Annotated in this window: 40 protein-coding genes and 1 tRNA gene (2 of these 41 cut by a window edge); 19 read left to right on the top strand and 22 right to left on the bottom strand. The window is 37.6% G+C overall.

What is annotated here, in order from left to right; all coding sequences use genetic code 11:
- Positions 1-510, bottom strand: the 5' portion of a protein-coding gene (gene infC / locus ACFIK1_RS02305; protein ID WP_375617486.1) for a translation initiation factor IF-3. It extends 9 nt beyond the left edge of the window; only the first 510 of its 519 coding nucleotides appear in the window; the start codon lies at positions 508-510; its stop codon lies off the left edge, out of view.
- A gap of 196 nt (positions 511-706) precedes the next feature.
- Between infC and ACFIK1_RS02300 the strand changes: the two genes are divergently transcribed.
- The 3 genes from ACFIK1_RS02300 to dapE all read left to right on the top strand — a co-directional run bounded on the left by ACFIK1_RS02300 (position 707) and on the right by dapE (position 3,665).
- Positions 707-1,486, top strand: a complete 780-nt coding sequence (locus tag ACFIK1_RS02300) for an alpha/beta hydrolase (protein WP_375661984.1) — start codon at positions 707-709, stop codon at positions 1,484-1,486.
- A 36-nt stretch (positions 1,487-1,522) separates the two neighbouring features.
- Positions 1,523-2,284, top strand: coding sequence for a M48 family metallopeptidase (locus tag ACFIK1_RS02295; RefSeq protein WP_375661983.1), 762 nt, complete (start codon positions 1,523-1,525; stop codon positions 2,282-2,284).
- A gap of 208 nt (positions 2,285-2,492) precedes the next feature.
- Positions 2,493-3,665, top strand: a complete 1,173-nt coding sequence (gene dapE / locus ACFIK1_RS02290) for a succinyl-diaminopimelate desuccinylase (RefSeq protein WP_375661982.1) — start codon at positions 2,493-2,495, stop codon at positions 3,663-3,665.
- Positions 3,666-5,285: 1,620 nt separating this feature from the next.
- Here dapE and hemW read toward each other — a convergent pair.
- Positions 5,286-6,485, bottom strand: coding sequence for a radical SAM family heme chaperone HemW (hemW, locus tag ACFIK1_RS02285; RefSeq protein WP_375661981.1), 1,200 nt, complete (start codon positions 6,483-6,485; stop codon positions 5,286-5,288).
- Positions 6,482-7,129, bottom strand: coding sequence for an RdgB/HAM1 family non-canonical purine NTP pyrophosphatase (rdgB, locus tag ACFIK1_RS02280; RefSeq protein WP_375617491.1), 648 nt, complete (start codon positions 7,127-7,129; stop codon positions 6,482-6,484). The genes hemW and rdgB overlap by 4 nt, the downstream gene beginning before the upstream one ends.
- 515 nt (positions 7,130-7,644) lie before the next feature.
- Between rdgB and hrcA the strand changes: the two genes are divergently transcribed.
- Together hrcA and grpE are read left to right on the top strand one after the other, a co-directional pair.
- Positions 7,645-8,715 (top strand): heat-inducible transcriptional repressor HrcA, encoded by a 1,071-nt coding sequence (gene hrcA, locus ACFIK1_RS02275; protein WP_375633672.1) that lies wholly within the window; start codon positions 7,645-7,647, stop codon positions 8,713-8,715.
- Positions 8,716-8,839: 124 nt separating this feature from the next.
- Entirely contained in the window at positions 8,840-9,502 is a 663-nt protein-coding gene (grpE, locus tag ACFIK1_RS02270; RefSeq protein ID WP_375661980.1) for a nucleotide exchange factor GrpE, read from the top strand.
- A gap of 106 nt (positions 9,503-9,608) precedes the next feature.
- Here the strand turns inward: grpE and thpR are convergent, their stop codons facing one another.
- The 6 genes from thpR to ACFIK1_RS02240 form a co-directional block, all read right to left on the bottom strand.
- A complete protein-coding gene (thpR, locus tag ACFIK1_RS02265) occupies positions 9,609-10,148 on the bottom strand; it encodes an RNA 2',3'-cyclic phosphodiesterase (protein ID WP_375661979.1) in 540 nt (179 codons plus the stop codon).
- A 625-nt stretch (positions 10,149-10,773) separates the two neighbouring features.
- Positions 10,774-11,067, bottom strand: a complete 294-nt coding sequence (locus tag ACFIK1_RS02260) for an HPr family phosphocarrier protein (protein ID WP_012754483.1) — start codon at positions 11,065-11,067, stop codon at positions 10,774-10,776.
- A gap of 17 nt (positions 11,068-11,084) precedes the next feature.
- Positions 11,085-11,483: a PTS sugar transporter subunit IIA gene (locus tag ACFIK1_RS02255; RefSeq protein WP_375606142.1), complete on the bottom strand. Its 399-nt coding sequence runs from the start codon at positions 11,481-11,483 to the stop codon at positions 11,085-11,087.
- A 136-nt stretch (positions 11,484-11,619) separates the two neighbouring features.
- On the bottom strand, positions 11,620-12,084 hold the full coding sequence (locus ACFIK1_RS02250; RefSeq protein WP_375612806.1) for an HPr kinase/phosphatase C-terminal domain-containing protein: 465 nt from the start codon (positions 12,082-12,084) through the stop codon (positions 11,620-11,622).
- Between the two features lie 23 nt (positions 12,085-12,107).
- Positions 12,108-13,892 carry a stimulus-sensing domain-containing protein gene (locus ACFIK1_RS02245; RefSeq protein WP_375611388.1) on the bottom strand — a complete coding sequence of 595 codons (1,785 nt, stop codon included), beginning with the start codon at positions 13,890-13,892 and terminating at the stop codon, positions 12,108-12,110.
- Between the two features lie 39 nt (positions 13,893-13,931).
- A complete protein-coding gene (locus tag ACFIK1_RS02240) occupies positions 13,932-14,654 on the bottom strand; it encodes a response regulator transcription factor (RefSeq protein WP_005774392.1) in 723 nt (240 codons plus the stop codon).
- Between the two features lie 386 nt (positions 14,655-15,040).
- Between ACFIK1_RS02240 and lysM the strand changes: the two genes are divergently transcribed.
- The gene (gene lysM, locus ACFIK1_RS02235) at positions 15,041-15,496 is read left to right on the top strand and encodes a peptidoglycan-binding protein LysM (protein ID WP_375606145.1); all 456 of its coding nucleotides are present in this window, start codon (positions 15,041-15,043) and stop codon (positions 15,494-15,496) included.
- 110 nt (positions 15,497-15,606) lie between these two features.
- Here lysM and ACFIK1_RS02230 read toward each other — a convergent pair whose 3' ends face one another.
- Positions 15,607-16,161 carry a copper chaperone PCu(A)C gene (locus ACFIK1_RS02230; RefSeq protein ID WP_375633676.1) on the bottom strand — a complete coding sequence of 185 codons (555 nt, stop codon included), beginning with the start codon at positions 16,159-16,161 and terminating at the stop codon, positions 15,607-15,609.
- A 960-nt stretch (positions 16,162-17,121) separates the two neighbouring features.
- On the opposite strand from ACFIK1_RS02230, the gene dnaK reads away from it, so the two are divergent.
- From dnaK to lepA, 5 genes are all read left to right on the top strand, one after another.
- A complete protein-coding gene (gene dnaK / locus ACFIK1_RS02225) occupies positions 17,122-19,014 on the top strand; it encodes a molecular chaperone DnaK (RefSeq protein WP_273790233.1) in 1,893 nt (630 codons plus the stop codon).
- Between the two features lie 158 nt (positions 19,015-19,172).
- Positions 19,173-20,318: a molecular chaperone DnaJ gene (dnaJ, locus tag ACFIK1_RS02220; RefSeq protein WP_375662049.1), complete on the top strand. Its 1,146-nt coding sequence runs from the start codon at positions 19,173-19,175 to the stop codon at positions 20,316-20,318.
- Positions 20,319-22,046: 1,728 nt separating this feature from the next.
- Positions 22,047-22,952, top strand: coding sequence for an acetylglutamate kinase (argB, locus tag ACFIK1_RS02215; protein WP_375611391.1), 906 nt, complete (start codon positions 22,047-22,049; stop codon positions 22,950-22,952).
- A gap of 32 nt (positions 22,953-22,984) precedes the next feature.
- Complete coding sequence (locus tag ACFIK1_RS02210; protein ID WP_375611392.1) at positions 22,985-23,899, top strand: DMT family transporter; 915 nt, start codon at positions 22,985-22,987, stop codon at positions 23,897-23,899.
- A gap of 1,199 nt (positions 23,900-25,098) precedes the next feature.
- Entirely contained in the window at positions 25,099-26,904 is a 1,806-nt protein-coding gene (gene lepA / locus ACFIK1_RS02205) for a translation elongation factor 4 (RefSeq protein WP_375611467.1), read from the top strand.
- A 573-nt stretch (positions 26,905-27,477) separates the two neighbouring features.
- Here the strand turns inward: lepA and dapD are convergent.
- A complete protein-coding gene (gene dapD, locus ACFIK1_RS02200) occupies positions 27,478-28,326 on the bottom strand; it encodes a 2,3,4,5-tetrahydropyridine-2,6-dicarboxylate N-succinyltransferase (protein ID WP_375654759.1) in 849 nt (282 codons plus the stop codon).
- Positions 28,327-28,432: 106 nt separating this feature from the next.
- On the opposite strand from dapD, the gene ACFIK1_RS02195 reads away from it, so the two are divergent.
- Positions 28,433-29,296: an LOG family protein gene (locus tag ACFIK1_RS02195; RefSeq protein ID WP_375654757.1), complete on the top strand. Its 864-nt coding sequence runs from the start codon at positions 28,433-28,435 to the stop codon at positions 29,294-29,296.
- Positions 29,297-29,328: 32 nt separating this feature from the next.
- Here ACFIK1_RS02195 and truA read toward each other — a convergent pair whose 3' ends face one another.
- From truA to def, 3 genes are read right to left on the bottom strand one after another with little or no spacing between them, the layout of a single operon-like run.
- A complete protein-coding gene (gene truA / locus ACFIK1_RS02190; RefSeq protein ID WP_375661978.1) occupies positions 29,329-30,072 on the bottom strand; it encodes a tRNA pseudouridine(38-40) synthase TruA in 744 nt (247 codons plus the stop codon).
- A 1-nt stretch (position 30,073) separates the two neighbouring features.
- Complete coding sequence (gene fmt, locus ACFIK1_RS02185) at positions 30,074-31,003, bottom strand: methionyl-tRNA formyltransferase (protein WP_375633681.1); 930 nt, start codon at positions 31,001-31,003, stop codon at positions 30,074-30,076.
- Positions 31,003-31,539: a peptide deformylase gene (def, locus tag ACFIK1_RS02180; protein ID WP_375620854.1), complete on the bottom strand. Its 537-nt coding sequence runs from the start codon at positions 31,537-31,539 to the stop codon at positions 31,003-31,005. Before def ends, fmt begins: the two co-directional genes overlap by 1 nt.
- A gap of 90 nt (positions 31,540-31,629) precedes the next feature.
- On the opposite strand from def, the gene ACFIK1_RS02175 reads away from it, so the two are divergent.
- Both ACFIK1_RS02175 and ACFIK1_RS02170 read left to right on the top strand, forming a co-directional pair.
- Positions 31,630-32,811, top strand: a complete 1,182-nt coding sequence (locus ACFIK1_RS02175) for a DNA recombination protein RmuC (protein ID WP_375612812.1) — start codon at positions 31,630-31,632, stop codon at positions 32,809-32,811.
- 111 nt (positions 32,812-32,922) lie between these two features.
- A complete protein-coding gene (locus ACFIK1_RS02170) occupies positions 32,923-33,510 on the top strand; it encodes a hypothetical protein (protein ID WP_375661977.1) in 588 nt (195 codons plus the stop codon).
- A gap of 1,599 nt (positions 33,511-35,109) precedes the next feature.
- Here the strand turns inward: ACFIK1_RS02170 and ACFIK1_RS02165 are convergent.
- Together ACFIK1_RS02165 and ACFIK1_RS02160 are read right to left on the bottom strand one after the other, a co-directional pair.
- A tRNA-Ala gene (locus tag ACFIK1_RS02165) sits at positions 35,110-35,185 on the bottom strand.
- A gap of 117 nt (positions 35,186-35,302) precedes the next feature.
- The gene (locus ACFIK1_RS02160) at positions 35,303-35,683 is read right to left on the bottom strand and encodes a TIGR02300 family protein (protein WP_375611400.1); all 381 of its coding nucleotides are present in this window, start codon (positions 35,681-35,683) and stop codon (positions 35,303-35,305) included.
- Between the two features lie 187 nt (positions 35,684-35,870).
- Here ACFIK1_RS02160 and aroA point away from each other — a divergent pair, with 187 nt between their 5' ends.
- The 5 genes from aroA to pncB all read left to right on the top strand — a co-directional run bounded on the left by aroA (position 35,871) and on the right by pncB (position 49,904).
- Positions 35,871-37,199, top strand: a complete 1,329-nt coding sequence (gene aroA / locus ACFIK1_RS02155; protein ID WP_375633682.1) for a 3-phosphoshikimate 1-carboxyvinyltransferase — start codon at positions 35,871-35,873, stop codon at positions 37,197-37,199.
- Positions 37,196-37,843 carry a (d)CMP kinase gene (cmk, locus tag ACFIK1_RS02150; RefSeq protein ID WP_375661976.1) on the top strand — a complete coding sequence of 216 codons (648 nt, stop codon included), beginning with the start codon at positions 37,196-37,198 and terminating at the stop codon, positions 37,841-37,843. Before aroA ends, cmk begins: the two co-directional genes overlap by 4 nt.
- Before the next feature lie 133 nt (positions 37,844-37,976).
- Positions 37,977-39,677: a 30S ribosomal protein S1 gene (rpsA, locus tag ACFIK1_RS02145; RefSeq protein ID WP_026500132.1), complete on the top strand. Its 1,701-nt coding sequence runs from the start codon at positions 37,977-37,979 to the stop codon at positions 39,675-39,677.
- Positions 39,678-39,903: 226 nt separating this feature from the next.
- On the top strand, positions 39,904-48,474 hold the full coding sequence (locus tag ACFIK1_RS02140) for a GH36-type glycosyl hydrolase domain-containing protein (RefSeq protein WP_375661975.1): 8,571 nt from the start codon (positions 39,904-39,906) through the stop codon (positions 48,472-48,474).
- Between the two features lie 125 nt (positions 48,475-48,599).
- Positions 48,600-49,904: a nicotinate phosphoribosyltransferase gene (gene pncB, locus ACFIK1_RS02135; RefSeq protein ID WP_375636355.1), complete on the top strand. Its 1,305-nt coding sequence runs from the start codon at positions 48,600-48,602 to the stop codon at positions 49,902-49,904.
- Positions 49,905-51,388: 1,484 nt separating this feature from the next.
- Here the strand turns inward: pncB and ACFIK1_RS02130 are convergent.
- The 6 genes from ACFIK1_RS02130 to pheT form a co-directional block, all read right to left on the bottom strand.
- Entirely contained in the window at positions 51,389-51,775 is a 387-nt protein-coding gene (locus ACFIK1_RS02130; RefSeq protein ID WP_375633686.1) for a YbaN family protein, read from the bottom strand.
- 408 nt (positions 51,776-52,183) lie between these two features.
- Entirely contained in the window at positions 52,184-53,089 is a 906-nt protein-coding gene (locus tag ACFIK1_RS02125; RefSeq protein WP_273790250.1) for a metal ABC transporter permease, read from the bottom strand.
- Positions 53,086-53,952 (bottom strand): metal ABC transporter permease, encoded by an 867-nt coding sequence (locus tag ACFIK1_RS02120; protein ID WP_375611406.1) that lies wholly within the window; start codon positions 53,950-53,952, stop codon positions 53,086-53,088. The genes ACFIK1_RS02125 and ACFIK1_RS02120 overlap by 4 nt, the downstream gene beginning before the upstream one ends.
- Complete coding sequence (locus tag ACFIK1_RS02115) at positions 53,949-54,779, bottom strand: manganese/iron ABC transporter ATP-binding protein (protein WP_273790252.1); 831 nt, start codon at positions 54,777-54,779, stop codon at positions 53,949-53,951. Before ACFIK1_RS02115 ends, ACFIK1_RS02120 begins: the two co-directional genes overlap by 4 nt.
- On the bottom strand, positions 54,776-55,684 hold the full coding sequence (locus ACFIK1_RS02110; protein WP_375620851.1) for a metal ABC transporter substrate-binding protein: 909 nt from the start codon (positions 55,682-55,684) through the stop codon (positions 54,776-54,778). The genes ACFIK1_RS02115 and ACFIK1_RS02110 overlap by 4 nt, the downstream gene beginning before the upstream one ends.
- 290 nt (positions 55,685-55,974) lie before the next feature.
- Positions 55,975-57,671: the 3' portion of a phenylalanine--tRNA ligase subunit beta gene (gene pheT / locus ACFIK1_RS02105; RefSeq protein WP_375661974.1), read on the bottom strand. It continues 718 nt past the right edge of the window; 1,697 of the gene's 2,415 nt are visible here — the last part of the coding sequence; its start codon lies beyond the right edge, outside the window — the gene reads right to left on this strand; it ends in the stop codon at positions 55,975-55,977.

Below are 57,671 nucleotides of genomic sequence, written 5' to 3'. Positions count from 1 at the left end.
TGCTATCACCATCATCATTTGCCGGCCTTCAAGCTTTGGCTCCAATTCGATTTTGGCAATTTCACTTGTATCTTCTTTCACACGCTGAAGAAGCTTTAATCCAAGATCTTGGTGAGCCATCTCACGACCACGAAAACGCAAAGTAATCTTTACTTTATCACCATGATCAATAAAGCGATGAACAGCCTTGAGTTTGACTCCATAATCATGGACATCAACATTTGGGCGCATCTTAATCTCTTTGATTTCGATGACTTTTTGCTTCTTACGTGTTTCAGCAGCTTTTTTTTGGGTTTGATATTTTAATTTTCCCAAATCGATGATTTTACATACAGGTGGCTCCGCATTTGGTACAATTTCAACCAAATCAAGTCCCGCATCTGCAGCCATAGCAAGAGCTTCTTGTATCGAAACAACTCCCTGATGTTGTCCCTCATCATTGATAAGCTGAACATGAGGTACCCGAATATCCTGATTTGAACGTGGTCCGTCTTTTTGGGTAGGTGTCATTTTAAACGGTTTACGAATGGTTTATGCTCCTTAAATTTTGATTCAACTACAGTTAATTTAATATACAATTATGTACCTAAAAACAACTATAATTCGTGTTATTTTCATTATTTGATTTATTACTTTTTGGGATGATTTAGATTATAAAAGTTTTTCTCTTAATTTAAAGAAATTATTTTATGGAGGATAAAGAATCATGGATCAAAATATTCCTTGTCAGTTTTTTTCATTTGAGAACACCGCACTTGCAGTACGCTATCGCAAGGGGCGCCAATCTCCAGGTTTGGTTTGGCTTCCTGGCTATCAATCCGATATGTTAGGAAGTAAGGCAACGTTAGTTGATCAGTTTGCTCAGAAGAATGATTTGTCTTGTTTACGTTTTGATTATTCTGGACATGGAGAATCTGAAGGTGATTTTTTTCAAGGAACAATTTCGCGTTGGGTTAAGGAAAGTTTAGCGACTTTTGAAACCTATTGTGAGGGTCCACAAATTTTGATTGGTTCCTCTATGGGTGGGTGGATTGCGCTAAGGCTTGCTATGATGCTAGCACAGAAAAATAAGAAGCTTGCTGGCATGGTATTGATTGCTCCAGCACCTGATTTTACACAAACATTGGTGGAACCAAAATTAGGCCCAGAAGAATGGAAGATTTTGCAGGAGAAAGGCTATATTGAACGACCTGCTGTTGATGATACAGAGCCAATGCCCTTTACAAAAACATTGATTGAAGATGGACGTGAAAATTGTGTTATGAAAGGATGCATTGATATTGGGTGTCCAGTCCATATTCTACAAGGGATGGAAGATGAAGATATTCCCTATCAGCATACATTGACTTTACTTGATCATTTACCTCTCCATGATGTAACATTAACGCTTGTTCGTGATGCAGATCATCGCTTTTCTCGTCCACAAGATTTAGATTGCCTTGAAACAGTATTGGGATCTTTGATTAATCAGATTAATGCAAAATAAGGGGTGCATTTATTTATTAATGATGAAGATAAAAATATGAGCATTTCTAAACAGCATTTTATTTTTTCTGAGCGCTCTGTACCTGTACGGGTGCGGGAAAATAAGTATGCGCGCCGTCTTACCTTACGTATTGATGCCAGAAGTCAGGAGATTTGTGTAACAACACCACCAGCAATAAATCTCTATGCGGTTGAAAATTTTATTGAAAAGCATCGATCTTGGATTGAGGCACGTCTTGCTCATGTACAAATCTCTCATAAAAATGCTTATCTCAAAGAGGGGGCGACAATTCCCTTATTGGGTGTTTCTCATACCATAAAACATAGAGAGGGACGTGGAGTAACAGAAATCATTACAGTAGATGCGGAGCAAGGGCCTGAAATTATTGTTTATGGTCAATTAGAATATCTTCCAAGACGCATTGCTGACGTTTTAAAAAAACAAGCGGCGCTTATTATAACGCCTTTGGTGGCACATTATGCTCATCAGGTAGAGCGTAAAGTCAAATCCATTTGTTATAAAGATACGAGAAGTCGTTGGGGCTCTTGTTCAATAGATAAGCGTCTTTCTTTTTCTTGGCGCCTTATTATGGCACCAAAAGAAGTTGTGGAATATGTTGTTGCTCATGAGGTTTCTCATCTTGTTGAAATGAATCACGGTCCAAGATTTTGGGCTCTTTGTGAAGAACTATGTCCTGATAGTAAAACGTATCGTGCTTGGTTGAAGGAAAATGCTCATAGATTGCAAGCAATTAATTTTGATTCATATAATTTAGAGGCGTCAAAAACTTTCAAATGAAGGCAATATTTAACGGAACTTTTTGTTGAGTGTTTTGTTGTGTGTGTGCTTGCTCATGTATAATGAGGAAGCCATTGAAGCTCTCAGCACGATTGTTCTCCCCTGCTTGGTTTGCTGAGTGTCTTCAATGTTTTTACTTTATCTTTTTTGTAATTCAGCGTAATAATCCTAAGTTCTGATGACTTATAAAAAAATGGGAAGGTTTTTTATGTCTGTTCTTACAGATCCACTTCAGCTATTACAGGCACTTATTCGTTGTCCTTCTGTTACACCTCATGAAGCAGGGGCGTTATCAACTTTGGAACAATTTTTGAAAAAAATGGGATTTCATGTCGAGCGCCCTATTTTTACGGATAAAAATACAGACAATGTTGAAAATCTTTATGCAAAAATGGGAAGTGAAGGACCCCATCTTATGTTTGCGGGTCATACGGATGTCGTACCGCCAGGTGCATTGGAAGATTGGACTTATCCACCTTTTGAAGCTGTCATAGATCAAGGAAAATTATATGGGCGGGGTGCTGTTGATATGAAGGGTGGAATCGCTTGTTTTATTGCGGCTCTAGCGCGAGTTCTTGAGAAACGACCCATTAAAGGAAGGGTAAGCCTTTTAATTACTGGTGATGAAGAGGGTCCTGCTGTTAATGGTACGGTAAAACTTCTCAAATGGGCAGAAAAAAAAGGTGAAAAATGGACAGCGGCTCTTGTAGGGGAACCAACAAGCGTAAAGACTGTTGGTGATATTATCAAAATTGGTCGCCGCGGATCGATTTCTGGTATTATTACCGTGAAGGGTCGCCAAGGTCATGTTGCTTTTCCAGAGCGGGCTGCTAATCCCTTGCCTTTGGCAAGGAAGCTTATTCAAGCATTGACACAAACTGCTTTAGATAAAGGGACAGAGAATTTTCAACCTAGTAATCTAGAGCTAACAAGCATCGATACCGGTAATTTAACAGTCAATATTATTCCAGCGCAGACAACAGTTCGTTTTAATATACGCTACAATGATCTTTGGACAAAAGAAACACTGGTGGAGGAAATTGAAAAGCGTCTTGCTTTGGTGCAATCAAAAAACAATGGTGACCAATATCCCTCTTATCAGCTTGAATGGATTCCAAGTTTAGGGGATGTTTTTTTAACCAAAAATGATAAACTTATTCAAACTTTATCCAATGCTATTAAAAGTGTAACAGGGAATATACCAGAATGTTCCACTTCAGGTGGTAGTTCGGATGCGCGATTTATTAAGGATTATTGCCCAGTGGTTGAATTCGGCTTACCAGGGCAAACGATGCATATGGTAGATGAGTGTGTGGCCCTTGATGCAGTGGAAACGCTTACTACTATTTATGAGCGTTTTATTATTGATTTTTTTTCATAAAGAAAAGATTGCTGGTTCAAAAATACTTTTATCTTATTGTGCCATAAGATATTACCATTTAAGGTATGGTGATACGAGTTCCGTAAAACTTAATATATTAAGTGGTTTTAGAGTAAGTGATGAATATTCTTAAGTTGGGATTCTTGTCTGTAGAATCTTTAGTTAATTGAATTACATAATTGGAAAGCCAAAAGAGGACTGCTTGAAGAAGCAGAACTATTTAGACCATGTTGGATTGAAAATATTCGTTCTTTAAGGTGTAGAAAGGCAGTGCAATCATATATGGAAAACAATGAATATTATATCATCATTGTGTAGTGACAGGTTGAAGTCATGAAGACACACAAAAACATGCTGCTATTGTAAAAAGTTCGTACAACATAAATGCGCTCATTCACAGCTCATGTTTTAATATGGTTTCTGAGCTCTCACAAAAGGTACCTCTTATTTCAATTAGACTCTCTTAGAATAAAGACTATAGGAAAAGCGCTTTAAGTTTATTTTATTTCATATATTTTGCTCTGCTTTTTTTGTCCCCAAGAACTTCCGTTGCAATATCATTACGAGATAGAAGGTGAGCTTATTTAATCAGCTTTAATATTGGTTATGATAAAGGTACACAGAAATTCTTTTGTAGCATCACGTTGACTTCTTTAGCCAAGGATTGTCCTAGTATTATTCTCAATTTTTTAATAAAATAACCTTAAAGGACGCGTATAGATACTCATAAGCATGTACGCATACAAGTGAAATTATATGGGATTAATGTCATTTCGCTCGCTAACAAAGCAATCTCGATTCATCTTTGGTATATTTGCCATTTGAGTGCATTATTTGTGTAATAAAGCTCATGATGTTGCTGTTATCTATAAATCAACACCAATCATACAGCCGCGTATCTCAAATAAATATTGGTTCAGTATTTTTTGCGACAACAGCTTTTATATGCCAGAATAGGATAAAAGTATTGTGTATATCTATTTTTTATAATCTCTGAAACAGACATACAACCTCATTGAGGGAAAATATAAAAGGTATAAAGGTGAAAATCAGCGTGCTTTTTTACTCTCCTTTTTTTATTCGGTTTTACGGTTTTCAAAAGTAACTAGAGTAATATCTTTTTAAATAATTAGAGATTGATACATGGTTTCATGCTTATTTCTCTGGTTCTTTAAATGGTGCCACGATTTCATAAAGAACAATACATTATCGTATTATGCATTCACGTAATTGTTTTAAAGAAATTTTCTCAATGTTTATCACATTTATGCCACTACGGTGCTTATGAATAGTGTAGTATAAAATTTTCCGTGAAGCGTATAAAGTCTACAGTGCCTCACCATCTTTGCGTTTATGAAAAAGAAAGTTAGACCACCATACACTTTCTAGCTCAAAATATTGCAATAGCTTTTAGCATTTAAGAGTGTTCATCAGAGGCCTTTTTACTCCTTTTTTATAGTTTTTATCCACATGCTTCTCCCTTTTTAAGGTGTAAGCAAATGGCGGTAACTAACTTGCTATAAATAGTTTTGAAATGAGAGAATCTCACGATATTCTAATCTCACCTTTGCTGTGAAAAATGATAATTATGATTAAAATAAGTATGTTGTTATAAAAACTTTAGTTTGCGAGTTGGCTGATGATGTGATCAAGAACAATACGTCCTTTGGTTGTTGCTTTTAAGCGTTGGTTATCCACCATTTCTATCAATTCTTGGTGTTGTAAATCGATCAGTTTTTCCATTGGAATGCGTTTAGGGCTTAAGGTTTCATAGCGTATAAGTTCTAAGCCTTCGCAAAGGCGTAATCCCATAAGGAGCATTTCATTTGCCTGTTGTTCAGTGGTTAAATGTTCCGTTTCAATACAGCCATGTCCTGTTGTTTCTACCAAATTAAGCCACTGTTCGGGATGCTTTTCATTTATTGTGACATAACGTTCGCGGTTTTCAAGGTGTGATGACAATGTTTTTGAACAGAAAGAGGAATGATTCGGTGTGTGCTCAATGAAACGTCCATGTGCTCCTGGACCAAAGCCTGCATATTGGTGATAACGCCAATAAAGAAGATTGTGTGCTGATTCGGCACCGGGCATTGCATGGTTTGAGATTTCATAGGCAGGAAGTCCATTTAGTGCCGTTATTTCTTGAGTAAGATGATACAGATCTGCTGCTAGCTCTGATGGGGGAAGGATAAGTCTTCCTGCATCATGAAGCCGTTTAAAGGCAGTTCCTTCTTCGATTGTCAATTGATAAAGAGAAAGATGGTCCGCTGCTAAATCAATTGCTTGTACAAGTTCAGATTTCCATTGTTCAAGGGTTTGTTCGGGACGGGCATAAATGAGATCAAAGGATAAACGTGGAAAAATTTTCCGTGCTAAAGTAATGGCGCAAAGAGCTTGTTCCACATTATGGAGTCGGCCAAGTTTGCGCAATGCTTTATCATTGAGCGCTTGTATTCCTAGAGATAAGCGATTAACACCTGCCGCACGGTATCCACGAAAGCGCTCTGCTTCCACACTGGATGGATTGGCTTCTAATGTAATTTCAACTTTATCATCGACTACCCATTTTTTTGCAAGTGCTTGCAATAGGGCATCGACAGTCTGTGGCTCCATAAGAGAAGGGGTTCCTCCACCAATAAAAATACTTGTAATATGGCGTGGGCCTATTTTGTGGTATTGCGTTTCTATTTCGCGCTTAAAGGCGGTGACAAAACGTGGTTGATCAACACCATGGATGCGAACATGCGAATTAAAGTCACAATAAGGACATTTAGCTGCACAAAAGGGCCAATGAATGTAAATGCCGAAAGGTTCATTCATGAGAATGCTAAAAGGTTTTCTGCCAAAAGTTTGAAAGCACGTGCGCGATGCGAAAGAGGGGGAAGATCATTACGTTTCCAGTTGTGTTTTTGCTCTGTTGACATTTCTCCAAAGGTATTTTCATATCCATCGGGTAAAAAAATAGGATCAAAACCAAAGCCTTTGTCTCCCCGTGGAGGCCAAATGAACGTTCCTTCAACGCATCCGCGGAAGTAATCTGCATGAGCATCAGGCCATGCAATGCAAATGATTGATATAAAACGGCATTTCCGTTGACTTTTTTCTCGTGCTCCGACTTTTTGGAGTTCATTTTCTATTTTTTTCATAGCTTTTGGAAAATTACGTGTACCATCGGCTTGAATTGCCCAATCAGCGGTATAAACGCCTGGCGCACCCTCCAATGCATCTACCTCTAAGCCTGAATCATCAGAGAGTGCAGGAAGTCCTGTTTTTTTTGCTGCTGAAAAAGCTTTAATATAAGCATTTTCTTCAAATGTTTTTCCCGTTTCTTTTGGTTCTGGCAAGCCCAGTTCTTTTGCCGATTGTATTATTAAACCGAAAGGCGTAATTAAAGTAGTGATTTCATGCAATTTTCCGGTGTTATGTGTAGCAATGACAAGTTTTTTATCTGCTATGCTTCTCATATAGATTTCTCCAAAAATGAAAGGGGAATTATTTTTGTGCTAAAAACCGGTTTAAATGCTCATACACACACATTCTGCTTGATTTTACATGATATGATTATTTTACACGTTTTATGATATTTTATTCCAATAAAAATTTTTATCTTGCACGAAGATAATCTTGCAAAGATAAGAAAGACATGTCTTTTTTATGATAGCATTTTATGGTAAATTTCCAATTTTCTGCTTGCTCTAAAGGGTGAAATTTTCTATTTACAGCGGTTTTTAATCAATCTAGATTCTCTTGACAAGTCCCTACAGCAGACCACTTTACAGATCAACTCTTAATCTTAAATATTTCTCACACACTCTAACAAAAAAATATTTCCCGCGTAATTTATCAAGCATCACTCTGAAAGGTAGCATTTTACAGCTCAATAGGATAATATGTTTTTATACTACTTTAGACTATTTGACCAAACCTTGGCAAAACTTATATAAGAGATGAGGATTTTAAAAGTAGTGAAACAATTGTGATGAAGCACAAAACTATTGATAATGAACTAAAATATCTTGATGAACGTTCGCGTGATATTTTTCGCCATATTGTTGAAGCTTATCTTAATGATGGTGAACCTGTAGGATCACGTAATCTTTCGCGGCTTTTACAACAGACATTATCGCCTGCGACGATTCGCAATGTGATGAGTGATCTTGAACATCTCGGTTTGATTTATGCACCACATGTTTCTGCGGGTCGAATGCCAACACAATCAGGTTTACGCTTTTTTGTTGATGCATTTATGGAAGCGGGTGATTTGCCAAACGAAGAGCGAGAAAATATTGAAATGCAAGTCAAAGAGGCTGGTCATGCACAATCGGTTGAACATTTTCTTGTTCAAGCAAGCCGAGTTCTTTCAGATCTTTCACGTGGGGCAGGGCTTGTTTTAGCAACAAAACAAGAAGGAACATTGAAACATATTGAATTTGTGCGCCTTGATAGGGAGCACGCTCTTGCCGTTTTGGTGACTCAACAAGGTGAAGTTGAAAATCGTATTGTTCATTTACCAGAAGGGGTTACTCATGCACAATTGACGGAAGCAATGAATTTTCTCAATGCCCATATCCAAGGGCGTACATTGAGTGAAGCTAAAGGGGAAATTGCCCGCTTATGCGCAGAAACACGGGCTGCACTTGATGATTTATCGCATCATCTTGTTGAAACGGGATTAGCTCTTTGGGGAGGAGAAGGTGCTGATCATAAAATACACCTCATTGTTCGCGGGCGTAGCAATTTACTTGAAGATGTGAAAGCAGAAGAAGATTTAGAACGATTACGCCATTTGTTTGATGATCTTGAAACGCGTGAGAGTATGGCACAGCTTCTCGATTTAACGGATGAAGGTTCTGGGGTTAGAATTTTTATTGGTTCAGAAAATAAGTTATTTTCACTTTCTGGTTCTTCTTTAGTTGTAGCACCTTATCGTGATTCACAACAAAGAGTCATTGGTGCTTTAGGTGTTATTGGTCCTACACGGCTTAATTATGCAAGGATCGTGCCCATGGTTGATTATACAGCTCAACTTGTGTCACAGTTATTGCGTTAAAACGATGCAAGTAAGTATTTGTACTATAAAAGCTCATTGTATTATATACATCGATACCCCTTGATTTTTGTCTGTAGAATTTCGATATCGAGAATAACGAATCTTATGAAGGAATAAAATTTTTATGTCTGATGAAAAAAACAAATTTACTGACGCTTCATTTGAAAATTGTGATTTAAAAAATCCAGCTGATCGTAATACACTTAAACAGGCAGCCGATGAATTTTTAAAAACACATAAAACAGAGGAACACGAAGTCGTTGAAACAGAAAGCAATGAGATTAGTGATCTTTTAGCGTCTTTGCAGGATGAAAATAAAGAATTGAAAGATCAACTTTTACGTCTTGTTGCAGATATGGAAAATCTTCGACGCCGTACTATGCGAGATGTGGCGGATGCAAAGGCTTATTCCATTGCTAATTTTGCACGGGATATGTTATCGGTTTCTGACAATCTCAATCGTGCTTTGGAAGCTATTCCAGAAGGTGCACGGGAGAGTGATGCTGGTTTGAAATCATTGGCAGAAGGCGTTGAAATGACTGAACGTGCCATGATGGCAGCATTAGAACGTCATGGGGTGCAAAAAATTCATCCAGAGGGGCAAAAATTTGATCCTCACTTTCATCAAGCGATGTTTGAAATTCCCAATGCTGATGTTCCAGATAATACTGTTCAACAAGTGGTTCAGGCAGGTTATATTATCGGGGAAAGGGTGCTGCGTCCAGCTATAGTGGGTGTAGCTAAAGGAGGAGCAAAAGAAGCTTCTGTTGAAGCTGATTCGGCTTAAAACACATCAATAATAAATCTCTAACATAAAATGCAGTATTCCCTGCAATCACACATATATGAAGTCTTTTCTTAAAGGGTTTTTAAAGGGTGTTATAAACACCCTTTTATCTTTGAAGCGCCCAACTTCCTTTTACAATATAGGGAGCCTTATTTAAGGGAGAGGCCGATAACAATAAAACAAAATGATCAACCTCAAAAGGAGGAACAAAAAAATCATCTTGAAAAGATAGATAATAAGAAAGATCTTTAAGATTAATATCAAATATTCGTGCAAGAGTGATATGCGGAATAAATAGTCTTTTATCAGGCTTTAACTCTAATTTATTCCGGATATATTGCGTCTTTTCATGTAAAAGAATAAGCTTTTCACAAGGTTCAATGCGAACCACAAGAGAATGAGGAGCATTTTCTGAACCAAAAACTTCAAAACCTTTTATCTGTAGCGTAAAAGAAGGAAGTTCTATAGTGTTAAAGGTATGCATAATTTCATCTGCTAAGGAGCTTTCAATTTTGCCAAAAAAAGATAAGGTGACATGAAAATTTTGCGGGTTGATCCATTGCGCTTTTGGTAAGCCATTTTGCAATGATACGAGGGCTTTTGTTGTTTGTTGAGGAATCTGAAGAGCACTAAATAGACGACCCATGATATTATCTCCTTATAATGAAAGATGCTATCTCAAGCGCAATATAGATAATAAGGGCGGGGCACGTATCACAGAAAACAAGGCAATAGTATAGAAAAAGAATGTCTAAAAAATGCTTACTATAATTATGAGCGTACAAAGCTTATTCGTTTTAAGAAAATGGTTATGACATTGATAAGAATTGCGTTTTCAGGATCTGTATCACAATGATGTGCAATGGAAGATTACTTGTGTATTATAAAGGCTACAAAGTTAGCAGAAAATAAGAAAAGTTGATAGATTTTTGATGTGCGAAATTATTTTGACGTTTATCTTTAGTCTAAAATAAAGCATACTTTAATACAAGGTGAAGAGTTCTCTTTTCTGTAAAAATTTAATTATATGATTAAGTCGGGGAATAGCCATAATACGCAAAACTATTCAAATTGGTCAAATAATGTTAGGAAAGGAAGAAAAAAACGAGCATAACAAAATTACTATAAGCTTTTACATTTATGATAATTATGCCAATCTATAATGGATATGAATATTGGTATAAAAGCGGGAAGAGAAATTAAAATTCAAAATAATGATGGAAAGTTCCTATTTTCTAAGAATCATCATCCTTGTTTATGATGAAAAAGCACTAGTTTTCCTCTCCAAAGTTGTTATTGATGAGCTTTTCAAGAGCATTAAGAGCATCTGTTGCTTCTGGTCCTGAAACACGAATGGTGAGGTTGCAACCGGATGAAGCCGCTAGCATCATAAGTCCCATAATTGATGATCCGCCAACAATTTTTCCGTCCTTTTCAACTTCAACAGTAACATTAAAATTGTCAACAGTTTGTACAAATTTTGCAGAAGCACGTGCATGCAACCCACGTTTATTACAGATATTGAAATGACGACTTATACATGGGAGGGTATCTTTGGAAAACATTGGTATTTTATTATCCGCTATAAAATTATACTTGGTACATTAATGTATTTACGCCCTGCTTCTTGTGCTATTCTTAACGCGTCTGATAATGAAATATCAGGACATTTGCGAATAGAAATCAGTTTAATAAGCATGGGCAAATTAACACCCGCAATCATTTCAACGCGTCCTTTTTCAATAGCAGGGATAGCTATATTTGATGGTGTTCCACCGAACACATCTGTTAATATGATGACGCCATGATCCGTATCTGTATCGGTTACTGCGGCTATAATATCACCTCGGCGCTGATCTATATCGTCATCGGGATAAACGCATATTGTTGCGAACTTTTCTTGTACTCCAACAACATGTTCCACGGCATGTAAAAATTCGACAGCCAGCTCACCGTGCGTTACAAGCACGAGTCCAATCATTTACGCAAACTCCTGTTAACTAATAAGACCCGACCATAGTTGGTGGGAAAGACATTGTACAAGGCTTTATCTTGCTGCCAAGAAAAATTTGCAAAAAAAAGGCAAAAATTGTGATTTTTTTATCTTTAGAAAAAAATTAGACAGATTTTTGCCATATTTTTCTAAACAAAAATGCTTCAATAGCTTGACAAATGGCTGTACAATCGGCTTCACGAAGAGAGGGAAGTTTTAAAAGAGGAATGTGCAAATTTTCAAATTGAAAAGTTTTATTTGTGGAAAAACGTTCATATTCCGGACCGAGAAAAATAACGCAATCGATAGTTGTGTGCTTTTTAAATTCTATCATATAAAGACCAACGCCACGAATCTCGATGCCGCCCTCTAAATTATCGGGAGTGTATCCGTGAAGCTTTCCATTTTCCGCACGCAACATTGTATAATCATCACTGATAAGCTTCGCTTCACGTTTTGACCACTCAGCGCGGTCAAGCAAAGAAAGGGTGATGGTTGATTTTCCTGATCCCGATGGACCTATAATTAACAGCCCCTTGCCGCCCAGTTGAAGGCAATTTGCGTGGAGTATTTCACATTTTGTTTTCATGCCTTTTACTTTGGATAAAAGATTTATTTAGCAAGCGGAAGCATAATAGTAAAACGTGCACCAGTTTTACACTTCCCAAGTGTAGGATCGATAATATTTTCGGCTGTAATTGTCCCATTATGAGCCTCGATGATTTGCCGACTAATAGAAAGGCCAAGTCCAGAGTTTTGTCCAAAAGCATCTTCATTTGGTCGATCTGTGTAAAAACGTTCAAAAATGCGTTCAATATTTTCTGAACGAATACCTGGGCCATTATCTTCAATGGTTAAAATAAGGGTTGAAGCATGACTTTTCATAGTAATGCAAATTTTGCCACGATTCCGAGGAATAAAAGAACGCGCATTTTCAAGAAGATTTGAAATCACTTGTCCTAAACGAAGTTCATGTCCCAATACAAGATAAGCTTTTCCATGAGGACGTGGGACAATATTAAGGCTTATATCAATAGTTTGCGTATTACGATACACTTCCTGAACAGCATGAACAAGACTTTCCAAAAGCGGCGTCATATCAACAATCTCTGCGGTTTCTCGTGCAAGCTCTGCATCGAGTCGCGATGCATCAGAAATATCTGTAATCAACCGATCAAGGCGGCGCACATCATGTTGAATAATTTCCAGCAATTTCTCTTGTGCTTCTTCATTTTTAGCCAGAGGGAGCGTTTCAACAGCACTGCGTAGAGAGGTGAGAGGATTTTTTAATTCGTGGCTTACATCAGCAGCAAAACGTTCAATGGCTTCAATACGCATATAAAGGGCATTAGTCATATCACGAATAGAAGTTGAAAGGTGACCAATTTCATCTTCACGCATTGAAAAATCAGGAATTTCTACACGCTGATTATTGCCATTACGCACTCGATTAGCCGAGGCAGATAATTTACTTAATGGATGGGCAATCGTATGGGCCAAAAAGAGAGAAAGAACCAAAAGTACGCTACCTACAACGGCAAAAACTTTAAAGATAACCAGTCTTTCGCCTTTTACAATGTTATCAATATCGGAACCAGTGGTTGAAAGAAGAAGAGCTCCAACCACTGCGCGATAGCGTTGAACAGGAACGGCAACAGAAACAATTAATTGCCCTTGTCTGTTGCGTCTTTTAGCCGTAGCAAGAGATCCGTTTAATGCGCGGTACACTTCTGGATAAGCAATACCACTGGTTTTTGTTTGTTCTCTGTCAAGAGCAATACCTTTGCCATAAAATGCGCTTGAATACCATGAAGTAAGGCGATCCCACATGTTTTGTTCTGTTTTAAGTGGGGGTAAATCATAACTAAAAACTTCTCCACTAGAATAAAGAACGCGCGAATCAAGAAGGAGAGTAGCATCACGATCATAGATACGTGCTCTTGTCGTTTTAGGTGTAATAAGACGCCGTAAAAGAGGGGCAACTTGCTCAGGGTTAATAGGAAAATCCCAAGAATCGGTTGATTGAGGAGCGGGTGTAACGCTTTCACCAGTCTGTAACTCTAAGAGTTTTTGAGGGTCAATGAGGATAGAATTTGTATCTACTGTTGCAGAAGCAGCAATAGCCCCAGCAATAATTTTTCCTTGGGTACATAAACTTTTGATTTTTGCTTCAATTAAACCATCGCGAAATTGGTTAAGGTATAAAATGCCTGTAACTAAAACGGCAAGAGCAGCAATGTTTAATATAACAATGCGACGTGTGAGGCTGGAAAAAAGCAATTGTCTAAAGAGACGTTGTGTTCGAAGATGCAAACGAGCGAACATAAGAAATGGCGTTGAGGATGTACCATTAACGGTTGTTTTTTGTAAAGTTTCCAGTTGAGAATTGTCTGTCATCGATTTGATTGCCATTCAAATTTTTGCGACAAAGTAGTTTTATACCTCGTGGAAACGATAACCTACACCATAAAGTGTTTCAATCATTGCAAAATCATCATCCACTTGTTTAAACTTTTTACGCAGACGTTTAATGTGACTATCAATGGTGCGATCATCTACGTAGACTTGATCACTATAAGCAGCATCCATTAAAGCATCACGACTTTTTACAACTCCTGGTCTTTGTGCTAAGGTTTGCAGAATCAAAAATTCCGTAACGGTTAAAATAACAGGTTTATCTTTCCATGTACAGGTGTGGCGTTCTTGATCCATCACAAGATCTCCGCGTTTGAGAGAAGAGGTGGAAGAAGTTCCTGTAGAAAGCGGTTGGTTACGTGCATTAGAACGGCGTAAAATAGCTTTCACGCGTTCAATAAGAAGACGTTGGGAGAAAGGTTTAGTAATAAAATCATCAGCTCCCATTTTGAGACCAAATAATTCATCAATTTCATCATCTTTAGAGGTAAGAAAAATAACTGGAAGATCAGATTTTTGACGCAAACGACGCAAAAGTTCCATCCCATCCATTCGGGGCATTTTAATATCAAAAATAGCTAAGTGTGGAGGGTGAAGTGTGAGACCCTTGAGTGCAGATGCTCCATCTGTATAGCTTTCAACCCGATATCCTTCTGTCTCAAGCGCAAAAGATAAAGATGTCAAAATATTGCGATCATCATCAACAAGTACAATCGTTTGCGTGATTGTTGGTGTATCTTTCATGGTTTCTTAGACCTTTCTATTGCTGTGGTAGCAAATTACCCACACTTATTTATATGGGAGTTCATATTTTTTTTGCAAAACAAATATGATACAAATTGTAGCAAAGTAAAAAACCTTCTGTCATTACTGTAAAATCTTGTTTTGCTTTCATAATTTATAATGTTTCTACGTCTATTAAGATCCCTTCATTTGAGAGAAAATTTTCATAAAGGCTTTTTTTATCAAGGTTTATTACAAAGTTTATTATTGTATTTGTCTCATAATTGAACAGATGTAGTTTTGATTGTTGAAGTTTAGAAAATCTGCCTATGTGTTTTAAGAGCAAAGAAAAGAATGTGGCAATATATGCACAAAAATTTGTTTCTGCTACACGAAAGGAGGTCGTAATGGGATTTTTTAATTTTATTAAAACTGTAGGGGAAAAATTAGGTATTGGGGACCATGAACCAAAAGAAAAGGATTTTAAGAGAGCATTTGATCATTTTCAACTCGGTACAGAAAAAGTCAATATTCAAGTTGAAGACGGTAAAGCTATTTTAAGCGGTGAAGTTCCAGATAGGGAAACACTTGAAAAAGCACTGCTGGTTGTTGGCAATTCACAAGGTATCTCTTCTGTAGATGTTGATCAATTAAAGGTTATAGATACAACGCCTAGAAAAACTTCTCGCTTTTATGAGGTTAAATCTGGTGATAATCTTTGGAAAATTGCTGAAGAGGTTTATGGAAAAGGGCAAGGTAATAAAAACACATTTATTTTTGAAGCCAATAAGCCAATGCTAAAATCTCCCGATAAAATTTATCCTGGACAAGTTTTACGTATTCCTGAAATTGACCATAGTTAATTCATCAAAGGGGATAATTTTTTACTGATGGCATTAAACAAAAAATAAAGAAGCGTAAAAAATTTCACGCTTCTTCATTTTATAAAGTGTGTATTTATAATAAAAGGAGCTTAATGAACAGGAGAGGATTTAGAAGGTGATGGTACTTTCATAGCGTTTACAGAGAAATCAACATCAATGGTTCCTGCTTTCTCAAATGTTAATTTTGCGCTAATTTTATCACCTAACTTAAATGGTTGTGAAAGCCCCATGAACATAATATGATCACCGCCAGGCTTAAGCGTGATTTCGCCATTTCCCGGAATTTCAATGCCATTGTGCATTTTTTCCATTTTCATAATATCATTAACGACAGCCATAGAGTGTATCTCTGTTGTTTTTACTCCGTTTGTGGAAATAGAAACCAAACGGTCTGGGGTATTACTGTGATTAATAATGTAGAGATAACCGCTACCAACTCTTATACCTCTAAGTGTTTCGCGTGTCCAAGGATTGAGAATTTCTATGTCGCCAAGTTTATATTGCTGAGCACCTGCTGGCAGGGTTATACCAGCAAAGAGAAGAGCACACACGATATTTATGATAACCTTTTTGTATGGATATTGTGTATGTATTATATTCTTAAAGATGAGATTTGTTATTTTCTTAATAATAGATGTCATCATTGATTTACCCTCCTTCATAAGATTCATACTTTGAATATTTTTTATTTTAGCAGAGCTTTTATTTAAAATAAAAGAAAGAAATGCTAAAATAAAATTGATTTGAATATAAAAATCATAGAATTCTTGAAATTTAAAAGAAGACAGTAAGATTTACAATGACAACACACCTCTTAACGCTTCCGTGTTCATCTCATAAATAGTATTTGCAAATGGTATAAAATCTATGATGCACTACTATTTTACTTAATGAAGATATAATACAGAACAATCATCAACCACTTTACCAATTTTTAATATTATGACAGCTCTTGGCATTTTAAAGCGTTTATACAGAGGTATTTTTATATATTTTCAAAGTTCAAAATTATACAGTTAAGAAAAAACGCTTTAGGTGAATTTAAAGCACAGATTTCAAAAGCCGCAAACAATGAGACCGTTAGAAGGAGAATTTTTGAAAGGAGATCGATAGATAATACCTTTACTGATATGAGCATTAGATATGATGACTATTTTAGTCCAAGGAAAATTTATAATATTTGTGATATAAATTATTCGCCTTTTAAAAAGCTTTTACGTGAGTATGATTTTATCAATGATGAGAAGATCAAGAGCGAGAGTGCAATCATTCTTTTATTTTTTAATTTTTATAGAAAGATATATTTTTTAAGAATCGCAAGAAAAATATGTTATACTCTCAAGTCTCTCATAAATATGGTATTTATGGGTCATTAGCGTGCCTATTTTAAAATAAATTTTTTATTTTGGAGATGTTTCTCTCATTATTCTCTTGTAGCAATAAAAGCCTGTTCTTATATACGAGGCAGCAAGGCTTGTTGCGACTTGCAGTTTATTATTATTTATGTTGCTTGAAGCAATATACGGGCTTTAGGTGTTATGAGGAGCTATCTTAAAAAGATGCTTTATGAAGGTTGAGGTAGCTTGCTGAATGGAGATTATAATATGGCAAAAGTAATTGGTATTGATTTGGGGACAACGAACTCTTGTGTGGCTGTTATGGATGGCAAAAACGCAAAAGTTATTGAAAACTCAGAAGGAGCGCGAACAACACCTTCCGTTGTTGCCTTTACTGATGGGGGGGAGCGGCTTGTTGGGCAACCTGCTAAACGGCAGGCGGTGACAAATCCTGAAGGGACAGTTTTTGCAGTTAAACGTTTGATAGGGCGCCGTTTTGATGACCCTATGGTTGAAAAAGATAAAGCGCTTGTTCCTTATAAAATTGTTAAAGGTGACAATGGTGATGCATGGGTTGAAGAGGCGGGAAAGAAATATTCTCCGTCACAAATTTCAGCTATGATTTTGCAAAAGATGAAGGAAACAGCAGAATCTTATCTTGGTGAAAAAGTTGAACAAGCCGTTATTACGGTTCCTGCTTATTTTAATGATGCGCAACGTCAAGCCACGAAAGACGCAGGTAAAATTGCTGGACTTGAAGTTTTACGGATTATTAATGAGCCAACTGCTGCTGCTTTAGCTTATGGTTTGGACAAAAAGGACGGAAAAACAATTGCTGTTTACGACCTTGGTGGTGGTACATTTGATATTTCAGTCCTTGAAATTGGAGATGGGGTTTTTGAGGTTAAGTCAACCAATGGAGATACGTTTTTAGGGGGTGAAGACTTTGACATGCGCTTGGTTGGTTATTTTGCCGATGAATTCAAAAAAGAGCAAGGAATTGATCTGAAGAATGATAAACTCGCTTTACAGCGCTTAAAAGAAGCGGCAGAAAAAGCAAAAATTGAGCTTTCTTCGTCACAGCAAACAGAAATCAATTTACCATTTATCACGGCAGATCAATCAGGTCCCAAGCACTTAACAATGAAATTGACTCGGGCAAAATTTGAATCTCTCGTTGACGATTTAGTGCAGCGTACCATTGAACCTTGTAAAGCTGCGTTGAAAGATGCTGGATTAAAGGCCGGTGAGATTGACGAAGTTGTTTTAGTGGGTGGAATGACACGTATGCCCAAGATTCAGCAAGTTGTGCAGAGCTTCTTTGGTAAAGATCCCCACAAAGGCGTTAATCCTGATGAAGTGGTCGCAATGGGTGCTGCCATCCAAGGAGGTGTATTGCAAGGCGATGTCAAAGATGTGTTGTTGCTAGATGTAACACCTTTATCTTTGGGTATTGAAACCTTGGGTGGGGTTTTCACACGCCTTATTGAGCGCAATACCACTATCCCCACGAAAAAATCGCAAGTTTTTTCGACAGCTGATGATAACCAGAGTGCTGTAACGATTCGTGTTTTCCAAGGTGAACGGGAAATGGCAAGTGATAATAAGTTATTGGCTCAATTTGATCTTGTTGGTATTCCTCCAGCACCACGTGGTATACCTCAAATTGAAGTTACTTTTGATATCGATGCGAATGGTATTGTTAATGTTTCGGCCAAAGATAAGGGAACAGGTAAAGAGCATCAAATTCGTATTCAGGCATCAGGTGGTTTAAGTGATGCTGATATTGAAAAAATGGTAAAGGATGCAGAAGAGCACGCGGCTGAGGATAAAAAACGCCGTGAAGGTGTTGAAGCTAGAAATCAAGCGGAGGCTCTTATTCATTCAACTGAAAAGTCGCTCAATGAATATGGCGATAAAGTATCAGCTGAAGAAAAGGGACAGATTGAAACAGCAATATCTGATTTGAAATCTGCGCTTGAAGGCAGTGATACGGAAGAAGTAACAACAAAGATGCAAAAATTAGCAGAAGTCAGTATGAAACTTGGACAGGCTATGTACGAAGCCTCACAAGCAGCGAGCGCTGACACTGAAACAGAGGCAAAGAATGATGATGTTGTTGATGCTGATTTTGAAGAAGTTAATGATAAGAAGAAATAGTGTCAGCATATGTGTTGATTAATTGATAAACCCGGCCTTTGAAATATAAGGCTGGGCTTTATTATTTGAGATAAGTTGCAACTTTGTTGCTAAAAATATAAATTAAAAGCAATATTATCCATAAAGATGGATGACAGAAAAATTATCAGGAATACATGATGAAGGTTGACTATTATGAAATTCTTGGCGTGACTCGCGAATGTGATGATAAAAAGTTGAAATCTGCTTTTCGTAAGTTGGCAATGCAATATCATCCTGATCGCAACGCGGGGGATAAAGAGGCAGAGCGAAAATTCAAAGAAATTGGCGAAGCCTATGAAGTTCTTAAAGATCCCCAGAAGCGTGCTGCTTATGATCGATTTGGCCATGCGGCCTTTGAAAATAGCGGTGGTCAAGGGGGGGGAGCAAATCCCTTTGGTGGTTTTGCTGCTGGTGGTGGATTTGCGGATATTTTCGAAGACTTTTTTGGTGAGATTATGGGAGGGACACACCGTAAGCGTGGTGATAGTCGCGAACGTGGCGCAGATTTGAGTTATAATATGGAAGTGACTTTAGAAGAGGCATTTTCAGGAAAAACTGCAGAAATTAATATTCCCAGTTCCGTTACGTGTGATGTTTGTGAAGGATCAGGAGCGAGAAAAGGCTCTAAGCCGCAAGTTTGTGGAACATGTCATGGATCTGGTCGTGTGCGTGCTGCACAGGGTTTCTTTTCTATTGAGCGGACATGTCCTACATGTCATGGACGTGGTGAAACTATTACGGATCCATGCCCCAAATGTCAGGGGACACGGCGTATAGAGAAAAAACGTTCATTAAGCGTAAATGTTCCAGCTGGTATTGAAGATGGAACGCGTATTCGCCTTTCTGGTGAGGGTGATGCTGGTATTCGTGGTGGCCCCAATGGTGATCTTTATATTTTCCTTTCCATTAAACCGCATGAGTTTTTTCAGCGAGAAGGAGCAGATCTTCACTGTCGCGTTCCTATTTCAATGGTAACAGCTGCTTTAGGAGGAGAGTTTGAAGTTTCCGACCTTGATGGTGTTAAAGCACGCGTTAAGATTCCAGAAGGGACACAAAATGGACGTCAATTCCGCCTTAGAGGCAAAGGTATGCCCATGTTGCGCCGTCAGCAAGCAAGGGGTGATCTTTACATCCATATCACGATTGAGACACCGCAGAAATTAACGCAAGAACAACGTGAATTGTTGCAAAAATTTGAGAAACTCTCAAATCATGAAAATTCACCGCAATCACATGGTTTTTTTTCACGTATGAAAGAATTTTTTGAAAATATTTCTGGTTAAAATATGTGAATGTTCTCAGAATAATTAGAGAGAACTGTGGGAAAGTTATTTTCATTAAGCTTTCTATTGTCTCATTATCTTTGAAAAGCATTTTTTCTTGAAAAGAAAAGAGAGAGACAGCTAATTTAGGATAAACTCCTGCTGCTGATAGTTTTTATATTTCATGAGTTTTATGGATAAGTCTTATTTTTGAGTGTCTATGACATTTTAAAAAGGGCTTATCCATATAAGAACGCAATTGAGTGATTGATAATAAATATTGCCAGTGTCATGATAACTGCCTTTATGCATTCAGTATTTTTTGTGTTTATTTTTTCACTCAAAATTTCTTTTTAAAGGCTCTATAATAAAACTATAAAATAGGTAGCGGCTTGCCAAGAAACGCTAAATAAGCTGTTAGGCAATCCATCTTTTTCAAATAAAGTATCAACTTCTTATAACCGATTTTATTTTTGGCATTTCTCATAGTTTTAATCACTTCTTCCTTTAAAATAAGGGTTATTTTATTCGGAATAGCTTTTACATGCCTCATCGTAGCTTTTAGCAGTAATCATGTCTTTTTAGATGCGGATTTAGTTTTGTATTTCTGATGTCATAAATAGTTCTTCCAGATAATAAAAAACGCTATAATCAAGTTTATTTTGTTCCAAAGAAATTGTGGGATGAGATAATGTGTGTTGAATGCTAAAGAAGACATAACAAAACACGTTTTGAGGTATTCGATGTATCTCTCTTGTGGGGAAACAGATTCGATGGAATTCACTTAATTGAATTTATTGGCATAATAAAAAGTTGGTGGGAAGATAGAGGAAGTTACCTTTAAAAAGAAAAAATAATACAATAAAAAATAGCACAATATGCTTAGAAAACAGCACGATATATTGTTGAAATTGATTAGTGATATGGAAAGGGAAATTTACGAAATGAATCTTTTTTCATAAAATAACATAATTAAAAGAATTAAAAATTCTAAAAAACATTGAATAATTCAAGCATGTATCGCTATGCAGAAAGAAAAACTTAATGACAGATCATGAAAAATGAGAAGTTTTATAAAATCTTACGAAGAGAGTAATCTAAACAATTAAATGCTTTTACGAAGATGCTTCTGAAGAGTTATCGAAATAAAGTCACAATATATGATAATTTTGCAAAGCCTTTTTTCGATTTTACGATATAAAAAGATAAATTATTATTATAAATCAACTTATTATAATTCTCCATGAGGAGCGTTCAGTTGACATTTCCTCATGTTTAATGATTGAGAAAAAGTCAAATTTTTAAAACAAAAGTTATAGTTTATTGAGATAAGCTATAAAGCGGTTGAGTGATTTCTTATCTTGGGAATATGTTAATTTTATTATGATAAGAAGCTTTATTTTTATCTTACAAAATCAATGGTTGTATATATTCCTATTCATTGTTAAGTATCCATAGTGATAAACTAATGAGTTGAATGTACGGCTTAGCTTCAAAATTTTGCTTTTCAATTTTATATATAAGATCATAAAATAATGACATTTTTTTACGTCTATTTTGTTTAATTTTTCGCTGTCAATTTTTAAAGGAAGTTTTTTGTATTTCATTTCGCTATTCCTTTTTCGTAATTTAGAGGAAAATTGACGATTTTCAGGGGAGGGGGTGGATAGAGTAAAGTTTGGTTTTATTGTTTTCACTTTTCCTAAATTTCATTAAGAGATGGTAAAAAGTGATGAGGAGGCTCTATTGATGGATGATGCTAAAAACGGTGATGTAGATGTTTTGGAAAAACAAGCAGCATTTTTATCGTCTGCTTTACCTTATATGCAAAAATATGAAAATGAAACGGTCGTGGTAAAATATGGCGGCCATGCTATGGGTGATCCTGCTTTGGGGCGAGCATTTGCGCGTGATATTGCTCTATTAAAGCAATCGGGAATTAATCCTGTTGTTGTTCATGGTGGTGGTCCTCAAATTGCTGAAATTTTAATGAAAATGGGGATTGAATCGCGATTTGAAAACGGACTACGGGTAACCGATGAGCGGATCGTTGAAGTGGTTGAAATGGTTTTAGCGGGTTCCATAAATAAAGAAATTGTTGCTCTCATCAATGCTGAGGGTGAATGGGCAATAGGATTATGCGGCAAGGATGGCAATATGGTTTTTGCCGAAAAGGCTTATAAAACTGTCATTGATCCTGATTCGCATATTGAACGTGTTTTAGATTTGGGGTTTGTTGGTGAGCCCGTTGAAGTTGATCGCACATTGCTAGATCTTTTAGCATCTTCTGAAATGATACCAGTTCTTGCTCCTGTAGCTCCAGGACGCGATGGTAAAACTTATAATATCAATGCTGATATTTTTGCTGGAGCTATTGCTGGTGCATTAGAGGCTAAACGCCTTTTATTTCTCACTGATGTTCCTGGTGTTTTGGATAAACAGGGTAAACTTTTAAAAGAATTGACAGTTTCTGAAGCTGAGAAATTTATTAAAAATGGGACAATTTCAGGAGGCATGATTCCAAAAGTAGAGACTTGTATAAAAGCCCTTCAAAATGGTGTGGAAGGTGTTGTCATTTTAAATGGTAAAACTCCTCATTCTGTTTTACTAGAGCTGTTTACCGAACAGGGAGTTGGAACGCTTATTGTTTCATAAATTGTGGGGAAAATTGGAAGAGAAAGTTTTTCATGGTGAATCTAAAACAGTTTAAATATCCTTTATTAAGTAAGCCAGAATTGGCAATATTTACTGCGACAATATTGTGGGGCATTACATTTTTAGTCATTCACATTGCGGTACGCTATAGTGGTCCTCTGTTTTTTGTTGGATTTCGTTTTATTGTTGCATCTCTTATATGTGGGGTAATTTTTTGGCGCTCTATAAAAGGTATAACTGTTTATGAAGTTTTCGCTGGGATGGCGATAGGTTTAGCCATGTTTTTTGGTTATGCTTTTCAAGCAGCTGGACTTCAAACAATTATTAGTAGTCAGTCAGCTTTTATCACAGCGCTTTATGTACCGATGGTTCCAATCTTGCAATGGATTGTTTTTAAAAAACCTCCCCGTTTAGCTTGTTGGATTGGTATTATTTTCGCTTTTATTGGGCTTGTATTTATTTCAGGACAAAAGCCGGGAAATTTTGATTTTTCAAAAGGCGAAATTTTAACTTTGTTAGGCGCTTTAGCGATTGCTGGAGAAGTCATACTCATCGGAATTTTTGCGAACAAGGTTGATAGTCGGCGTGTAACCATTATTCAGTTATTTTTTAGTGGTTTTTTTTCATTTGCTTGTATGCCTTTGATGGGTGAAAGCATTCCTGAATTTTCGTGGGTGTGGTTTAATATTGGTATAGGATTGGCATTAATGAGTGCCATCATTCAATTAGCTATGAATTGGGCACAAAAGTCTATTTCCCCTACGCGTGCGACACTCATTTACGCAGGTGAACCGGTATGGGCTGGTATTGTTGGGCGTTTGGCTGGAGAACATTTATCTCCCTTAGCTTTATTGGGCGGTTTGCTTATTCTGATTGGGATCATTGTGGCTGAATTACAACCTTCACAATGGCGTAAAAAAAATAAAGCAATTAAAAAAATTGATTAGCTATACATTTTTTTATTATGATTTTATTGCATGAGATTTTTTCTTGTAGAGTTTTCATTTTTAAAGCTTTTTTAATATTAAGATGATTAAGAAGTTCTATAAGTTATTCCAGCTTTTGCATGCCAAATTGGAGAAATAGTATGCTTCTATCTGTTTGCCTAACTTCTGAAACGGGCAGACAACCTTTATTAAGCCAAAGCATGAGGTGATATAAAGGTAAAAATTAACGCCCATCTTTAAATTCGGCTTTACAACTTTCAAAAACATCTACGGTAATGTTTTTGAATAATGAAAACTATGCACTGTCGCACGTTATTTCTTTTGTCCTTTAATAGAGTTACGCTTCTCACGCAAAATAGAACGTCCAAAGTACCCCATAACGTTGTACATTAAATCGTTTTTTAAAAGATAATTTTCTCAATATACATCATATTCATTGACGGTCCACATGAAGTATAGAAAAACCACAGAGCATCATTATAAATCAATGCGTTATCCAATGAATCAAAGAGGATTGGTGTGTTTTATCTTTAATAGAGGAAAGAAGGAGTTATATAAAAAGTATATAAAAACATCACTCAATAGAGCATATTTCTAAAGTTTTAAAAATTGAGAAGAAACTCCCTCGATATTCATGTTATCTTATATAAGATTGCTAAAAAAGAAGATTATTGCATACAAATAAAAAAGCATTTCTTGCGAATTTATTGCAAGCCTAAATGATATACACGCCCATCATATAAATATGATAATACATTGATTTATAATTATAATATATCATTATTCACATTGAGTTAGAACCCTGAATACTGTAAAACTTTCTCACTTCAAATCATTTTCATGTTAAATCAATCCAAATCACTTGCTTACACATCACAAGTGGGTGGGGGGCATGTGGGTAAAGACTGTACAAGAAAGGCATATCTCTTATAAACTTTTTCAAGTGTAAAGGATCGTCGTAATATTGGAGGTTGGCAAAGTGTGTGATGGTGCCAGCTTACTACAGCATATGAGTTATCAAATAAGATGTGAAAGGATCATTTTAGCACCCTTGGATTTAATTTAGCAAACAAAAGCCTCATTTTTTAGGCTATAAAAAGTTGTGTTTTGAGAAGCTTTTTAGGTTTATATTCTTTTGATAGAAGCCGGAGCATAATTGGTCTTTGCGTTTTGTATTATTCTTTGCTAAATCGCATTATATGACAATAGATCGTAATTATATTCGTAATTTTTCCATCGTGGCGCATATTGATCACGGCAAATCCACTTTAGCTGATCGTTTGATTCAAATAACAGGTGGGCTTGATACACGTGAGATGAAAGAACAAGTACTCGATTCCATGGATATTGAGCGTGAACGTGGAATTACTATTAAAGCACAGACGGTACGTTTACACTATAAAGCAAAGAATGGTGAAACCTATATTTTAAATCTTATGGATACACCTGGTCATGTGGATTTTGCTTATGAGGTTTCGCGTTCATTGGCAGCTTGTGAAGGTTCTCTGTTGGTGGTGGATGCAAGCCAAGGCGTAGAGGCGCAGACGTTAGCAAATGTTTATCAAGCCATTGATAATTCCCATGAGTTGGTTGTTGTTCTCAATAAAGTTGATCTTCCAGCAGCAGAACCTGAGCGTGTTAAAGAACAAATTGAAGATGTGATAGGCATTGATACATCTCAAGCAGTAGAAATATCAGCAAAAACAGGTTTGGGAGTTCCTGATGTTCTGGAGGCAATTGTTGCACAATTACCACCTCCACATACAGGCGATGTTGCAAATCCCTTGAAAGCAATGTTGGTTGATAGCTGGTATGACGCATATCTTGGTGTCATTGTTTTGGTACGGGTGATAGATGGTATTTTAAAAAAAGGCCAAACCATTCGTATGATGGGTACAGGAGCAAAATATCCAGTTGAGCGCGTTGGGGTTTTTACACCTAAAATGGTACAGGTTGATGAGTTAGGACCGGGCGAGATTGGTTTTATCACTGCTTCTATCAAAGAGGTAGCAGATACACGGGTTGGGGATACGATTACTGAAGAGCGTCGTCCTTGTGAAAATGCTTTGCCTGGTTTTAAGCCGGCGCAACCTGTTGTCTTTTGTGGACTTTTTCCAATTGATGCTGCCGATTTTGATGATTTGCGTGCAGCCATGGGCAAATTACGCTTAAATGATGCGAGTTTTTCTTTTGAAATGGAAACGTCTGCGGCTTTGGGGTTTGGTTTTCGCTGTGGTTTTTTGGGACTTCTGCATCTTGAAATTATTCAAGAGCGATTAGAGCGTGAGTTTAATTTGGATTTAATTGCGACAGCACCTTCAGTTGTTTATCGCATGAATATGAATGATGGTTCTGTTAAAGAGTTGCACAATCCAGCGGATATGCCTGATGTGGTTAAAATTTCTTCCATAGAAGAACCATGGATTCGAGCGACAATCATGACTCCTGATAATTATCTTGGGTCAATTTTAGAGCTATGCCAAGAGCGGCGTGGGGTACAGGTTGGTTTGTCCTATGTTGGAACCCGTGCTATGGTAACGTATGATTTACCACTGAATGAAGTTGTTTTTGATTTTTATGATCGGCTAAAATCGATTTCAAAGGGTTATGCTTCTTTTGATTATCAAATGACAGATTATGCAGAAGGTGATTTAGTTAAAATGTCTATTTTGGTGAATGGAGAGCCTATTGATGCATTATCGATGCTTGTTCACCGCACGATTGCAGAAAAGCGCGGGCGTTCAATGTGTGAAAAACTGAAAGATCTTATTCCTCAGCATATGTTTCAGATTCCAGTTCAAGCGGCTATTGGTGGTAAAGTTATAGCGCGCGAAACGATTCGTGCTTTGCGTAAAGATGTAACAGCGAAATGTTACGGGGGTGATGTTACACGTAAGCGCAAACTTTTGGAAAAGCAAAAAGAAGGCAAAAAGCGGATGCGCCAATTTGGAAAAGTAGAAATTCCACAATCGGCATTTATTCAAGCGCTCAAAATGAACAAATAATGAAAAAAGGGGTATTTTCTCTCATTGATTGCGCTTTTGCTTTTGTCGATTGGTTCAGGTGTTTAAAGGATACTTTAAATAGAATTGCGCCGTGCTTCATGTTTTTGTGTATTGCGTAATGGTGTCACTTTCTCACGTAAAACAGAATGCTTTAAACAAAATACATTTATGTTGCATATTGGCGTGCTCGTTTTCGTAAATCATCACTCAATACATCAAACTCCATTTCACAACGGGGGCTATGAAAAATATAACGTAAAATACACTGTGAATGATATAAAATCCATTTGGCATTACCGCTTTTACGCGTCAGAAAGGTGCAAAGCGCACCCATCATACTCTTTTTCAGCTCAAAATATTATGACAGCCCTTATCACTTGAGAGAATTCATTAAAAGTATTTCACTCTTTTCTTAAAGTGTTTCTTACCCACACACCAACTGCGTTTGTAACGTGTAAGGAAATGATAGTGATTGATTCACTATGAAAGGATTTGAAATGAGAGAATCCTTGTATTCGAGGTTATTATTCAAGTTAAAAAACGATGAAATATTATTATGCATTAATCTTGTGTCTAAGAACGTAAAAGATCATTAATGGATGTTTTTTCTCGTGTTTTTTGATCAACGCGTTTTACAATAACAGCACAATAAAGGCTAGGTCCTGCTTCACCATTTGGTAAAGGTTTTCCAGGGAGAGAACCTGGTACAACCACTGAATAGGCTGGTACTTCACCAATAAAAATTTCACCTGTTGTACGATCAATAATCTTTGTTGATTTTCCAATAAAGACTCCCATTCCCAAAACAGCACCTTCACGGATAATACAGCCTTCAACAATTTCAGAGCGAGCACCGATAAAGCAATGATCTTCAATGATTGTTGGATTTGCTTGCAGTGGTTCTAAAACACCTCCAATACCAACACCGCCAGAAAGATGGACATGTTTACCAATTTGTGCACAAGAACCAACGGTGGTCCATGTATCAACCATTGTGCCCTCATCGATAAAAGCACCAAGATTGACAAAGGATGGCATCAATATAACATTGGGTGCAATGTAAGCAGAATGACGTACAATGGCTCCAGGAACGGAACGGAAATCAGCACTTTTAAAATCTGCCTCTTGCCAACCAGAGAATTTTGAAGGAACTTTATCCCACCAATGTGTCCCATTGATTCCACCAGTAATAATTTGCATAGGATTAAGCCGAAAAGAGAGCAAAACCGCTTTTTTCAACCATTGATGAACATGCCATTGTCCATTTTTTTGTCGTTCTGCAACACGGATTTCACCTTTATCAAGAAGGTTCAATGCATGTTCAACACTCTCACGTATTTCGCCTTTTGTGGTAGTATCGATGGAATCGCGATCGTCAAAAGCTTGTTCGATAATAATTTCAAGTTGTGTGATATGGGTCATGACGAGAGTTCCGTTAAACAAGTTGAAAGCTTCAAGATTTATTCTCTATGAACTACGCGAAGAAATGTGTTCAGTCAATAAAACGATGAGGAAGTAGGACAGGTGCATGAAAAAAGGCTGTAAAGAAAAAAGAAAAAGGGAGCAAGAAAACTGGACACCACTTCTCCATACGAAGGATGCTCTACAACAGATCCATAAAGTCTCTAATTCAGCACAGGTGCGTTCGTCTACTTATCGTTTAGCCTATATCGATCAAGATTTTATGATGCGTCCAGAGCTGCGCTCACAACGTATTAGTCTTGAATTTTTAAAGCCGGAAATAACCCTTAAAGAATATGATATTCAATCAACAGTTGTTTTGTTTGGTGGTGCGCGTATTCCTGAACCTGGGCAAGCAGCGTGGGCTGCAAAGAATGAAATACAAAAGAAAAATTTGCATGCTATGTCACATTATTACGATGAAGCAAGAGAGTTTGCACGTTTGTGCTCACTTTATTCTGCTACGACACAATATCGTGAATTTGTGGTTGTTACGGGGGGCGGACCAGGAATCATGGAGGCGGGAAATCGTGGTGCTTGTGATGTTGGTGCTCCAACGATTGGCTTGAATATTATTTTACCACATGAGCAAGAGCCTAATTCGTATGTGTCGCCGCATTTATGTTTCAATTTTCATTATTTGGGGATGCGCAAAATGCATTTTTTAGTACGAGCGAAAGCCCTAGCCATTTTCCCTGGAGGATTTGGGACTCTGGATGAACTGTTTGAGACATTAACTTTAGTACAGACGGGGCGTATGAAACAGGTACCAATTTTATTGTTTGGCAAAGAATTTTGGAGCAATACTGTCAATTTTGAGTATCTGTCTGCACAAGGTACAATTTCTCCTACTGATATTAATTTTGTAAAATTTGTTAATACAGCAGCAGAAGCTTTTGAAGAAATTCGTTCTTTTTATAAACTGCTTTAACGACTTTTGAGATGTTCACTCTTGAAGGATCATTAATACTCTACTTTGGTTAAATAAAGTCCTGAGGGGGGGGCAACAACACCACAACGTTTACGATCTTTAGCATGAAGAGCTGTTTCGAGATCTTGAGCTGTCCAACGTCCAATACCCACTTCCATGAGGCTTCCTGCGAATGAACGGATTTGATGATGAAGAAAAGAACGAGCTTGTGCATAAAGGAAAATTTCTTCACCTTCTCTTTGAATATCGAGGCGTTCAAGGGTGCGAATAGGGCTTTTGGCTTGGCAGTGTGCTGAACGGAAAGTTGTAAAATCATGTTGTCCTACAAGCTTTTGCGCTGCTTCATGCATGGCGTCAGCATTAAGAGGCTTTGGCAACCACCACACGCGTTTGGCATTTAAGGCTGGTGGAGAGCGACGATTAAGTATTTTAAAAAGATAATGGCGTTTTATAGCGGAAAATCGTGCATCAAAGTCATCAGGGACATTTTCTACGTTTAGGATTGAAATTACTTCTCCCTGTTTTCGTAAAAGAGCATTGAGCGCATCACGTACAGTATGGGGATGCCAGTTTTTTTCAAAATCAACATGCGCAACTTGTCCCGTAGCATGTACTCCTGCATCCGTTCGTCCTGCTGTTGTTATGGTCAATTGTTGTCCACTAAAGGAAAAGAGTGCTTGTTCAAGAGCTCCTTGTATAGTGTGAAGTTTTGCTTGACGCTGCCAACCAGCATAATTTGAACCATCATATTCAAGAGTGAGTTTAAAACGTGGCATCTTAAAAAACAGCAGAAATATGAGCACCTCGCAAAAATGTTGCGCACTCAAGAATTTTACCGCCAGATCTTTGGAGAGAGGTTATTTCTATCCGTCCTTGCCCACAATGGATAATTAAAGAATCTGGTTCTATCCGTCCAATTTCAAGAGAAGGACCTGTTGTTAAGCGACTATCAAGAATTTTTACACGTTCTTCTCGTCCACCGATATTCATGTTGCACCAGCAACTAGGAGAGGGAGAGAGCGCGCGAATATGCCTATGAATAAACTCTGCAGGTTTTGTCCAATCAATGCGGGTCTCTTCTTTTCTAATTTTGGCCGCATAGGTAATGCCTTCCTCTGATTGTGGGGTCAGTTTAAGTTGTCCTTTTTCAAGAGTTGATAAAGTCTCTACCATAAGTTCTGCGCCAATATGTGAAAGTCTGTTTGAAAGCTCAGCAGTGGTGGTGTTATCAGTAATGGGGATGGAGCGAGAAAGAGCGATAGGCCCCGTATCAAGCCCTTCATCCATTTTCATGATCATGATACCTGTTTCTTTATCACCAGCCATAATTGCTCGTTGAATAGGCGCAGCACCACGCCAACGTGGTAAGAGTGAAGCGTGGGCATTAAAACAACCAAAACGCGGCGTTTCGAGAATAGCTTTAGGTAAAAGGAGTCCATAAGCCACGACAATAGCAGCATCAACAGAAAGTGCTGCAAATTGCTCCTGTTGTTCGGCTGTTTTAAGTGTTTGAGGCGTGAAGACAGGAATGGATTTCTTTTTTGCTACATTGTGAACAGGTGAGGGGATTAATTTAAGCCCTCGACGTCCTGCTGGGCGAGGGGGTTGACTATAAACAGCAACAACATCATGACCTGCATCCAGTAAAGCATGTAAAATAGGAACAGAAAAATCTGGTGTTCCCATAAAACTTAATCGTAAAGCCATTACAAAACTGCTTCCTGCATGTTTTTTTCTTTTGCGCGTTTTTTAAATTTTCGTATCACCATATCGCGTTTGATCTTTGAAATGTAATCAATAAAAAGGCGCCCATCTAAATGATCAATTTCATGCTGCAAGCAAGTTGCTAAGAGATCGTCTGCTTCAATTTCTGTTTGTTTTCCTTCACGGTTCTGATAGCGAACACGAAGGCGTTTAGGACGTTCAACCTCTGCAAAATAATCAGGAATAGAAAGACAACCTTCTTTGTAAATATTACGCTCATCTGAAAGCCATAAAATTTCAGGGTTGATAATAACAAGTGGTTTTTTCTGCTCATCTTCAGAATTTCCAGAGACATCTATAACCAACATACGTAGCGGTATACCAATTTGAATAGCAGCAAGACCAACGCCCTTAGCATTATACATGGTTTCCAACATGTCATCCGCAAGTTTTTGGAGAGCTGAATCGACCTGCTCAACAGGTTTGGACACTTCCCGTAAAATCGGATCAGGTAAAGTAACTAAAGATCTCATTGGCATAAGTAGAGATTAATCAATGGTTTGTTATTGGTCAATATTGAATAACGGATTCTTGCGTTTTTTTACAATAAGAGCGTTATATTACAATTTATGTTTGATTCGTTTTTTTCCATACTCGCTGGTGATTTTTTTTCTAAACTAATGCTTTTGCTTTTATTTATACTTGTCTGTTTGGCATTTTTTATGTTGATACATTCTCATCGAAAAAAAGCATTTTTGGAAAATGAAATTGCTGAACGCGCACGTGAGGCACAAATGCAGATGGCTACTTTGCTGAAAACACAAGCTGAAATGCAAGGACGAATGCAAACGATGGCGGAAATTTTTGGTCAACGGCAAGCTGAATTGAATAAATCACTCAGTGAGCAACTCAATGGGATGACAACAAGCTTAGGCCAAACACTTCAGGTACAGACCAAATCCACTTATGAAAATTTGAATCGTTTGCAAGAACGTTTAGCAGTGATTGATGCAGCACAAAATAATATTCAATCGCTTACGGGACAAGTTGTTCAGTTGCAGTCCATTTTAAGCAATAAGCAGACGCGTGGTACTTTCGGTCAAGGGCGGATGGAAGCAATTATTGCCGATGCCTTACCAACAAACGCTTATGCTTTTCAGGCTGTTCTTTCCAATGGAAAGCGCCCAGATTGTCTCATTCATATGCCCAATAAAGCTCCTTCTCTTGTTGTTGATGCTAAATTTCCTCTGGAAGCTTGGAATGCTATGCGTAAGGCAGAATCAGCGCAAGAGCGTCAAGAGGCAGAACGCCAATTTCGTACCGATATGGAAGTTCATATTCGTGATATTGCACAAAAATATTTGATTCCTGGAGAAACCCATGACACTGCTTTCCTTTTTGTGCCATCTGAATCGATTTTCGCAACAATTTATGAGGACTTTGAGGCATTGGTACAAAAATCCAATAGAGCCCATGTGATTATTGTTTCACCATCTTTGTTGATGCTCTCTGTCCAAGTGGTACAAACCATTATGAAAGATGCGCGGATGCGTGAACAAGCGCATTTAATTCAATCAGAAGTAGCAAAATTGATGGAAGATTTTGGACGAATGGATACGCGTGTTCGCGCACTACAGAAGCACTTTCATAAAGCAGGTGAAGATATAGAGGGAATTTTGATATCGTCCTCCAAAATCATGAAACGGGCAAATCGCATTGAAACTGTCGAATTAAAAGAAAATTACTCTGAACCAACAAAAATGACAACATTGGCTCAGTCGCAAACATTGCGTTTTGCTGATGAGGAATAAAGCAAAGCAAGCTTCTTAAATATTACAAGTTAGATCATGTTCTTTATTGATTGGTAATCATTTTTTAGTATCTCTATCTTGTTTTATTTCTTAAACGAGAGGAATAGGAATATGCGACACCTTTTGTTTTTAGGGGCACTGGTGTTTTTGCTAGAGGGATGTACAACAACCACTCCCATCCACACAAATAATGCTTGTGCTATTTTAGCACAAAAAAATGGTTTTTTTGACAATTGGGGTAAGGTGTCTCAAAGAGCGGAAATGCGCTATGGAATTCCTATGCCTATTATTCTTGCAACCATTAAGATGGAATCGAGCTTTCGTCACAATGCACGTCCTCCACGCAAAAAACTACTTGGTTTTATTCCATGGAAGCGTCGGTCGACAGCTTATGGTTATGCTCAAGCGCTTGATAGTACATGGGCAATGTATCTTCGCTCTACAGGAAAGTCTTTTGCATGGCGTACGAATTTCGCAGATGCTGCTGATTTTGTTGCTTGGTATCATAGCCAAAGTGTTCAACGCAATGGGGTGAGGTTTGATGATGCATATAGCCTTTATTTAAATTATCATATGGGGCATGGTGCTTATGCACGTAGTGGTGGGCATGTCAGTGCTGCGCTTTCACAGACAGCACAGCGCATGGCAAGGATATCGAGGCTCTATGAACAGCAATTAAAAAGATGTGGATGGCATTAGGGAAGATTTTTGAAAATCTCAGTCAGGGAATTGATGGGATAAAATTATTCAAAAGCAAAATCCCGCATAATATGATAAAATAGTGTCGTTTTTCCGATCGTTCAATGAAATAAATTGTTATTTTTTAGAATAAACTCAAGCGACAGAAAGCTTTTGCAATACACAATATATTTGAAGATACTCTCGACATTTTTACTTCCTTTGTTAAAAAAATTTATAATAGAAACCATCTTCTATTTAGTGTTGGCATTTCGCATTGGGCTAAGTACTAGAGGTTATTGAAGAAAAATTTTAAAATATAATATCATTTTTTATTTTCATTATGCGTATTACTGGCTGATTATTATATGAATATTTTCTTTGTTAAGCGTATAAAATAGCAATTAAAACAAATGCAATTCGGGCATCATAAAAAGGGTAAAATATTCAATATAAAAAAACGAGAAATGCATTAAACGAAAAAACGTTGTTTTGTATAAAGAGGGCGCTACAGTCTTCAAAAAAACTAAGTGTATTTAGTATTGTATGAAATAAAACATACTCGTCCATCCAGTTCATCTTAATTGAAAGAAGTTATCTTATTGTATTGTAAAAACACTTCCGTTTATAGGATGATAAGGTATATGCAACTTTACACACAATGAATATTCAGGGTAGGGCATATTCAGAGAAAGATTTGTAACGCCTATGAAGTAACAAGTCAGTCTCCAATGTTGTGATAGCTTTTGCATTTGAGAATATTTATGAGAAGCATTTTTATTCTTTTTCTTAAATGGTTTAAGATGTTGATTTATAAAGATAATATATCGTTATTCATATTAAAGTAAGAATCTCGAATGGCGTAGGGTTTTATCGTTTCAGATTTCTTGAGGCTGAATCAATAAAACCATTGGCTTGCACATAACAAGCACAATGGGTATGTGGATAAAAACTGTGAAAGAAAAGACTAAAAATGTTTTTTTATGAACATACATTCTCAAATGTAAGAATTATCCGTAACATTGGGAATTAGCACATATAATGATGGCACCACTTTGCTCTTACACCTCGACCTTGTTTATGACGTGCAAGGAAAAAATTAATTGATTCAATATATTATTTAAGTGTTAATATACCTTAGTATTGAGCAGGTATACGCTACTCAAGGTGGATAATTTTTAATTGGCAGAACATCTGATCAGGCTAAAAATACTCGAAAAAAGTTCTGATTCGCAATAATTGAGAAGTATATTTTAATATTTTATTCTCTACTCTTTGTTTAAGTACTTCATATCTTTTAAAAATATACCGGTAACCAACATATTATGATATTTGTGGAAATATTGTGGTAAAGGAAATTCAAATTTTGTCCTTTAAGACAAGGCGTAAGTTAAACAGCTCATTTTCTATTTCTGTGCAAAGCATAAAAAAATTATCTACTTTCACGGTTGCGACAGTAAATTTTATAATCCAACAAATGATTAAAAATGTATTATAATATCATTAAAATGCAAGGAACAGGCGCTATTGGAATGATAATTAAATAGCACATAAACCTTTTAAATTGATGCACACATCTTTTATTATAATTGATTCCCTTGATAGAACAGTTGGTCTTTTTGGTGGAGCTAAGCGGGATCGAACCGCTGACCTCTTGCATGCCATGCAAGCGCTCTCCCAGCTGAGCTATAGCCCCTATAAAAACAAATTGTCCCAAAAAGACAGTATACAATTCCAGCTTTTCTAGAACGATCAAAATTGAAGATCAAGAAGAATTTACATTCAATGGAAAAGATGTCCTCTTTTACTTCTTTTAAGCATCGTCATCATTAGAAACACCGCCTCCGAGAATATCAGTAACGTCATCATCTTCATCGTCACCATCATGAGACAAAAATGTATCATCATCATCACCAAGATCTACATCACTATCTTCTAAATCAGGAAGATCGTCATCTTTAGAATCCACATCATCATCTTCAAGAAGCATAAAAGCAGATTTTTCAAGTGCTGTATCAAGCTCTTCAGTATCAACTTCTTCTTCATTATTTGCTTCAGCTGCTGCAACTTCAAAGTAAGAACGCGGATAAGAAATTCCTGTATAGGGCGACACAATAGGATCGCGATTTAGATCGTAAAATTTTTTTCCTGTTTCTGGATCAACACGTTTAGTTCCAAGTTCTTGTTTTGCCATAAACCGTGCCTCTTTGATTAACTATTATTCCATTAAAAGATAAATTTTATGGTGCTTAATCGAAAAATAATACCTTTGTCAAAGATAAATACACTGTTCCACAGTGATTTTTTCATGACGTCTTTTAAAGCATGTGCTAAAGGATGCACAATTTCATAAAAGTTAGATAGAATTAAATAGAATTTCCATGCAAAAAGCAATCCCTATAACCACCTATAAATCGAGTAGTCTCTCTGGAAAAATTCAAATACCAGGAGATAAATCAATCTCTCATCGCTCTCTTATATTGGGAGGATTAGCAAGTGGTGAGACATATATTCATGGATTACTTGAAAGCGCTGATGTACTCAATACAGCTGCTGCTATGCAAGCTATGGGTGCCTGTATTATTAAAAAAGAAGACTTCTGGATCATACGAGGAACAGGGAATGGTTGCCTTTTAGCTGCACAAAAACCTTTAGACTTTGGAAACGCTGGAACAGGTGCTCGTTTGGTTATGGGAATGGTTGGTCCGTATCATATGAAAACAACCTTTATTGGTGATGCTTCTCTCTCTAAACGTCCAATGGGACGTATCCTTGATCCACTGCGTCTCATGGGGGTTGAAATTGAGGCAACGCGCGACGATCACCTTCCTTTAACGCTTTATGGTCCGAAAATGGCTAATCCGATTCGTTATCGTGTTCCAATAGCTTCCTCCCAAATTAAATCAGCAATCCTGCTTGCTGGACTCAATACCGCCGGCACTACAACTGTTATTGAACCAGTTCTGACACGAGATCATACGGAAAAAATGTTAAAAGCATTCGGTGCGCAACTTGAAATAGAAAAAGATAACGAAGGTGCGCGTTTGATTCATCTTAATGGTCAACCCCATCTTACTGGACAAACGATTCATATTCCGGGTGATCCTTCTTCTGCTGCTTTTCCAATTATCGCAGCCCTTCTTATAGAAGACTCTGATATCACCATTGAAAATGTTTTGATAAATAACTCTCGAATAGGACTTATCGAAACATTGTGGGAAATGGGTGCTCAAATTGAATTTTTGAACCGACGTCAAACAGGTGGAGAGGATGTTGCTGATCTACGGATAAAATCATCGGTCCTTAGAGGCGTTACGGTGCCCAAAGAACGTGCTTCATCGATGATAGATGAATATCCTGCTTTGGCAGTAGCAGCAGCCTTTGCAGAAGGCAAAACAGTTATGCTAGGAATTGAAGAATTGCGTGTAAAAGAATCAGATCGATTGTCTGCTGTTGCTCAAGGATTAAAAATTAATTGTGTAGACTGTGAAGAAGGTCAAGATTTTCTTATTGTTTATGGAAAAGGTTCTGCCAAAGGTTTGGGGGGTGGGTATGTTGCCACACATCTTGATCATCGAATTGCTATGTGTTTTCTCATTTTTGGGCTTGTATCAGAAAAACCTGTTACCATTGATGATAAACGAATGATCGCTACGAGCTTTCCAGAATTTATTCCTTTTATAAAACAACTTGGGGGAAAAATCGCGTGAAGCCTTTTGTTATCGCCATTGATGGACCTGCTGCCTCAGGCAAAGGAACCTTAGCACGCAAAATTGCTGCACATTATCGCCTTCGTCATCTCGATACTGGTCTTACTTATCGTAGTGTTGCTCATACGCTTTTACAGCAAAATTTAGCTCTTAATGATGAAAAAAATGCTATTATTTATGCTAAAGGACTTGATTTTAACACCTTAAATCCTGCTCTTCTTTCTTCTCATGAACTTGGTGAAGCGGCTTCAAAAATAGCAATTAACCCTGCTGTACGCAAAATTCTTGTCGAAAAACAACGCAACTTTGCTAAAGTTTTGCCCGGCTGTGTGCTTGATGGGCGTGATATCGGAACGATTGTTTGTCCTGATGCCGATATCAAGTTTTATATTCTAGCCAATGTTCAAACACGCGCCAAACGCCGCTACCAAGAGATTTTAAAAAAAGGTGTTCAAGCAAATTATCATGAAATCCTAGCTCAACTTGAACAGCGCGACAGTCGCGATATAACGCGCAAACAAAGTCCACTAAAACCAGCAAAAAACGCCCACTTGCTTGATACGTCAGAATTGAGTATAGAAGCAACATTTGAAATTGCATGCAGCTTTATTGATCCAATCATAAAAATGCATATAATTGGATAAATTCGTTAAGGTAACTTCCAGCCTAGCGCTAACTTTTTTTCCTTTATTCAAGGAAAAAGGCTAGGGAGTTATTTATGTTAACACTAACCTAGCGCTCATACCTTATAATACAAGGTATATATTAGGAGTTCCTATGTCACAATACAATCCCACAACAGCGGATTTTGAAGCCCTTTTAACAGAATCTTTTCAAACTAATGATCTTAATGAAGGATCTGTTGTTAAAGGTCGTGTTATTGCAATCGAAAAAGACATGGCCATTATTGATGCTGGTCTTAAAGTCGAAGGACGTATTCCTCTCAAAGAATTTGGAGCTAAAGCAAAAGATGGTTCTTTGCAAGTTGGCGATGAAGTTGAGGTTTACATTGAACGCATTGAAAATGCGATGGGTGAAGCTGTTTTATCGCGTGAAAAAGCACGGCGCGAAGAAAGTTGGGTCCGTTTGGAGGAAAAATTCAATGCTGGTGCACGCGTTGATGGAGTGATCTTTAGCCAAGTAAAAGGTGGTTTTACAGTCGATCTTGATGGTGCAGTTGCTTTCTTGCCTCGCAGCCAAGTTGATATTCGTCCCATTCGTGATGTTTCACCTCTCATGCATAATTCACAGTCCTTTGAAATTTTGAAGATGGATCGTCGTCGTGGCAATATTGTGGTCTCACGCCGCACTGTTTTAGAAGAAAGTCGCGCTGAGCAACGTTCAGAAATCGTACAAAATCTTGAGGAAAACCAAATCGTTGAAGGTGTGGTGAAAAATATTACAGATTATGGTGCCTTTGTTGATCTTGGTGGGATTGATGGTCTCTTGCACGTTACAGATATGGCATGGCGGCGTGTTAATCACCCATCTGAAGTGCTCACAATTGGCCAAACGATTAAAGTGCAGATTATTCGCATTAATCAAGATACGCACCGTATTTCTCTTGGAATGAAACAGCTTGAAAGTGATCCTTGGGAAAGCATCAGTGTCCGGTATCCGATTGGTAAAAAAATTACGGGTGCTGTTACCAACATTACTGATTACGGTGGTTTTGTTGAAATTGAACCAGGAATTGAAGGGCTGATCCATGTTTCTGAAATGAGCTGGACAAAGAAAAATGTTCATCCTGGAAAAATTCTGTCTACATCACAAGAAGTAGAAGTGGTTGTTCTTGAGATTGATCCTTCTAAACGGCGTATTTCTCTTGGCTTAAAGCAAACATTTGAAAATCCATGGGAAGCTTTTGCCAATAAATTTCCTGTCAATTCGCAAATTGAAGGAGAGGTCAAAAATAAAACAGAATTTGGTCTGTTTATTGGGCTTGAAGGCGATGTTGACGGTATGGTTCATTTGTCTGATCTTGATTGGAACCGTCCTGGTGAACAAGTTATTGATACTTACAATAAAGGCGATATCGTTAAAGCTGTGGTCCTTGATGTTGATATTGAAAAAGAGCGCATTTCTCTTGGAATTAAGCAGCTTTCCAGTGATAAAGTTGGAGAAGCAGCTGCTTCTGGCGAATTGCGAAAAGGTGCAGTTGTAACATGCGAAGTGATTGCTGTTAACGACAATGACATTGGTGTGAAATTGATTGACCACAACCTTGAGACAACCATTCGGCGTGCTGATCTTGCGCGTGATCGTGATGAGCAACGTCCTGAGCGTTTCGCAATTGGGCAAAAGGTTGATGCTCGCATCACAGCATTTGATAAAAAAACACGTAAAATTTCAGTATCGATTAAAGCTTTAGAAATTGCAGAAGAAAAAGAAGCTGTTGCACAATATGGTTCTACAGATTCAGGTGCTTCTCTTGGTGATATTTTGGGTGCAGCTTTGAAAAAACAAGAACAAGATTAATCATCAATCATTAAAGTTGGTTTTATTATTAAGGTCACTCATTAGGAGTGACCTTTTTATTTTCTAAAAAAATTGTCTGCTTATTTTTAAATTATTTAAACAAAAATTATAAATGCTTGCAAATAAAAACAAAAAGTTTGTTTTTTGTCTAACAACGGTTCACTATTCAGATAAAATGCTTAAAATTTAAATAAAAAACGATGTAATTGAATAACAATGGGACACTATGACGTGCATAATACCTTTCATAAAGTGCTTTTTTTCTCAAAAAGAGAAAAAAGATCATTTTATTAATACGGATTTTCCTCTTCGTGCAATTTATAAGGTACAGGAAGATCTTTATAACTTAGGGCATGATATAGCTTCTGGTAAAGAAATTTTACTCCCTGAATATGAAGGAGTAGGAGATTTTCGCAAGAGATTGAATGAAAATGCTAAACTTATTCTTCATGCCTTTCATACCAGTGATTTTGCTGCTCGAAATGATGAAACCATCGCACCATCTGCTCAATGGCTCATTGATAATCATTACACCATTGATAAAACCATACAAAAGCTACGTTGTAATCTACCCAAGTCCTTCATAAAGCAACTTCCTCTTTCTACACACAAAGCCGGAATACCACGAATTTTTGCTTTAACTTGGCTTTATATTGCGCATACCGATAGCAGCTTTTCACAAGAAACACTCACTGCTATGACCAACGGATTTCAAGAAGTTTGTGCGCTCACAATTGGTGAATTGTGGGCTCTTCCTTCAGTTATGCAAATGCTGCTCATTGAAAATGTCCGTCGTCTTTCAGTACGTATCGAAAAAGCGCGACATATGCGCTATCTTGCTAGTCAAGTGGCAGATAAAATTTCTCTTGTAAAAAATAAAACAAATCTACACTCTCTTTTTACGCAGTATAAATCATTTATTGTTGATCCAACTTTTTCAGCACATTTATTCTATCGCCTGCGCAGTGCATCTGTCGATTCAACCGTAGCATTAACTTGGCTTGAAAAGCAATTGAAAAGCCAAGGCAGTAGCTTAGAGATTGCAACAGCCGATGAACATACCCGACAAGCAGCAGATGGTGTGACCATGGGTAATATTATCCGTGCTCTTAAAGCTATAGATGATGTTGATTGGACAGCATGGTTTGAAACAGTGAGTTGTGTCGATTCTATTTTGCGTAAAAATAGTGATTTTTCTGAAATTGATGCTCACTCACGCAATATTTATCGACAAGTCATTGAAAAAGTTTCTCGCTTTTCGCCTCTTAGTGAACTGGAAGTTGCACATAAAGTTGTAGAAATGGCAAATTCCACTTCTAAAGATATGCCTTATCATTCTTGTGTGGGGTGGTACCTTGTTGATGATGGTTGTGGTATATTTGAAAAGGCTTGTGGATATATTCCGCCCTTTCTCATAAAATGGACACGCGCTTCCTGTTGCTCAAAATTGAGAGTCATCGCCATTCCTGTCTCTTTTCTGACGCTTGCTCTTTTGCTTGTAATTTACGCCCTTTTACAGCTATCTGGCATGACACAATGGATGTCTTTTTGCTTTACTGTATTGGCGCTTTTTCCTGCTATCGATGCTGCTTTTGCTTTATTTAATACTGTTGTTTCGTGGTTTGTCCCATCAAAACAACTCATTGGTTATGAATATAAAGAAGGTATTCCAAAACATGCACGGACAATGGTTGTTGTACCTACTTTGATGACATCACGCGATGATATTGATGAACAAGTGCGCAATCTTGAAGTGCACTATCTTTCCAATCCTAAAGGTGCCATTCATTTCGCACTCATTACAGATTGGGTGGATGCTCCATTGAGAGAAACGCAAGATGATCTTGATTTATTGCACTATGCGCAAAAGAATATTGATAAACTCAATAATCGTTATCATCGTGATGAACTTCCGCTTTTTTTCCTTTTACATCGCCGACGCCTTTATAATACAAGCGAAAAATGTTGGATGGGATGGGAACGAAAGCGAGGAAAACTTCATGAACTTAATCGACTCTTAAGAGGCGATAAAAATACAAGCTTTTATCCTCCCAATCCACATCTTCCTATGGATTGCCGTTTTGTTATGACACTGGATTGTGATACACGTCTTACTCCAGAGAGCGTCGCGAAACTTGTTGGAAAGCTTAACCATCCACTCAATCATCCCGTTTTTGATCTACAAAGTGGAAAGGTTGTAAAGGGCTATAGCATTTTACAACCACGCATTATTCCTTCTCTTACAACAGGAAAAAAAACATCAATTCTCCAACGGGTTTTTTCTATAAACCGTGGCATTGATCCTTATGTTTTTGCTGTTTCTGATACTTATCAAGATCTTTTAGGAGAAGGCACCTTTATTGGTAAAGGTCTTTATAATATTGATGCATTTGAACAAGCGCTTGATGGCAAAATTAAAGAAAATACTACTCTTAGTCATGATCTCTTAGAAGGAGGTTATGCTCGTACTGCTCTGGTAAGTAGCATAGAAGTCATTGAAGACTATCCAACCGCTTACAATATTGATGTTATGCGTTATCATCGTTGGGTCCGCGGTGATTGGCAGCTTTTGCCTTATCTTTTTTCCCACCGTCAAATAAGTTCCGTGACGCGTTGGAAAATGCAGGATAATTTACGTCGTTCTCTCACTCCACTTATGTGGTTAATCGCAGCATTTGCAGGATGGGCTTTTTTGTCTTTAAAGAGTGCAATCGTCTGGCAACTATTCTTGTTGTTTAGCTCCTTCATTTCACCCATTCTATGTGTATTAAAAACGCTTGTCTCATCCAATATAGATCATTCTTTGCGTGGACATTTTCAATTAATTTGGAACAAAATTGCTCTTACAAGCGCTGATATATTTCTTAAAACGACGTTTCTTGCTCATTCGGCATATTTTATGACCGATGCGATTATTCGTACACTCTATCGTATGACGATTTCAAAACAGCATCTTCTTGAATGGAAAACTTCTGCCGCAACAAAATCAATGCCCAATAGTTTGCGTGTCTATGTTTTTACAATGGCACCAGCATCGCTTATTGGTATTCTTACTATAGCACTCCCTCTTTTTTCTGATAGTTTTGCAAGCTTGGTTGCTTTGCCTTTTGGGATAGCATGGTTTTTTTCACCCTTTATTGCTTGGATTGTGAGTCAACCTTCAACCTTTCAAGATAGCCTTGATCTTTCTTCAAAAGATGAAAAAAAACTTCGCTCTATTGCACGGCGGACATGGCTTTATTATACAACCTTTGTCAATGCACAAAACAACCATCTTCCTCCCGATAATTTTCAAGAAGATCCTGAACCTCTTGTTGCTCAACGTACATCGCCTACGAATATTGGCGTTTATCTCCTTTCTATTATTGCAGCACGTGATTTTGGCTGGATTGGTTTTGAAGAGACCATCACCCGTATTGAATGTACATTACGCTCTCTTACAAAAATGGAAAAGTTTCGTGGTCATCTCTATAATTGGTATGAAACGGAGACACTCAGGCCTCTTTTGCCTACTTATGTATCAACCGTTGATTCAGGAAATCTTGCCGGTCATTTGGTAACACTCTCTTCTGCTTTAAGTGAATGGGCTGAAAAACCGCCTCTTTTTTTCCAAAGTGATCGAGAAGGCTTATCGGATGTTCTTGCTATTCTTGAAGAAACTGTCAGAGAAATTCCAGATCATCAACCCAGTTTACGCTCTTTACGCCAAAAAATCGAAGAAAACATCACTCGTTTTCATGACTCTGTCTTCACTTTTTTAGAACAAGAAAATACGGTCCCTTCTCACATCATAGATCTTTCACTTGCAGCCCACGATATTGTGCACTTAGTCGGTGAACTTGACCACAAAATTCAAACGATAGAATCTGCTCGTGCGCTTTCTTGGGCTAAATGCCTTATCGACACCTGTAACGCTCATCATCATGATGCGACTGCTCATTGTGATACTGAAAAATTACGTAAAAACCTAAACAGGCTGGCTATAATGGCACGGCAAATAGCCTTTGATATGAAATTTGACTTTTTAGAACAGCCTAAACGGCATCTCTTATCCATTGGATATCGTGTTCAAGCAAACAAACTCGATGAAAATTGTTATGACCTACTTGCTTCAGAAGCACGTCTTGCAAGCTTTTTTGCCATCGCAAAAGGAGATATAAAACTTAAACATTGGTTTCGTCTTGGTCGACTTCTCGTACCCATAGGTGGGAAAGGTGCACTCCTATCATGGTCTGGATCAATGTTCGAATATCTTATGCCATCTCTCGTAATGCATGAACCTTTAGGGTCTCTCTTAGATCAAACAAATCGATTGATTATTCGTTGTCAAATACAATATGCCCATAAACGGGAATTGCCATGGGGTATTTCAGAAGCCGCATTTAATGCTCGCGATCATTTAATGAATTACCAATACGCTCATTTTGGTGTTCCAAACCTCGGACTCCAACGTGGTCTTTCACGCAATGCTGTCATTGCTCCCTATGCCAGCCTTCTAGCGGCACAATATGCTCCTGCTTGCGCTGTCGCTAATTTAAAACGACTCCGTGATCTTGGAGCTTTAGGAACATATGGTTATTATGACTCTGTTGATTTTACTCCAACACGCGTGAAAACAGGAGAAAAATACGCCATTGTACGCAATTATTATGCGCACCATCATGGCATGTCTATTCTTGCTCTTAACAATGTTATTTTTCAAGGGCGAATGCGTGATCGTTTTCACCGTGATCCCGTTATTGAAGCAACACAATTGCTCTTACAGGAAAGAGCGCCTCATCTCATTCCTATTATTCATACCAAAGCTGTTAATCGTATGCGCAATAAGTCTCAAGCATTTGACGCAGCCCCTTTGCGCATTATTACAAACCCGTTACTCAAACCACGAGCAACTTTACTTTTGTCTAATGGCTTTTATTCTACCATGTTAACAGCGAATGGTTCTGGTTACAGCCGTTGGCACGATTATGCGATTACGCGCTTTATTCCTGATGCAACAGAAGATCAACAAGGTACTTTATTCTTCTTACGTGATACGCATAGTGGACGGTGGTGGTCTGTTACTGGTGAGCCAACACGTGTTATTGAAGAAGAAGCTGTCAGCATTTTTACAGATGAAAAGGCTGAATATACAAAAATGGTTGATGGTATTAAATCAACACTTGAATGTCTTATTACATCTGAAGGATGTGGCGAAGGGAGACGTATTCAATTGATGAATACGACAAATAAAGACCGACTCATTGAAGTGACTTCTTATGGTGAATTAGCGCTTGCAACGATGGATACAGACCAAGTTCATCCTGTTTTTTCCCGTATGTTTATAGAGACAGAAATTACTGAAGAAGGTAAAACAATTTTTGCCAAAAGGCGCAAACGCTCGCCTAGTGATCCTGAAATCTATGTTGCCCATTTTGTTTCTAGTACAACAGATATTCTCCAAGAGACAGAAGCTGAAACAGATCGCTCTCTGTTTATTGGTCGGGGGCGATCCATTCATCGGCCCACTGCATTTGACCAAAATGCTCGTTTCAGTAATAGTCAAGGTTGTGTTCTTGACCCTGTTATGTCATTGCGATGCCGTATAAAAATTTCAGCCCATGAAAAAGCAGAACTTATTTTTTGGACTTTTGCTGCTCATACAAAAGAAGCGCTAAATAATCATATTAAACATTATCGACAACCTGATATGTTTCAAAAAGAACTTTCAATGGCATGGACGCGCTCACAAGTCGCACTGTATCAGAGCGGAACCCAGCTTAAAGAAGCTATTATCTATCAAAAATATGCAACACCGCTTATTTATCCAGAAAGAACGTGGCGTCTTCCTTCTGAAATATTAGCAAAAACGATAGGAAAACAGTCTAATCTTTGGCCTATGTCTATCTCAGGAGACAATCCACTCTGTCTTCTTAGATTAAATAACGAGGGAAATATAACTGTACTGCGCGAGCTCCTTAAAGCACATGAATATTGGCGTATGCGCGGACTCATTGTTGATTTGGTCATTCTTAATGAACAAACATTTTCCTACATACAAAATACACAACGCGCTCTTGAGTGGGTCTGTGAATCTTATTATCACCACACGCAAAAAGCAGATGAACGCCAACATATTTTCATGCTTCGACGCGATCAAATGAGTGAAAATAGTTTTAAAACGCTTCTTGCATCAGCGCGTATCGTTCTTGATGCCCAAAATGGCTCTTTATCTGAACAACTTAAACGACTTGATGAGAATGATTTTAATCTCACAGTTCGTAAAAATTATCAAGAATCTTATGATCAATTAAACTTGCCAAGATATAACGAAGGACAGCAATTTACAACACAAACTGAACAAAATCTTTTTTCTTCCATTGGTCTTATTAGCCAACAAAAACCATCCTCTTTTCTCCCAAATGGAGAAGATCTAAGATATTGGAATGGTTACGGTGGTTTTAATCAGCACAATCATTATGTAATACGTCTTCATGGACGTACCACTACACCGCATCCGTGGATTAATGTCATTGCTAATCACAGATTTGGTTTTCATGTCTCTGCTGAAGGTGCAATTTTTACTTGGGCTAACAATAGCCGCGATTATCAACTAACTCCTTGGGCGAATGATCCAACGTCTAACCGACCAGGAGAAGCTCTTTATCTGGTTGATCGCCAGTCTTTAAAACGTTTCTCACCCGTTTCTACTGTTGAATGTGACGAAAATATTGTCTATGAGGCTTGTCATGGGTTTGGATTCTCAACTTTTAAATCAACACATTCAGAAATCGCATTAGAACTGACTCATACACTTGATCCCGAAAAACCTATTCGCTTTTCACGTCTTATCCTTACGAATGAAGGGAAAAAACCACGCAGTTTACGCCTTTATAATTATGTTGAATGGGTTTTGGGAAATGTCCGTACAAAATATGCCCCCTTTATTGTTTCCTCTTATGAGGACAGATGGGGTGCACATTTTATTCAAAATCCCTATCACATCGAGAAATCTCAACAAGTTACATTTTTATCAGCATCCGAAATGCCAACCAGCACTACGACCAATCGCGCTGAATTTATTGGTGCAACGGGAACCGTAACACGTCCAAATGCGATCCGTAAAGCCGGTGCTCTTTCGAATACCATTGAAGCAGGATGTGATCCTTGTTCAGCATTCGCTTATGATATTGATCTTCAACCAGGGCAAACAAAAGAAATCATATTCTATCTTGGTAGTGCTGAAAATAGGCAAGAAGCTGAAAAATTACTCAATCAAGTACGTGCAAGTGATTTTGAAATTCAGCTCACAAAACAAAAACAGCAATGGAGTGATTTTGTTTCTCCTTTCCAAGTCAAAACACCTGATGCTTCTTTTAATCTTATGGTCAACCATTGGCTTCCTTATCAAATCTACGCATGCCGCATCATGGCACGCGCAGGCTTTTACCAAGCGAGTGGTGCATTTGGTTTTCGTGACCAGTTACAAGATAGCTTGTCTTTGTTATTGCTGGAACCACAATTAGCACGTGAACAATTGTTAAATGCAGCAGCGCACCAATTTCTTGAAGGTGATGTGCAACATTGGTGGTTGCCTGACACAAATGCTGGTGTTCGTACATACATTTCTGATGATATCGTTTGGCTTGCATATGCAACAGCTCTTTATGTCACTACCACTGGTGATGACGCTTTTCTTGATACGCTCATTCCTTTTATTGAAGGTGATGTTCTCAAAAGTGGGCAACAGGATGCTTATTTTCAACCCACCCAATCCTCAAAGGTTGCAACAGTTTATGAACATTGTGCTTTAGCTTTAGACCTTGCCATTAAACGCTGCGGACCACATGGTCTCCCTCTTATTTTAGGTGGGGATTGGAATGATGGTATGAATTTGGTTGGTGTGGAAGGAAAAGGCGAAAGCATTTGGTTAGGATGGTTTCTTGGGTACACATTACAAGCATTTATCTCTTTAGCCCAAAAACGTGGTGATAATAGCCATATGCAAATATGGAGTACGTACCTTGAACATTTAACAAAATCCCTAGAGAAAAACGGTTGGGATGGTGCTTGGTATCGACGTGGTTATTTTGATGATGGAACACCTCTTGGCTCTAAAATCAATGATGAATGTCAAATTGATACCATTGCTCAATCTTGGGCTGTCATTTCTCAAATGGCATCGCCTGAACGTCAAAAACAAGCGATGAAATCAATGTTGGAACAGCTCTATGATAAAAAAGGCGGACTCATTCGCCTTTTTTGGCCGCCTTTTGATAAAAGTACGCTCGAGCCTGGTTATATAAAAGGTTATCCTCCAGGAATTCGAGAAAATGGTGGTCAATACACGCATGGTGCCATTTGGAGTATTTTTGCGTTGGCTGAAATGGAACAAAACGATAAAGCTTATGCTTTATTTTCTATGATAAACCCAATTACCCATGGACAAGATCCTGAAATTTATCGTGTTGAACCTTATGTGATGGCCGCAGATATTTATGCTGTTGAACCACGATGTGGTCAAGGCGGTTGGACTTGGTATACAGGTTCAGCCGGTTGGTTTTATCGCGCCGCAACACAAGCTATTCTTGGAATACAGCGTCAGGGAGACCTATTGTTTTTGCAGCCACATTTACCCTCTATTTGGCCAAAATATGAAGCAACAATGAAGTTTTATGATGCCGTTTATCGCATTAAAGTAAAATGGGGACCTAAAAATATGCTCTATGTTAATAGCAAAGAATATACCGAAGTTCATATAGGGATAAAGTTACAAAAAACAGGTCAGCATGAAATTATGCGTATTGTCAAATCTTAAAGATGAAAAAAGAGAGCAGGCTTTTTATTCTTGCCCAAAACTGTAGAGTTGTTATATTGCACCGTCTATATTAGCCGTGTTGGTGCATAATATTTTAGATTTTATGAAAATGAAAGAAAAAGGTTATGAATCATCCGGATATTGCTAGACGTGTTTACAATCACACTTGGAAGCTTGATCCCATTATTCGGTCACTTCTTGATACGGATTTTTATAAGCTTCTTATGGTGCAGATGATTTGGGGGTTATACCCTAATGTTAATGTTACTTTTTCCCTCATAAATCGCTCTAAAACAATACGTCTTGCCGATGATATTGATGAGAGTGAATTACGTGCTCAACTTGATCATGCTCTTAGTTTGCGCTTTACAAAAAAAGAAATGATCTGGCTTGCTGGTAATACATTTTATGGACGCAAACAAATTTTTGAACCGGATTTTCTTCAGTGGCTTGAGAATTTTCAACTCCCAGAATATGAACTCACCCGCAAAGATGGCCAATATATCCTTCATTTTCATGGACCCTGGGCCCATAGTTCCATGTGGGAAATTCCTGCCCTTGCTATTATTAGTGAATTACGTTCACGTGCTGCTCTCAAAAAACTAGATCGTTTTGCTCTTGATGTACTTTATGCGCGTGCTAAAGCAAAAATGTGGAGTAAAGTTGAACGTCTCAAAAAATTGCCTGATATTAAAATATCTGACTTTGGGACAAGGCGCCGCCATTCTTTTTTATGGCAGCGCTGGTGTGTGGAAGCATTAAAAGAAGGCATTGGTCATTCTTTTACTGGAACTTCTAATGTTCTTCTTGCCATGGATACGGATTTAGAAGCTCTTGGAACCAATGCACACGAATTGCCTATGGTTATTGCGGCTCTCAGCAACAACGATGATGAATTACGCAGAGCTCCGTATCAAGTCTTGCAAGATTGGAATCGTTATTATGGTGGAAATCTTCTCATTGTTTTACCTGATACCTTTGGTACAGAAGAATTTTTACGCAATGCACCAGATTGGGTTGCTGATTGGACGGGTTTCAGACCCGATAGTGCGCCCCCTATTGAAGGTGGCGAACGTATTATTCAATGGTGGAAAGAAAAAGGAAAAGATCCACGCAAAAAACTTTTAATTTTTTCTGATGCTCTTGATGTCAATACAATTGAAAAAACCTATCATCATTTCCATGGTAGAGTGCGCATGAGTTTTGGATGGGGCACGGATCTTACCAATGATTTTACAGGCTGTGCACCTCAGGAAATCAAAACTCTTGATGCTCTTTCCCTTGTTTGTAAGGTGACCTATGCCAATGGTCGACCAGCTGTAAAACTTTCAGATAATCCTGAAAAAACGATTGGTGATTCAAAAGAAGTACAACGTTATCTCAATTTTTTTGGTAATAAAAAGCGAATTGCTAGACCTATAAAGACATAGTTTCCGGTTCTTTAAAACAAGTATATTGACTCATCATATTGTTTATAAGATTGATTTTTGTTCTACCCTAAGGATGAGGATTCTTAACCTTTGCTGGTCTGTAAACAGTTCGGCTGTTTTTGAGCAGATTCTACTTGGCCTACCACGCATACGCTTCACTTACATAAGGCGCGATAGATAAGACTTAAAAGTATTTACGACGCATTAAAAAAACACTTAACGTGCCAAGGAAGTTTAGCCAAGGAGATTTTCTCATTTTAACCCTGTTAAATCAAGCACACTCATCTCCTTGCATGTATGAAGGTTTTCAAGTTCTAAGGGTTATTGTTGTAGTTTGACAGTAGGTTTTATACTAAGTAGGAAGAGGTTGGATTAAGTAGGAATACGTGGTAATTTGTTGTTTTTATGTACAATTTTGACCATTAAATGCGCGTTTTATCAAAATAGATTTTGACACCTAAAATTGCAAAAATTACCGAAAATCAGAAAAAAGTGCGTTTCCATAAGTAAAAATGAGAAAAGGCTTTCAAAACCCTTTGAGAACATCTTTAAACTCTTTGAAAAAAATAAATTGGTACAAAATTTAGTGTCAAAATATACAAAACCAGATGACAAGCTATAATTGTAGCATTAGGAATTACTAAGGCAACATTGGAGGATGACAAATAGCATGGTGACTGTCGGTGTGTATTTTGCAAGGCAAGGATGATGGTGCTCAAATAGATTTTATACATGTTACAGGAGATTTTACTTTATCCATGTATAGTCTGCTATTATGAAATGAGTAAAGCGTTGAGAAATGTTTCATTAAAAATAAATGTGTAAATAACATGATTTGGGAGACCTTTTGTTTTACTTGAGGGGCATGACTTCATTAAAAAACAAAGAATGCAATAATATTTTTATTTCGAATAAGCTTTATACAAAGACAGAAAAATTATTTATTCGCATATTATAATAAGAATGCGTGTATATATAAAACCATTTGAAAAACTCTGTTGTTTCTTATGAATTATTCTTAAGTTAATAACAGATGTAACATTAAAGATTGATATAATAGACCGGCTTCTTAACTGTATAAGTATAAAAATGATGGTGTTTAGTAAGCTTTGTATTATATCCTCATTAAGAAATATGAAAAAAACGAAATGTCTTTTAGAAAGAAATGACTATCATATCAATGACTTTTTAATGATGTATATGTAGAGATTCATACAAACATGCTTTACAGAAATAAAGACTCTCTTCCATGAATGTGATTTATCATTGTTTACCAAGAGAGAACATTTTGAGTGTTCATAAACAATTTTCTTTGTTCATAAAAATTATTTCACAAACATATTATTAATTAATTGCGTTCAAAAAGCTTGCTATTTCATATGCATTTTGGAAATGGAGAGCTTATATTCAAAACTTAAAAGTTCTCATAGTTTTTACAAATAAGCCGAAGCTAAAAAGAGTATCCCATAAAGCCTTTTTTATCATTAGGAAGATGGACGTGTTACAATATAAATGGCAATCAGCAATAATATAACCGCAACAAGTAAAGAAATCCACAAAGGAGGGTGTAGCATTACAAAAAAGGATAAAAATCCTCCTGTCATACTCATCATTGCAAAAACTTTAACAAATGGAGAGATTGCTTTTTTTTCTTCCCATCGCTTAATAGGGGGACCCAAAATACGATGATTATTCAACCATTGATGAAAACGTGGAGAAGAACGCGTAAAACACCATGAGGCAACCAATAAAAAAGGCACAGTTGGCATAATAGGTAATACGACACCGATAATACCTAATATAACCATCGCCCACCCTGCTATATAATAGCAGATACGTAAAGGGTGCGATATCTTCAAATCTTTTTTCATTTTCTCGTACTATTTTCCTCTACGCAAAACCCTATACAAAAACATTGTATCTGTTTTTTTCTGTTTACATGTCTGAGTGCACAATTACGCTCTACCCCTTCATGTGTAAGTGTCTTTGCTGTTATAAGTTCCTTGAAAATACCGAATAGCTTACACAATATTATAATCATTTTAAATGATTTCAAGAAAAGAGGAGAGATTTTAGAAAAACAAAAAAATAAAAAGGCTGCAGAAGAAATCAATGCAGCCTCTTAATTAAGAATGCAGTTTTGGGGGGGAGAAAATTTACTGCATTCACCTGCTAGATATTAGGAGGAAAAATAACCTAGCACCCCGGACTCTAATTAAAATAAAAATGAGAAACAATATATAAAAATGCATGGCTGATATGCATGAATTTTAACACTTTCAAGTCTCTTGAACTGTGTTTCGACGAAAGAAAATCATCATGAAAATAGCCATAAAAATCAACGTCAAGATCAACACAATTGTGGAAGCAGAATCAGAGCCGATAAATAAGCTGAGATAAATCCCTAAAAAACCAGAAAAAGCTGCAACAAGTATCGCGATCATTAACATAAAAGAAAACCGCTTTGTGACAAGATAGGCAATTGCTCCTGGTGCTATCAGTAAAGAAATAACGAGTACGATACCTACAGCTTTCAAAGCTGCAACAATTGTAAGAGAAATCATCGTTAGCAGGGTATAGTGGAGTAGAGATATTGGTAACCCCATTGCACGTCCTTGAACTGTGTCAAAAATATACAGCATAAAGTCGCGCCATTTTGCTGCTAAAATAAAAGTGACAACAGCGGAAATGATTGCCGTCTGCGTTATATCAAGCCAGTTAACACCCAAGAGATTACCAAATAGAATATGATTCAAATCTAAGCTACTATAAATAGACGTGGCTAAAACAAGCCCCAAACCAAACATTGAAGAAAAGACCACACCCATCACCGTGTCCTGTTTGATACGGCTATTGCTCCCTAAAAAACCCGTTAATAGTGCACACACCATTCCTGCAACAAAAGCACCGCAAGTAATCAAAGTCATTGTAATATTCTCTGGACGCATATGCTGAAACCAAGCAAATGGCAAAGAAGTTAAAAATGCGATTACCCATGGTGTTGTCATATAACCAACAACAACACCTGGAAAAACTGCATGAGAAATGGCATCGCCTAACAGCGCCCATCCTTTCAAAATAAGAAAACAGGAAAGCATCGCCATGGGAATAGAAAGAATCATGACAATAAGCATACCCTTAAGCATAAAAGAAAACTGAAACGGAAGCAGTAATTGATCAATCATGATAATATTACACCCTTTTTTGCCGCATTTATGCGTAAGCGCGCAGCAATAAACCCATGTTTAGGAGCAAAAATAAAAGCCAAAACAAATAAAGATGCTTGAAAAAGCACTACAACCCCCCCTGTTTGTGCATTCAAAAAATAACTCACATAAACACCCAAGACACTTGTGAAGGTTCCAATTACAACTGCAATAACCAAGATGTTCACGAAACGATCACTTAAAAGATAGGCCGTTGCCCCAGGTGTCACAACAAGACAAATGACTAAGAATGCTCCAACGGTTTGCATCGCAGCAACAGTACAAGCGGCAAGCAATGTGAAAAAGAGAATCTTTAAAAATTTTACGTTTAATCCAATGGCATGCGCATGCGTTTCATCAAATAATGACACAAGAAGATCTTTCCATTTCAAAAGCAATATAAGCAACGAAACAAAGCCGATAAAAGCCAATTGTAGAATATCTGTTGAACTCACTGCTAAAATATTTCCCAAAACAATCGTATCAATATTAACAGCCATTGGTTTTAATGATTTGAGAAACAACCCAAAGGCAAAAAAGGAAGAAAAAATGAGCCCAATAATGGTATCTTCTTTAAGCTTTGTCCGGTGGTTAAAAAAGAGCATTGCTGCTGCTGCAAGACCACCAGAAAAAAAAGCGCCGAGTGAAAAAGGTAACCCTAAAAGGTAAGCTCCTGCTACACCAGGAACAATCGAATGGGAAAGTGCATCACCAATCAATGACCAACCTTTTAACATCAAAAAAGCTGAAAGAAAGGCACAAACACACCCAACTAACCCAGAAACCCACATTGCATTCACCATATATTGATAGCTCAGTGGCTCAAGCAACCAAGAAATCATGCAACGTGCTCCACTCTTTCAATATCTTCACAAACTGCAGACTGCTTTCTTCCCATGAAAACATCATTTTTTTTTGTGGTTTGAAGATCAAAAATATGGTGGTGCAAAGACCCTCCAAAAGTTTTCTCCAGATTTTCCTTTGTAAAGATTTTTTCTGTTAACCCAGAAGCTAAAACAGTACCTTTTATTAAAACTGTATGATCACAAAATTCGCGAACAGAACCCAAATTGTGAGTTGAAACCAAGATCACTGCTCCTTCTTTACGGAGATCTTGTAACAAAGCAATGATTTTATCTTCTGTTGTAACGTCAACCCCTGTAAACGGCTCATCTAATAAAATAGCTTTTGCTTTCTGTGCAAGAGCGCGCGCTAGAAAAACACGCTTTTTCTGTCCACCAGAAAGTTCTCCAATTTGGCGCTTGGCAAAAGCCAACATATCAACGCGTTCTAAGGCAATACGAACGGCTTCATAATCTTGTGTACGGGCATAGCGAAAGAAATTCATATGACCGTACCGCCCCATCAATACAACATCTTCAACCAAGACAGGAAAATTCCAATCAACATCTTCACTTTGAGGAACATAAGCAATAAGATTTTTTTTCAAAGCTATATCAACGGGCAAATCAAACATACGAATTTTTCCCTTTGAGGGGCGTACAAACCCCATAATCGCTTTAAATAACGTTGACTTACCGGATCCATTAACACCAACCAATGCCGTAATAGAACCCTTTGGACTTTCAAAATTCACTTCGCGTAAAGCTGTATGTCCATTACGATATGTTACCGTTACTCCTTGGGCAAAAATTCCACATTCCGTCATTGGTTTTTTACTCCCTCTACTAAAGCATTGCTAATACGTCCACTCGTGACACGTAATAAATCAATATAAGTGGGTACCTCACCATTTTTCTCACTTAAAGAATCAACATAAAGAACACCACCGTATTTAGCCCCTGTTTCTCTGGCAACCTGCTTGGCAGGCGCAGGGGAAATAGTGCTTTCAGAAAAAACTGCATGAATATTGTATTTGCGAACCATATCGATAACATGCTTGACCTGCTGTGGTGTTCCTTGTTGGTCAGCATTGATGGGCCATAAATAAAGTTCTTTTAGATCAAAATCACGCGCCAAATAGCTAAAAGCCCCCTCACTGGTCACAAGCCAACGTTTATCTTGCGGTACAGCTTCTAATTCAGCCCTAATTGGATCAATCGTTGCACGAATTTTCTGTTTATAAATTTCAGCATTCTGTTTATAAATTTCAGCATGTTCAGGATCATATTTTACAAAAGCATCGCGAATATTATCAACGTAAATCAAAGCAGAGGTCGGTGACATCCACGCATGAGGATTGGGTTTACCGCTAAAGGGGCCCTCACCAATTTTAATGGGTATAATACCTTTTGAAACAACAACACTTGGAACATCCTTGATATTTTGAAAAAACTTTTCAAACCAAAGCTCTAACTCTAAACCATTCCACAATACAAGGTTAGCTCCCTGAGCACGCATAAGATCGCGTGGGGTGGGTTGGTATTCATGAATTTCCGCACCTGGTTTTGTAATGGATTCAACATCAGCGGCATCACCTGCTACATTGCGTGCCATATCAGCAATGATAGTGAATGTCGTAACAGCTTTAAATTTACCAGCACACAAAGCAAAATTGGGTGTAAAAAAAATAACACTTCCAAAAACTATGGTGAAAAACGTTCTTACGTTCATTGATTCTCTCTTTCCTTTATATGCCTTCTTTTTATTGCAAATAATTTGCATTATCATTTAGCAATAGCAGTTATCTTTTACATTTGCAATGAAGGATTAAGAGAAAAAATAACTTTTCAAGATGTTTAAAAACAGTTTTTTCATATTGAAAAAATTGATGATTTAAGCAGCTTGTTTTGGTAAGGAGGTTCCCTTTCAAGAAGTTCTATAGCTCTTGAATGCCAAACAAAAAGGGAGCACTCAAAAATGCTCCCACTTCATGTAAAATATCTCATAAAAAATGAGAATACTCAGTAGCGTAAATATGCACCTGTCATTTTGGTAACATTATCCACGATCTTTGAGGCAAGCTTTTCTAAATCTTCATCTGTTAGAGTCCGTTCTATGGGCTGAATAGTTACTTCAATTGCAACAGATTTTTTATCTTCACCAAAGCTTAAATCTTCAAAAATATCAAAAACCTGCACTGAATGAATAAGTTTTTTATCGGCTCCACTTGCCGCCCGAATAATAAGAGAAGAGGCAACAGTTTTATCCGCTATAAAGGCAAAATCACGCCGCACCATTTGAAAAGGCGAGAGTTTCAAAGGAGGGCGGCTTTTGGTCGTTTTTTTCTTTGATTCTGGAATTCGATCTAGAAAAATTTCAAAGCCGCATAAAGGTCCACTGACATCTAACTTTTCTAATGTAGCAGGATGAAAAACACCAAAAAAACCAAGAATAATCTTTGATCCAAGTTTTATGACACCTGAACGACCAGGATGATACCAATCAGGTGCTCCAACTTCAATCTGCACTTTCCCAACATCCATATCGCATGCTTCTAAAATAGCTAAAGCATCTGCTTTGGCATCAAAAACATCAACGACGGTTGCATTTCCATTCCAAAAACGCCCAGCCCCTTTAAATTGCTCTGTTCCGCGACGAATTCCACTAACAACACGGTGTTGTTTATCAGGGGTGTCGCCCTCATAAATACTTGAAACTTCAAACAAAGCAAGATCGGAAAAACCACGATCAGCATTTCTTTGTGCCGCTATAATCAAACCAGGTAAAAGGGAAGGACGCATCATTGACATATCAGCAGCAATAGGATTAACTAATTTAAGCTCTTCTTGACCTCCTCCAAAAGCAAGAGCTTGATTTTCAGAAATAAAAGACCATGTTACCGCTTCTTTCATACCACGTTGCACTAGAGCCAAACGTGTAGCACGTGAACGAATTTGTGCGCATGTTAAAATTTGATCTTTTCCTTCTGCAAAGTTTTCCAAAGGAATAGGTTTAATTTTATCTAACCCATAAATTCTCATAACCTCTTCCACCAAATCGGCTTTACCCATAATATCAGGGCGCCATGATGGTACTTTTACCGTAATAACATCTCCTTTTCCTTCAACGAAAAATCCAAGTTTTGTTAAAATAGAGATGACTTTTTCAGGCTCTATTTCCAAATTTGTTAAACGTTTAATTTCAGAAAAAGGAAAAGCGATCTGTTTGATTTCTTGTTGCTGATAGCCAACGATCCTCTTTTTAGATACTTCACCACTACAAAGACGTAAGACCAATTCTGTTGCAATCTCAAGTCCTGTGTCTATAAAAGCCGGATCAACACCTCGTTCAAATCGATAACGTGCATCACTGATAAGACCTAATGCTCTTCCTGTTTGTGCAATGCTTCGCGCATCCCAAAGCGCCGATTCAATAATAACGCGATGTGTTGTTTCATCACAACTCGCTCTTTCTCCGCCCATGATACCGGCAATCGAAACAACCCCCTCGTCATCTGCAATGACACAATTCTTAGCGCCCAGATGATAGATTTTCCCGTTCAGTGCTTGAAGCTGTTCTCCCTCACGCGCACAACGTACACACAAATTACCTTTAATTTTATCTGCATCAAAAACATGGAGCGGACGACCAAGGTCAAAACTGATGTAATTGGTCATATCAACAAGCGCATTAATCGGTCTCAGACCAATTGCATTCA

Origin of the sequence: Bartonella sp. OC16QHHD (assembly GCF_042194035.1) — a bacterium.
In the GTDB taxonomy this organism is placed as follows: domain Bacteria; phylum Pseudomonadota; class Alphaproteobacteria; order Rhizobiales; family Rhizobiaceae; genus Bartonella.
Note: the sequence above shows the minus strand (reverse complement) of the source record. Positions and strands in the feature narration are given on the sequence as shown.

Bases quoted from the DNA above. Each gene is read 5' to 3' on its own strand.
- dapE (WP_375661982.1), top strand. From the start codon at position 2,493: ATGTCTGTTCTTACAGATCCACTTCAGCTATTACAGGCACTTATTCGT.
- def (WP_375620854.1), bottom strand. From the start codon at position 31,539: ATGCCAATGAGATCTTTAGTTACTTTACCTGATCCGATTTTACGGGAA.
- ACFIK1_RS02110 (WP_375620851.1), bottom strand. From the start codon at position 55,684: ATGAACGTAAGAACGTTTTTCACCATAGTTTTTGGAAGTGTTATTTTT.
- ACFIK1_RS02255 (WP_375606142.1), bottom strand. From the start codon at position 11,483: ATGATTGGACTCGTGCTTGTAACGCACGGTGAGCTGGCTGTCGAATTT.
- dnaJ (WP_375662049.1), top strand. From the start codon at position 19,173: ATGAAGGTTGACTATTATGAAATTCTTGGCGTGACTCGCGAATGTGAT.
- hemW (WP_375661981.1), bottom strand. From the start codon at position 6,485: ATGAATGAACCTTTCGGCATTTACATTCATTGGCCCTTTTGTGCAGCT.
- ACFIK1_RS02230 (WP_375633676.1), bottom strand. From the start codon at position 16,161: ATGATGACATCTATTATTAAGAAAATAACAAATCTCATCTTTAAGAAT.
- ACFIK1_RS02170 (WP_375661977.1), top strand. From the start codon at position 32,923: ATGCGACACCTTTTGTTTTTAGGGGCACTGGTGTTTTTGCTAGAGGGA.
- ACFIK1_RS02125 (WP_273790250.1), bottom strand. From the start codon at position 53,089: ATGATTGATCAATTACTGCTTCCGTTTCAGTTTTCTTTTATGCTTAAG.
- ACFIK1_RS02195 (WP_375654757.1), top strand. From the start codon at position 28,433: ATGAAAAAAGGCTGTAAAGAAAAAAGAAAAAGGGAGCAAGAAAACTGG.
- ACFIK1_RS02130 (WP_375633686.1), bottom strand. From the start codon at position 51,775: ATGAAAAAAGATTTGAAGATATCGCACCCTTTACGTATCTGCTATTAT.
- ACFIK1_RS02245 (WP_375611388.1), bottom strand. From the start codon at position 13,892: ATGACAGACAATTCTCAACTGGAAACTTTACAAAAAACAACCGTTAAT.
- ACFIK1_RS02120 (WP_375611406.1), bottom strand. From the start codon at position 53,952: ATGATTTCTTGGTTGCTTGAGCCACTGAGCTATCAATATATGGTGAAT.
- dapD (WP_375654759.1), bottom strand. From the start codon at position 28,326: ATGACCCATATCACACAACTTGAAATTATTATCGAACAAGCTTTTGAC.
- ACFIK1_RS02250 (WP_375612806.1), bottom strand. From the start codon at position 12,084: ATGAAAACAAAATGTGAAATACTCCACGCAAATTGCCTTCAACTGGGC.
- ACFIK1_RS02115 (WP_273790252.1), bottom strand. From the start codon at position 54,779: ATGACGGAATGTGGAATTTTTGCCCAAGGAGTAACGGTAACATATCGT.
- truA (WP_375661978.1), bottom strand. From the start codon at position 30,072: ATGCCACGTTTTAAACTCACTCTTGAATATGATGGTTCAAATTATGCT.
- lysM (WP_375606145.1), top strand. From the start codon at position 15,041: ATGGGATTTTTTAATTTTATTAAAACTGTAGGGGAAAAATTAGGTATT.
- ACFIK1_RS02260 (WP_012754483.1), bottom strand. From the start codon at position 11,067: ATGTTTTCCAAAGATACCCTCCCATGTATAAGTCGTCATTTCAATATC.
- ACFIK1_RS02210 (WP_375611392.1), top strand. From the start codon at position 22,985: ATGGTGAATCTAAAACAGTTTAAATATCCTTTATTAAGTAAGCCAGAA.
- grpE (WP_375661980.1), top strand. From the start codon at position 8,840: ATGTCTGATGAAAAAAACAAATTTACTGACGCTTCATTTGAAAATTGT.
- ACFIK1_RS02175 (WP_375612812.1), top strand. From the start codon at position 31,630: ATGTTTGATTCGTTTTTTTCCATACTCGCTGGTGATTTTTTTTCTAAA.
- hrcA (WP_375633672.1), top strand. From the start codon at position 7,645: ATGAAGCACAAAACTATTGATAATGAACTAAAATATCTTGATGAACGT.
- rpsA (WP_026500132.1), top strand. From the start codon at position 37,977: ATGTCACAATACAATCCCACAACAGCGGATTTTGAAGCCCTTTTAACA.
- ACFIK1_RS02160 (WP_375611400.1), bottom strand. From the start codon at position 35,683: ATGGCAAAACAAGAACTTGGAACTAAACGTGTTGATCCAGAAACAGGA.
- thpR (WP_375661979.1), bottom strand. From the start codon at position 10,148: ATGGGTCGTCTATTTAGTGCTCTTCAGATTCCTCAACAAACAACAAAA.
- lepA (WP_375611467.1), top strand. From the start codon at position 25,099: ATGACAATAGATCGTAATTATATTCGTAATTTTTCCATCGTGGCGCAT.
- argB (WP_375611391.1), top strand. From the start codon at position 22,047: ATGGATGATGCTAAAAACGGTGATGTAGATGTTTTGGAAAAACAAGCA.
- aroA (WP_375633682.1), top strand. From the start codon at position 35,871: ATGCAAAAAGCAATCCCTATAACCACCTATAAATCGAGTAGTCTCTCT.
- ACFIK1_RS02300 (WP_375661984.1), top strand. From the start codon at position 707: ATGGATCAAAATATTCCTTGTCAGTTTTTTTCATTTGAGAACACCGCA.
- ACFIK1_RS02295 (WP_375661983.1), top strand. From the start codon at position 1,523: ATGAGCATTTCTAAACAGCATTTTATTTTTTCTGAGCGCTCTGTACCT.
- ACFIK1_RS02140 (WP_375661975.1), top strand. From the start codon at position 39,904: ATGACGTGCATAATACCTTTCATAAAGTGCTTTTTTTCTCAAAAAGAG.
- dnaK (WP_273790233.1), top strand. From the start codon at position 17,122: ATGGCAAAAGTAATTGGTATTGATTTGGGGACAACGAACTCTTGTGTG.
- rdgB (WP_375617491.1), bottom strand. From the start codon at position 7,129: ATGAGAAGCATAGCAGATAAAAAACTTGTCATTGCTACACATAACACC.
- fmt (WP_375633681.1), bottom strand. From the start codon at position 31,003: ATGGCTTTACGATTAAGTTTTATGGGAACACCAGATTTTTCTGTTCCT.
- ACFIK1_RS02240 (WP_005774392.1), bottom strand. From the start codon at position 14,654: ATGAAAGATACACCAACAATCACGCAAACGATTGTACTTGTTGATGAT.
- pncB (WP_375636355.1), top strand. From the start codon at position 48,600: ATGAATCATCCGGATATTGCTAGACGTGTTTACAATCACACTTGGAAG.